Source organism: Actinoplanes awajinensis subsp. mycoplanecinus, assembly GCF_001509495.1.
Taxonomy (GTDB): domain Bacteria; phylum Actinomycetota; class Actinomycetes; order Mycobacteriales; family Micromonosporaceae; genus Actinoplanes; species Actinoplanes palleronii.
Genome location: NZ_LLZH01000290.1, coordinates 1 through 57,671, shown reverse-complemented (window position 1 = coordinate 57,671; position 57,671 = coordinate 1). Strand labels below are relative to the sequence as shown.

The 57,671-nt window shown below is 70.8% G+C and carries 48 protein-coding genes and 1 tRNA gene (1 of these 49 running past the window's edge); 22 read left to right on the top strand and 27 right to left on the bottom strand.

What is annotated here, in order from left to right; all coding sequences use genetic code 11:
• From ADL15_RS32500 to folP, 5 genes are all read right to left on the bottom strand, one after another.
• Nucleotides 1-539, bottom strand: the 5' portion of a protein-coding gene (locus tag ADL15_RS32500; protein ID WP_067699145.1) for an ABC transporter permease. The gene continues 703 nt to the left of window position 1, outside the view; only the first 539 of its 1,242 coding nucleotides appear in the window; the start codon lies at nucleotides 537-539; its stop codon lies off the left edge, out of view.
• Between the two features lie 127 nt (nucleotides 540-666).
• Nucleotides 667-1,200, bottom strand: a complete 534-nt coding sequence (locus ADL15_RS32495; RefSeq protein ID WP_067699143.1) for a DUF3180 domain-containing protein — start codon at nucleotides 1,198-1,200, stop codon at nucleotides 667-669.
• The gene (gene folK, locus ADL15_RS32490; protein ID WP_067699141.1) at nucleotides 1,197-1,724 is read right to left on the bottom strand and encodes a 2-amino-4-hydroxy-6-hydroxymethyldihydropteridine diphosphokinase; all 528 of its coding nucleotides are present in this window, start codon (nucleotides 1,722-1,724) and stop codon (nucleotides 1,197-1,199) included. The genes ADL15_RS32495 and folK overlap by 4 nt, the downstream gene beginning before the upstream one ends.
• Nucleotides 1,721-2,086 (bottom strand): dihydroneopterin aldolase, encoded by a 366-nt coding sequence (folB, locus tag ADL15_RS32485; RefSeq protein ID WP_067699139.1) that lies wholly within the window; start codon nucleotides 2,084-2,086, stop codon nucleotides 1,721-1,723. The genes folK and folB overlap by 4 nt, the downstream gene beginning before the upstream one ends.
• A gap of 28 nt (nucleotides 2,087-2,114) precedes the next feature.
• Nucleotides 2,115-2,951 carry a dihydropteroate synthase gene (folP, locus tag ADL15_RS32480; RefSeq protein WP_157441736.1) on the bottom strand — a complete coding sequence of 279 codons (837 nt, stop codon included), beginning with the start codon at nucleotides 2,949-2,951 and terminating at the stop codon, nucleotides 2,115-2,117.
• Between the two features lie 363 nt (nucleotides 2,952-3,314).
• Here folP and ADL15_RS32475 point away from each other — a divergent pair, with 363 nt between their 5' ends.
• The 7 genes from ADL15_RS32475 to ADL15_RS51925 are packed head-to-tail and all read left to right on the top strand — an operon-like array spanning nucleotide 3,315 to nucleotide 11,540.
• On the top strand, nucleotides 3,315-3,611 hold the full coding sequence (locus ADL15_RS32475) for a hypothetical protein (protein WP_067699135.1): 297 nt from the start codon (nucleotides 3,315-3,317) through the stop codon (nucleotides 3,609-3,611).
• Nucleotide 3,612: 1 nt separating this feature from the next.
• Nucleotides 3,613-3,975, top strand: coding sequence for a hypothetical protein (locus ADL15_RS32470; protein ID WP_067699133.1), 363 nt, complete (start codon nucleotides 3,613-3,615; stop codon nucleotides 3,973-3,975).
• On the top strand, nucleotides 3,972-7,304 hold the full coding sequence (locus ADL15_RS32465; protein WP_067699131.1) for an ATP-binding protein: 3,333 nt from the start codon (nucleotides 3,972-3,974) through the stop codon (nucleotides 7,302-7,304). The genes ADL15_RS32470 and ADL15_RS32465 overlap by 4 nt, the downstream gene beginning before the upstream one ends.
• Before the next feature lies 1 nt (nucleotide 7,305).
• The gene (locus tag ADL15_RS32460) at nucleotides 7,306-9,270 is read left to right on the top strand and encodes a hypothetical protein (RefSeq protein WP_067699129.1); all 1,965 of its coding nucleotides are present in this window, start codon (nucleotides 7,306-7,308) and stop codon (nucleotides 9,268-9,270) included.
• A gap of 4 nt (nucleotides 9,271-9,274) precedes the next feature.
• Nucleotides 9,275-9,820 (top strand): hypothetical protein, encoded by a 546-nt coding sequence (locus ADL15_RS32455; protein ID WP_067699127.1) that lies wholly within the window; start codon nucleotides 9,275-9,277, stop codon nucleotides 9,818-9,820.
• Entirely contained in the window at nucleotides 9,817-10,938 is a 1,122-nt protein-coding gene (locus ADL15_RS32450; RefSeq protein ID WP_067699125.1) for a M23 family metallopeptidase, read from the top strand. The genes ADL15_RS32455 and ADL15_RS32450 overlap by 4 nt, the downstream gene beginning before the upstream one ends.
• Nucleotides 10,938-11,540 (top strand): hypothetical protein, encoded by a 603-nt coding sequence (locus ADL15_RS51925; protein WP_083972029.1) that lies wholly within the window; start codon nucleotides 10,938-10,940, stop codon nucleotides 11,538-11,540. Before ADL15_RS32450 ends, ADL15_RS51925 begins: the two co-directional genes overlap by 1 nt.
• Nucleotide 11,541: 1 nt before the next feature.
• On the opposite strand, the gene ADL15_RS32445 is transcribed toward ADL15_RS51925, so the two are convergent.
• Nucleotides 11,542-11,970 carry a hypothetical protein gene (locus ADL15_RS32445; protein WP_232344667.1) on the bottom strand — a complete coding sequence of 143 codons (429 nt, stop codon included), beginning with the start codon at nucleotides 11,968-11,970 and terminating at the stop codon, nucleotides 11,542-11,544.
• 351 nt (nucleotides 11,971-12,321) lie between these two features.
• Here ADL15_RS32445 and ADL15_RS32440 point away from each other — a divergent pair, with 351 nt between their 5' ends.
• Genes ADL15_RS32440 through ADL15_RS32430 form a run of 3 tightly spaced genes read left to right on the top strand, consistent with a single transcriptional unit; the run spans nucleotide 12,322 to nucleotide 15,999 of the window.
• On the top strand, nucleotides 12,322-14,925 hold the full coding sequence (locus ADL15_RS32440; RefSeq protein WP_083972027.1) for an FtsK/SpoIIIE domain-containing protein: 2,604 nt from the start codon (nucleotides 12,322-12,324) through the stop codon (nucleotides 14,923-14,925).
• Complete coding sequence (locus tag ADL15_RS32435; protein WP_067699123.1) at nucleotides 14,922-15,695, top strand: hypothetical protein; 774 nt, start codon at nucleotides 14,922-14,924, stop codon at nucleotides 15,693-15,695. Before ADL15_RS32440 ends, ADL15_RS32435 begins: the two co-directional genes overlap by 4 nt.
• A 43-nt stretch (nucleotides 15,696-15,738) precedes the next feature.
• The gene (locus ADL15_RS32430) at nucleotides 15,739-15,999 is read left to right on the top strand and encodes a hypothetical protein (RefSeq protein ID WP_067699121.1); all 261 of its coding nucleotides are present in this window, start codon (nucleotides 15,739-15,741) and stop codon (nucleotides 15,997-15,999) included.
• Between the two features lie 62 nt (nucleotides 16,000-16,061).
• On the opposite strand, the gene folE is transcribed toward ADL15_RS32430, so the two are convergent.
• From folE to dacB, 6 genes are all read right to left on the bottom strand, one after another.
• Nucleotides 16,062-16,709 carry a GTP cyclohydrolase I FolE gene (folE, locus tag ADL15_RS32425; protein ID WP_083972025.1) on the bottom strand — a complete coding sequence of 216 codons (648 nt, stop codon included), beginning with the start codon at nucleotides 16,707-16,709 and terminating at the stop codon, nucleotides 16,062-16,064.
• Nucleotides 16,706-18,718 carry an ATP-dependent zinc metalloprotease FtsH gene (gene ftsH, locus ADL15_RS32420; RefSeq protein WP_067699117.1) on the bottom strand — a complete coding sequence of 671 codons (2,013 nt, stop codon included), beginning with the start codon at nucleotides 18,716-18,718 and terminating at the stop codon, nucleotides 16,706-16,708. Before ftsH ends, folE begins: the two co-directional genes overlap by 4 nt.
• A 299-nt stretch (nucleotides 18,719-19,017) precedes the next feature.
• Entirely contained in the window at nucleotides 19,018-19,593 is a 576-nt protein-coding gene (gene hpt / locus ADL15_RS32415; RefSeq protein WP_067699115.1) for a hypoxanthine phosphoribosyltransferase, read from the bottom strand.
• Nucleotides 19,594-19,658: 65 nt separating this feature from the next.
• The gene (gene tilS, locus ADL15_RS32410) at nucleotides 19,659-20,633 is read right to left on the bottom strand and encodes a tRNA lysidine(34) synthetase TilS (RefSeq protein WP_067699113.1); all 975 of its coding nucleotides are present in this window, start codon (nucleotides 20,631-20,633) and stop codon (nucleotides 19,659-19,661) included.
• 2 nt (nucleotides 20,634-20,635) lie between these two features.
• A complete protein-coding gene (locus ADL15_RS32405) occupies nucleotides 20,636-21,694 on the bottom strand; it encodes a zinc-dependent metalloprotease (RefSeq protein ID WP_067699112.1) in 1,059 nt (352 codons plus the stop codon).
• Nucleotides 21,695-21,782: 88 nt separating this feature from the next.
• Nucleotides 21,783-23,351 carry a D-alanyl-D-alanine carboxypeptidase/D-alanyl-D-alanine endopeptidase gene (dacB, locus tag ADL15_RS32400; protein ID WP_232344660.1) on the bottom strand — a complete coding sequence of 523 codons (1,569 nt, stop codon included), beginning with the start codon at nucleotides 23,349-23,351 and terminating at the stop codon, nucleotides 21,783-21,785.
• Between the two features lie 539 nt (nucleotides 23,352-23,890).
• On the opposite strand from dacB, the gene ADL15_RS32395 reads away from it, so the two are divergent.
• Nucleotides 23,891-24,394, top strand: a complete 504-nt coding sequence (locus ADL15_RS32395; protein WP_067699110.1) for an inorganic diphosphatase — start codon at nucleotides 23,891-23,893, stop codon at nucleotides 24,392-24,394.
• A 114-nt stretch (nucleotides 24,395-24,508) separates the two neighbouring features.
• On the opposite strand, the gene eccD is transcribed toward ADL15_RS32395, so the two are convergent.
• Nucleotides 24,509-26,050 (bottom strand): type VII secretion integral membrane protein EccD, encoded by a 1,542-nt coding sequence (gene eccD, locus ADL15_RS32390; RefSeq protein WP_067699108.1) that lies wholly within the window; start codon nucleotides 26,048-26,050, stop codon nucleotides 24,509-24,511.
• A gap of 113 nt (nucleotides 26,051-26,163) precedes the next feature.
• Here eccD and eccCa point away from each other — a divergent pair, with 113 nt between their 5' ends.
• Nucleotides 26,164-30,069: a type VII secretion protein EccCa gene (gene eccCa / locus ADL15_RS32385; protein ID WP_067699175.1), complete on the top strand. Its 3,906-nt coding sequence runs from the start codon at nucleotides 26,164-26,166 to the stop codon at nucleotides 30,067-30,069.
• Nucleotides 30,070-30,138: 69 nt separating this feature from the next.
• Nucleotides 30,139-31,644, top strand: a complete 1,506-nt coding sequence (gene mycP / locus ADL15_RS32380; RefSeq protein WP_067699106.1) for a type VII secretion-associated serine protease mycosin — start codon at nucleotides 30,139-30,141, stop codon at nucleotides 31,642-31,644.
• A gap of 322 nt (nucleotides 31,645-31,966) precedes the next feature.
• On the opposite strand, the gene ADL15_RS32375 is transcribed toward mycP, so the two are convergent.
• From ADL15_RS32375 to ADL15_RS32355, 5 genes are all read right to left on the bottom strand, one after another.
• Entirely contained in the window at nucleotides 31,967-33,145 is a 1,179-nt protein-coding gene (locus tag ADL15_RS32375) for a MarP family serine protease (protein WP_083972022.1), read from the bottom strand.
• Nucleotides 33,146-33,172: 27 nt separating this feature from the next.
• Nucleotides 33,173-33,901 carry an NUDIX hydrolase gene (locus ADL15_RS32370; protein WP_067699104.1) on the bottom strand — a complete coding sequence of 243 codons (729 nt, stop codon included), beginning with the start codon at nucleotides 33,899-33,901 and terminating at the stop codon, nucleotides 33,173-33,175.
• Entirely contained in the window at nucleotides 33,898-34,518 is a 621-nt protein-coding gene (locus ADL15_RS32365) for a TlpA family protein disulfide reductase (protein ID WP_067699102.1), read from the bottom strand. Before ADL15_RS32365 ends, ADL15_RS32370 begins: the two co-directional genes overlap by 4 nt.
• Complete coding sequence (gene nth, locus ADL15_RS32360) at nucleotides 34,515-35,297, bottom strand: endonuclease III (protein ID WP_067699100.1); 783 nt, start codon at nucleotides 35,295-35,297, stop codon at nucleotides 34,515-34,517. Before nth ends, ADL15_RS32365 begins: the two co-directional genes overlap by 4 nt.
• A 167-nt stretch (nucleotides 35,298-35,464) precedes the next feature.
• Nucleotides 35,465-36,643, bottom strand: coding sequence for a CapA family protein (locus ADL15_RS32355; RefSeq protein WP_067699098.1), 1,179 nt, complete (start codon nucleotides 36,641-36,643; stop codon nucleotides 35,465-35,467).
• A 205-nt stretch (nucleotides 36,644-36,848) separates the two neighbouring features.
• On the opposite strand from ADL15_RS32355, the gene ADL15_RS32350 reads away from it, so the two are divergent.
• The 3 genes from ADL15_RS32350 (at nucleotide 36,849) to ADL15_RS32340 (ending at nucleotide 41,141) form a co-directional block, all read left to right on the top strand.
• Nucleotides 36,849-37,526: a Crp/Fnr family transcriptional regulator gene (locus ADL15_RS32350; RefSeq protein WP_014447921.1), complete on the top strand. Its 678-nt coding sequence runs from the start codon at nucleotides 36,849-36,851 to the stop codon at nucleotides 37,524-37,526.
• A 214-nt stretch (nucleotides 37,527-37,740) separates the two neighbouring features.
• Complete coding sequence (locus ADL15_RS32345; protein ID WP_067699096.1) at nucleotides 37,741-39,126, top strand: carboxyl transferase domain-containing protein; 1,386 nt, start codon at nucleotides 37,741-37,743, stop codon at nucleotides 39,124-39,126.
• Between the two features lie 11 nt (nucleotides 39,127-39,137).
• A complete protein-coding gene (locus ADL15_RS32340) occupies nucleotides 39,138-41,141 on the top strand; it encodes an acetyl/propionyl/methylcrotonyl-CoA carboxylase subunit alpha (RefSeq protein WP_067699094.1) in 2,004 nt (667 codons plus the stop codon).
• 337 nt (nucleotides 41,142-41,478) lie between these two features.
• Here the strand turns inward: ADL15_RS32340 and ADL15_RS32335 are convergent, their stop codons facing one another.
• From ADL15_RS32335 to ADL15_RS53365, 5 genes are all read right to left on the bottom strand, one after another.
• On the bottom strand, nucleotides 41,479-42,471 hold the full coding sequence (locus tag ADL15_RS32335) for a serine/threonine-protein kinase (RefSeq protein WP_067699092.1): 993 nt from the start codon (nucleotides 42,469-42,471) through the stop codon (nucleotides 41,479-41,481).
• A 31-nt stretch (nucleotides 42,472-42,502) separates the two neighbouring features.
• Nucleotides 42,503-46,105 (bottom strand): adenylate/guanylate cyclase domain-containing protein, encoded by a 3,603-nt coding sequence (locus tag ADL15_RS32330; protein ID WP_067699090.1) that lies wholly within the window; start codon nucleotides 46,103-46,105, stop codon nucleotides 42,503-42,505.
• Entirely contained in the window at nucleotides 46,102-46,920 is an 819-nt protein-coding gene (locus ADL15_RS32325; RefSeq protein WP_067699088.1) for an MBL fold metallo-hydrolase, read from the bottom strand. Before ADL15_RS32325 ends, ADL15_RS32330 begins: the two co-directional genes overlap by 4 nt.
• 92 nt (nucleotides 46,921-47,012) lie before the next feature.
• Nucleotides 47,013-47,498 carry a RidA family protein gene (locus tag ADL15_RS32320; RefSeq protein WP_067699086.1) on the bottom strand — a complete coding sequence of 162 codons (486 nt, stop codon included), beginning with the start codon at nucleotides 47,496-47,498 and terminating at the stop codon, nucleotides 47,013-47,015.
• The gene (locus tag ADL15_RS53365) at nucleotides 47,495-47,650 is read right to left on the bottom strand and encodes a DUF4177 domain-containing protein (RefSeq protein ID WP_157441733.1); all 156 of its coding nucleotides are present in this window, start codon (nucleotides 47,648-47,650) and stop codon (nucleotides 47,495-47,497) included. Before ADL15_RS53365 ends, ADL15_RS32320 begins: the two co-directional genes overlap by 4 nt.
• 115 nt (nucleotides 47,651-47,765) lie before the next feature.
• On the opposite strand from ADL15_RS53365, the gene ADL15_RS32315 reads away from it, so the two are divergent.
• From ADL15_RS32315 to ADL15_RS32305, 3 genes are read left to right on the top strand one after another with little or no spacing between them, the layout of a single operon-like run.
• Nucleotides 47,766-48,695 (top strand): Rv0361 family membrane protein, encoded by a 930-nt coding sequence (locus ADL15_RS32315; RefSeq protein ID WP_067699084.1) that lies wholly within the window; start codon nucleotides 47,766-47,768, stop codon nucleotides 48,693-48,695.
• A 32-nt stretch (nucleotides 48,696-48,727) separates the two neighbouring features.
• Nucleotides 48,728-49,681, top strand: coding sequence for an ArsA-related P-loop ATPase (locus ADL15_RS32310; RefSeq protein ID WP_067699082.1), 954 nt, complete (start codon nucleotides 48,728-48,730; stop codon nucleotides 49,679-49,681).
• A 38-nt stretch (nucleotides 49,682-49,719) separates the two neighbouring features.
• Nucleotides 49,720-50,859 (top strand): ArsA family ATPase, encoded by a 1,140-nt coding sequence (locus ADL15_RS32305; RefSeq protein WP_067699080.1) that lies wholly within the window; start codon nucleotides 49,720-49,722, stop codon nucleotides 50,857-50,859.
• A 22-nt stretch (nucleotides 50,860-50,881) separates the two neighbouring features.
• On the opposite strand, the gene ADL15_RS32300 is transcribed toward ADL15_RS32305, so the two are convergent.
• Nucleotides 50,882-51,184, bottom strand: coding sequence for a WhiB family transcriptional regulator (locus ADL15_RS32300; RefSeq protein ID WP_043533057.1), 303 nt, complete (start codon nucleotides 51,182-51,184; stop codon nucleotides 50,882-50,884).
• A gap of 332 nt (nucleotides 51,185-51,516) precedes the next feature.
• On the opposite strand from ADL15_RS32300, the gene ADL15_RS32295 reads away from it, so the two are divergent.
• Nucleotides 51,517-53,922 carry a transglycosylase domain-containing protein gene (locus ADL15_RS32295; RefSeq protein ID WP_067699171.1) on the top strand — a complete coding sequence of 802 codons (2,406 nt, stop codon included), beginning with the start codon at nucleotides 51,517-51,519 and terminating at the stop codon, nucleotides 53,920-53,922.
• Nucleotides 53,923-54,005: 83 nt separating this feature from the next.
• On the opposite strand, the gene ADL15_RS32290 is transcribed toward ADL15_RS32295, so the two are convergent.
• On the bottom strand, nucleotides 54,006-54,458 hold the full coding sequence (locus ADL15_RS32290; protein ID WP_067699079.1) for a GatB/YqeY domain-containing protein: 453 nt from the start codon (nucleotides 54,456-54,458) through the stop codon (nucleotides 54,006-54,008).
• Between the two features lie 25 nt (nucleotides 54,459-54,483).
• Here ADL15_RS32290 and ADL15_RS32285 point away from each other — a divergent pair, with 25 nt between their 5' ends.
• Both ADL15_RS32285 and ADL15_RS32280 read left to right on the top strand, forming a co-directional pair.
• The gene (locus ADL15_RS32285) at nucleotides 54,484-55,377 is read left to right on the top strand and encodes a metallophosphoesterase (protein WP_067699077.1); all 894 of its coding nucleotides are present in this window, start codon (nucleotides 54,484-54,486) and stop codon (nucleotides 55,375-55,377) included.
• 74 nt (nucleotides 55,378-55,451) lie between these two features.
• Nucleotides 55,452-55,528, top strand: a tRNA-Pro gene (locus ADL15_RS32280).
• A gap of 99 nt (nucleotides 55,529-55,627) precedes the next feature.
• Here the strand turns inward: ADL15_RS32280 and ADL15_RS32275 are convergent.
• Together ADL15_RS32275 and ADL15_RS55795 are read right to left on the bottom strand one after the other, a co-directional pair.
• Nucleotides 55,628-57,145 (bottom strand): LacI family DNA-binding transcriptional regulator, encoded by a 1,518-nt coding sequence (locus ADL15_RS32275; protein WP_067699075.1) that lies wholly within the window; start codon nucleotides 57,143-57,145, stop codon nucleotides 55,628-55,630.
• Nucleotides 57,146-57,157: 12 nt separating this feature from the next.
• Nucleotides 57,158-57,493 (bottom strand): helix-turn-helix domain-containing protein, encoded by a 336-nt coding sequence (locus tag ADL15_RS55795; RefSeq protein WP_083972020.1) that lies wholly within the window; start codon nucleotides 57,491-57,493, stop codon nucleotides 57,158-57,160.
• Nucleotides 57,494-57,671 lie beyond the last annotated feature (178 nt).

Below are 57,671 nucleotides of genomic sequence, written 5' to 3'. Positions count from 1 at the left end.
AGGGTGGCCGCCCAGCCGGGCACGTGCAGCAGCAGGATCAGCGCGCCGACGATCAGGCCGCCGACCGCCGCGATGATCAGGGCCGGGACGAGCGCCTGGAGGATGCCCTTGTCGCCGTTCTCGGCGAACTGGAACTCGGCGGCCAGCACGATCGGGCCGATCGCCAGGTTCGGCACGCCGGCCCGCAGCGACAGCCCGGCGCCGAGCGCGACCAGGCCGATCGCCGCGCCGGCGACCAGCAGGCCGTCCAGCGCCGGCCGCTGCAGGGCGGCGGAGTCCTCGCGCCACAGCAGGAAACCGAGCACACCGGCGACCACCAGGAGGACGACCTCCCAGCCCAGGTGCACCCCGAGCCGGTCGCGGCCGTCGTCCTCGGCGGGACCGGCAGCCGGGATCGCGGTCACCGGCGCTGCCAACGACTGGTCGAGCGTCCCACCCGCCACGGCGTCCTCGAACTGCACGCGGCGACGGTACGCAGCCGGATCGTTCTCGGCCGTGCTCTCACCCGGCCGACGCATCGTGGTGTCGTCGTACGCCATGGTCCGCGCCTCCTTACGCCTCCACGAGCGGTTCGAGGCGCACGCTACTCCGGGACAGCCCGCCCGCCGCACAGAGTACGGATACGAAGCGGACTCAGTTCAGACCCGCCGACGACGAGTCCGCACGTCAGCGGCGACCGGTCGGACGGTCGGAGCCGTCGTCCTCCCGATCGGGCCGGTCCGGCACCCGGCAGGTGCGCTCCAGCCAGAGCGCGGCGCCGACCAGCGCCGCGGCCGCGAACAGCGTGGTGCCCACGGTCGGCACGTCCGACTGGGCGGCGTCGGTGGGCTCCAGCGCCAGCCAGGCGAGCACGCCCGCGGCGAAGCCACCGGTGAGCGAGCCGACCAGCGAGGATGCCTTGGCGAGTGCGACATACCGCGCCACCACCAGCGGCTCGACGCGCGGTGCGCCGGGTTTGCGCTGGATCCGGGCGCCGGTGTTGTGCGCCAGATAGGCCTCGGCGAAGGCGAGCCCGAACAGCACGATCGCGGCCGTCCACGGCAGCGGGGTGAGCCGGTAGAACACCTGGTTGTATCCGAGCAGCAGCCAGCCGAGGGCCGCGCCGACCAGTGCGGCGACCACCAGAGCCGAGACGCTCGTCGGCTGCAGTGACGGGTCGGTCCGGCGCCCGCTCGGGGAACCGTCGGGATTGGCGCTCACGTAGTCGACTCTAGCGACAGATCCGGACGCGGCGTCACTGCGGCGACGTCGGCGGCGAGTTCCGGCACAGTCAGCAGATCGGCGATCCGGCCGTGTCCCGGCAGCTCGCCGCCGGGCTGCAGGTCCAGCCACGGGCGCAGCACGAAGGCGCGCAGGTGGGCGCGCGGATGCGGCAGGGTCAGCTCGGGGTCGTCGCTGGTCACCGCCCGGCCTTCGGCGTCACACACGGCCAGCACGTCGACGTCGAGGGTGCGCGGGCCGTACCGGCGTTCCGGGTCCCGCTCGCGACCCTCGGCCGCCTCGCACGCGCGGGCGCGGGCAAGCCAGTCGCGCGAGGTCGCGGCCGCGTCCTCGGCGAGGAGCACGGCATTGAGGTACGGCGGCTGCCCGGTGTCGCCCCACGGCGGCGTCTCGTACACCCCGGACACCTGCCGGACGCTCCCGCCGAGCAGGGCCACCGCCGCGCGCAGGTGCTCCAGCCGGTCACCGAGGTTGCTGCCCAGCGACAGCACGGCGCGGGTCACCGGGCGCGCTCACGGCGCAGGGTCACCGCGACGTCGGCGAACTCGTGCGGGATCGGCGCCTGCGGCTTGTGCACGGTGACCTCGGCGGCGACCACCCGCGGGTCGGCCAGGCAGACGTCGAGCAACCGGTCGGCGAGCCGCTCCAGCAGGTTGACCGGCTCACCGGTGAGCACCCCGACCAGCGCGGAGGCCAATTCGCCGTAGTGCACGGTGTCCGCCACGTCGTCGGTCACCGCGGCACGTTCAAGATCAAGATCCAGGTGTACGTCCACGACGAAGTCCTGGCCCTGCTCGCGCTCGAAGTCGTACACGCCGTGGTGGCCGCGGGCGCGCAGGCCGGTCAGCGTGATCCGTCCGGTCAACGGTCTCTCCCTCGCTCCAGGTGGCACGTCAGCTCGGCTCCCCGCCGTACGAAATCTGGTTTGTCATGAGTCGCGGCGATCCGGTGGCGCGCCAGACGGCCAGTGCGTCGACGGTCTCGCGGACCTCATGGACCCGGACGCCCCAGGCGCCGGCGGCGGCGGCCAGCAGTGAGGTGGCGAGAGTGGCCGCCTCGCGGCCGTCGACCGGGCGCGGCGTGCCGTCCGGACCAGCGAGGAGCCGGCCCAGGTAGGTCTTGCGGCTGGCCGCGAAGAGCACCGGGAAACCGAGGTCGACGAGGACGTCCAGGCGGGCGCTGAGTGCCCAGTTGTGTTCCGCGTTCTTCGCGAACCCGAGCCCCGGGTCGAGAACGATCTGACCGGGATCGACACCTGCCGCGATCGCGGCGTCGGCCCGGGCCCGCAGTTCGTCGCGCACCTCGGTGACCACGTCCCGGTAGCTGGCGAGCTGCTGCATGTCGCGGGAGTGCCCGCGCCAGTGCATCAGGATCCACGGGCAGCCGGCCGCCGCGGCGACCGCGGCCATGCCCGGATCGGCCAGACCGCCGGAGACGTCGTTGATCGCCATGGCGCCGGCCGCGAGGGCGGCCTCGGCGACCGCGGCTCGCGTGGTGTCGATGCTCAGCGGGACGCCCGCGGCGGCGAGCTGTTCGATCACCGGCACGACCCGGGCCGCCTCGGTCGCCGCGTCCACGCGCTCGGCGCCGGGGCGGGTGGACTCGCCACCGACATCGACGATGTTTGCGCCCTGGTGCATCAAAGAAATGCCATGTTCGACGGCGGCGCCCAGGTCGGCGTACCGCCCGCCGTCGGAGAAGGAGTCCGGGGTGACGTTCAGGACGCCCATCACGACCGGGTGATCCCGGTGCAGCAGCTCAGCGCTGGTGACCTGCGCTTCTGTCGGCGGAGTCGGCACCCGTAGAGAGTACGGGGCAAGGGTCGTTCGAACAGGTGTACGATACGTGATGACTCAGATTCAACCACTCCTTCACCTTGAGTAACGAAACGGACGCTTGTTGCTCGCAAGTACGAGCCGTACTCTTCGGTCTTGGGCATCATGAAGTGACCGAAGAGAGCAGACGAGCATGGCAATGCCCGAACGGCTCACTCGACGTGGTGAGCTACAGGCAGCACGATATGGGCGTTGCCGAACGGCTTCACCACTGCAGCGTGTCCGTACCCCCCATACCGGACACGGGGAGGTTTACCGATGATCGCCACCGAGCTCGCCGGACAGGTCACGACGGCGTTCCAGAGCACTGTGCTCGCCGCCGCCGCCGACCCCAAGGGCATCAACACCTCAGGCATCGTCACTTTCTTCGCGAGCAACGTCGCGCCGATCCTGCTGGCCGTGCTGGGGGTCATCTTCATCGGCCGCGCCAGCCGCGGTGAGATCTCCAAGGTGCTCACCAGCTCGGCGATCGCCATCGTGGGCCTGGCCTTCATAGCCGGCGCCGCGACGCTCTTCTTCCTCGGTGACTACCTGATCAAGTTGATTTTCAACTGAGATGCGGCTCCGGACCGACGACGACATCTACCGGGCCCGCCTGGTCTATCTCGGCCCGCCCGGGTACACGCTGCCCGTCCACCTGCCGTACGCGCAGTACGGCATGTTCGTGGTGCTGGTGCCGCTCTTCATGGTCATTCACTACTTCCTCACGCTCGAATTCGACCCGTTCCCGGCCTGGGAGATCGCCCTGGCCATGGTGACGACGTCGTACGTGTTCCGGCATGTCGATCCGGACCGGCCGGCCCGGATGGTCATCCGCACCGCGCTCACCGACTGGCGCCGCACCCGCGAGCCCGCCATCGAGCGACGCGACCCGAGGCTTGTCGCTACGCGCATTCGGGTTCGGGAGGAGTTGGTATGACCAGCGGGAATCCGTCGCAGGGGCATCCCCGCGGAGGTGAGTCGTCGCCGGGCAGGCAGAGTAACGGTGTGCGCTCGGACAACTACTCCTCGCCGGACTCCCTCGACGAGGTCGAGGAGCTGGTCACCGCCCCCGGTCACGGTGGCGTGGGAGTGTTCCAGGCACCGAACGCGGTCCGTTCGCACGGCGCCCCGGTCGACACCACCTTGGACATCGACTCGCCGTTCCTCGATCTCTTCGGCGGCACCAGCACGCCCGCCCGGCCGATCCCGGCCACCCGTCCGAGTGATCTTCCGGCAAACCCGGAGGAGACCAACGGCCGCCGTGCCAACGGATCCGGCGGATCGAACGGATCCCGTGCGGTGCCGCTGCCGGCCGCCCCGATCGCGGAGCCGCCGGTCGCCGAGCCGCCCGCCGCCGACGGCTGGCAGGGCGCGCCGTTCACCCGGGCCCCGGCCGGCCCGGAGCCGGACTATTTCCCGGAACCCGCCGCGGTGCCCGACGACCCGGACGCCGACGACTGGTCCGAGTACGACGAGTGGCCGCCGAAAGCCGCGCAGCCCGCTCCCACCCCGGCGCCGGCCCCGGCCCTTTGGCAGAGTGTCGCCGCTCCCGCCGAGTTGCCGCCGGCTCCCGAGCCCGTCGCGGCCGCCCTGCCGGTGCCGGTCCCGGAGAAGGCACCCGCCCGGCGCAAGGAGAAGGCGCCGGCCCGCCGGGACCCGTCCCGCGGCCGGGAGCCGAAAGCCCAGAAGCCGGTGCCGCTGCGCCCGCAGAAGCTCAAGTTCAACGACCGCGACCCCTCGATCGAGCTGGCGATCAGCGAGATCGCCGGGCACCTCACGTTCACCCAGAGCACCGTCACGGCCTGGTACTACCTGCCCGAGGTCCGCTGGGCGTTCCGCCCCGACGCGGAACGTGAGGCGCTGCTCAGCGCGATCTCCGAGCAGTACGCCGGTCTGGCCGGGTTCCGGCTGCACCTGCGGCGCACCACCCGGCCGTTCCCGGCCGACGAGTGGGCCCGCACCGTCGACTCGTTCACCGCCAAGCCGCTGCCCGACGTGCACGGCGGGACGTCCTGGTCGGACCACCTGGTCGCGGCGCAACGGCACCTGCTCTCGGTGAACCACGCGGAGGGGCAGACGTACCTCGGTGTCACGTTCGCCCGGCGCTCGCTCGGCGACACGTTCTCCGAGCGGGTCCTGCGCGCCTTCGGCCGCGGCACGTCCGAGAACGAGCGGCGCAAGCTCGGTCGTACCGTCGAGCAGTTCGACGAGGTGCTCAACGCGTTCGGCATGCGCGGCCGGCGGGTCACCCCGCAGGAGCTGGAATGGCTGCTGTTCCGCTCGGTGGCACTCGGCATGGCCCCGCCCGGCCTGCTCTCCCCGGTCTCCAACGGCCACTGGGAGACCGGCGACCTGCTCGCGCTGACCGAGCAGGTGGAGCGGTACCGCACGCCGTACGGCTCCACGGTCAAGCTGGTCAACCGGATGACCGGCGAGGAACGCCACGTCGCGGTGCTCTCGGTCGGCCGGATGGAACCGCTGGAGATCCCGGAGAAGCACGAGCCGTGGATGCACTTCCACGAGCGCCTGCCGTGGCCGATGGAGCTCTCCTCCCGGCTCGACATCCTCGGCTCGAACAGCTCGTTCAAGAACCTCGAGCACCGGCTGCGGATGATCCGCTCACAGCAGCTGGACTACGCCGAGCACGGCATCGACGCGCCGCCCGAGCTGGAACGCCTGGCCAAGCGCGCGCTGGTGATCGGCGACGAGATGACCACCGGGCTGCCCACCGACTCGGCCCGGGCGCACGGCTGGCACCGGATCGCGGTCAGCGGCGCCAACCGCGAGGAGTGCCTGGAACGCGCCCGGCGGCTGATCCAGCTGTACTCCCGGGAGTTGCGGATCTCGCTGCAGCACCCGAAGAACCAGGACCAGCTGGCCCGCGAGTTCATCCCGGGCGAGCCGATCGCCAACACCGGGTACGTCCGGCGGATGCCGGTCAAGCTGCTCGCGGCGGCACTCCCGCAGGCCGCTTCCACGGTCGGTGACCGGCGTGGCGACCTGATCGGGCGTACCGCGGGCACCTGCCGCCGGCCGGTCTTCCTCGACCTGCACTTCCCGATGGAGGTGCGGGAACGCTCCGGGCTCGGCGTCTTCGTGGCCGAACCCGGTGGTGGCAAGTCCACGCTGATGGGCGCGCTCGGCTATCTCAACGCCCGCCGCGGCGTGCAGGTGACCCTGCTCGACCCGTCCGGGCCGCTCGCCCGGCTGTGCTCGATGCCGGAGCTCAAGCCGTACAGCCGGGTGATCAACCTGACCGGTTCCGAGCAGGGGACGCTCGCTCCGTACGCGCTGATCCCGACCCCGGTCCGCTCCGAGTTCTCCACCGGCGCCCCCGGCGACCGGGAGTACGAGATCGCGGTCTCCAACGCGCGGGCCGAACGCCGCATGCTGGTCCAGGACATCTGCTCGATGCTGGTGCCGCCGCAGGTCGCCAAGGAGGCGTCCACCGCGACGCTGCTGCGGCACGCGGTACGCCAGGTCCCGGCCGAGGAGACGTCCACCCTCGACGACGTGGTCACCACCCTGCAGCAGCTGGACAACGACGAGGGCCGCGAGCTGGCCAACCTGCTGCTGGACACCGCGGAGATGCCGCTCGCGCTGCTCTTCTTCGGCCGGCCGCCGGCACACCTGCTCGGTGCGGACGCCGCGCTCACCGTCATCACCATGGCCGGTCTGCGACTACCCGACCTGAAGATCGAGCGGGAGTACTGGTCGGCCGAGGAGTCGCTGGCACTGCCGATGCTGCACACCGCGCACCGGCTCGCCGTCCGGCGCTGCTACGGCGGCTCGATGTCGTCCCGCAAGATGGTCGGCCTCGACGAGGCGCACTTCATGGAGGGCTGGCGGTCCGGCCGGTCGTTCCTGGTCCGGCTCGCCCGCGACTCCCGGAAGTGGAACCTGGCCGCGATGGTGGCCTCGCAGAACCCGCGCGACATCCTCGGCCTCGACGTGCAGAACCTGGTCTCCACCGTCTTCGTCGGCCGGATCGCCGAAGACCAGGAGATCGCTTCCGAAGCGTTGCGGTTGCTGCGGGTCCCGGTACACGACGGGTACGAAGCGACCCTCGCGTCGCTGTCCCAGGTCGACACGTCGTCCCAGCACCGGCTGGGCTTCCGCGAGTTCGTGATGCGGGACGTGGACGGTCGGGTCCAGAAGGTTCGCGTCGACGTCTCGTATGTCGACGGGTTGTTGGAGCACCTGGATACGACGCCTGGAGCGGCGCAGCCGACGGTGGTGCCGCTCCCATCCGACCTGGAGGTTTGAGATGGTGCGGCGGGGGTTGGCGCTATTTTCGGCTTTGGTTGTGATGGTGGTGGCGTCGATCGCTTGGGCGGTCGCCGCCCCATCGAGCGCCTATGCCGCGCCGGGCAAGGCGCCGGGCGGCGCTTGCAGCATTGAAGAGTGGCAGGGCGATTTCCGCCAGTGCGTCAGCCGGCTCAAGGAGAGCGTCGGCGAGAAAGCCTCCTGCCAGAGCGCTCCAACCGCAACTACCCCCGACTCTGGCCTCGCAGGCTGGTTTGCCGAGAGGCCACAGGCCTCAAACGAGCCTGGCCCCAAGGGCATGTACACGCTTTACGGATATGCTGGCTACAGTTTTCCGAACTACGACCAAGAAGCCGGATGCGCGGCACCGATCACCGAAGCCGATTCCCGAGTCGAGTCAACCATCGCGAATGGCGAATTCATGGTGGCGACTGCCGTCATCGGAGCCTCGAACGCACTTCGCGAACGGGCCTGGGATCCCCAGTCGCTGTGGGGATGGGCCGACACACTCGTCGAGCAGGCAACCACGGCGGTTTATCAAAAAGTATTCACCGTATTCGGCGTGATCACGCTTGCAATCGTTGGCATCTACCTGATGTGGCGTTCCCGGCAAGCCGACATGGGAGCGGCCACAACAACCGCTGGCTGGGCAATCCTAGTCATGGTCGGAGTAACGGCTATTGCGGCCTGGCCGGTCCGATCAGCGAACCTGGCCGACCAAAGCCTTGTAACGTCGCTTAGCGTAATTCACGACGCTATTGGACCTCCCGCCCAAAGCACCGATCCGAGCGAATGCAAGCTCGGAAAACCCGACGCATGCACGGAAAAGCGGCCGCCTGCGGTCCGAGCGAGCGACACGGCAACCGAAACGACGCTCTACCGCAACTGGCTGCGCGGGGTCCTCGGATCGGCGGATAGCCAAACCGCTCAAAAATACGGTCTCGCACTCTACGATGCATACTCTTTGCGCTGGGACGAAGCCGAAGAAATCCGAAAGAATCCGGCGATTCGAACTGCCACGCTGGAGCGCAAGAAGGATCAGTGGAAGATCCTTGCAGCACAGATCGAGACAGAAGACCCTGAAGCTTATTCATACCTGCAAGGCACGAATGGCATGGAACGAATTGGATCGGGTTTCATCGCCGCCCTTGCTGCGCTGATGTTCGCGATGTTTGATCTGACCGCTTCGATTCTTGTGCTTCTCGGTTTCCTCATCTTCCGATGGGCAGTAATTGCGGTCCCAATCTTAGGAACGGTCGGACTCCTCCGGCCCGCCAGCGCAGGCATCCGGCGCCTCGGAAATGCTGTCGTGGCAGCAATCTTCAACATCGCCATCTTCGGCACTGGTGCCGCGATCTACCTCTTTGCCGTCGACCTGATCATGAACACCGCCAGCCTCGCCGGTTGGCTGCAGGTTGTGCTGGTCTGGCTCTGTGGCGTGGTCGGATGGCTGCTACTACGTCCCTATCGCCGGATCACACAGCTCGGTGGCAAGGACGGCGCTGCCACGATCGCATCCGGAGGTTCGTGGCATCGCCGCTTCTTCCGAGATATGCGGGAGGCAGCCAAGCTCGACGTCGCCGAGGGTGGCGACACCCGTCCGATGATCGGGAAGGACGGGCGTGTGGTCTTCGCCGAGCAGCGAAACCTGCGTCCTGAAGCCCGGCTTGAAGATCCCGCTCACGCCGCGGCGTCCCGCAACGAGACGACCGTTACCACGGCGAACGACGGTTCGAGGCGCGCGCTGCCAGCACGGCCGGACGGCAAGGAGACGGTCCGGGAGACCACCCCTGTCGCCGAGTCGACCGACGCAGGACGGCCGACACCGAGTCGTACCCGGCGCAACGCCGAGTGGACCGAACCGGACGTGGCAGAACGCCCAGCGTCGTATGCGATCTATCGGCCGGAGACGGGTTCCACCACCCAGGAACCGGCAACTCCGCGGGTGCGCTCCGAGGCGAGGTGACCACATGTCTGGGGTGATCGCACGCGCTCTCAATGCCGTCTTCCGCAGCCGGTGGGGCGTCGCCCTCGTGCTGGCCGTGATCGTGCTGGCCGTCGTCGGTGTCGGCCGGCTCTTCTCGGACGGGAAGTCAGGTTCGCCCACGGTGGGCCTGGGTTCACCCGCCCCGGCGATCAGCATCAACCCGTCAGATGACGACAGTGTCGTCTCGTCGGAGCCGCCGCCTACGCCGAAGACCGTTCCCGGGCGGGCTCAGCCGGACGCCGTCGCCTACGCGTTCGCCTCCGCGTGGGTCAGCCACACCGGTGTCACCTCGAAGAAGTGGGTGGATCGCCTCCTACCGAACGCCACCACCGACCTCGCGGAAGAACTCCGCGGCGTGGACCCGGCCGGCGTCCCGGCAAGCCGGGTGATCGGCCGCCCGGTCGTCGACGCGGTCAACGACAGCATGGTCAACGCGGTGATCACGATGGATTCCGGCAAGCTCAGCCTCCGCCTGGTCGCCCCGGACGGCCACTGGCTGGTCGACGGCATCGACTGGGAAGCCGCGTGAGCCTACGGCGGCCGCGCAAGGCCATTCTCCTCATCGCACTGGTGACGACGCTGGCCGTGCTCTGCTGCGCCGGCAGCGTCACGCTGATTCTGTTCGGCGGGCTCGACAAGGACGACGAACAGGCAAACATGAACGCGGCGGCGTTCGGCTGCGGCGAGGCCGGCCCGATCGATGCGAACGCCAAGCTGCCCACCATCAAGCAATACGGCGCCGATCAGGTCCGCAACGCCTCCATCATCATCAACGTCGGCGCGAAGTTGAAGATGCCGCCGCGTGCCTGGGTGATCGCCGTGGCCACCGCGATGCAGGAGTCCCGGCTGGTCAATCTCGGTAACCTGGGTTCCCGGAACGACCATGACTCACTCGGCCTGTTCCAGCAGCGGCCCAGTTCCGGCTGGGGAACGCCGACACAGGTGCGGAATCCGGAGTACGCCGCCACGAAGTTCTACGAAAAGCTCAAGAAGGTTCGGGGCTGGCAGGGGAAGTCACTCACCCGCGCAGCGCAGTCCGTGCAGATCAGCGCGTATCCGGACGCGTATGCCAAGCATGAGCCGGTCGCCACCCAGCTGGTGAACATGTTGGCGCACGGCGCGGCGAACGCGGTGGGCAGCTCGACCTCGATGACCTGCGCGGTATCCGGGCAGATCGCCGCCTCGGGTTGGACGGACCCGGTGCACGCGGAGGTCGGTTCCGCCTTCAGGTCGCCGGAACGACCCAACCATCAAGGTGTTGACCTGATCGCCAGTCGGTACACGCCGATCACCGCGGCGGCGAGCGGCATCGTTTCGATGGTCAAGTGCGACGAGGACTTCCGGGGCAGGAAGACCTGCAATGTCGACGGATATCCGGGCAAGGGCGGATGCGGCTGGATGGTCGAGATCCAGCACGCCGGTAACGTGATGACCCGTTACTGTCACATGGTGCAGAAGCCCTTCGTCCAGAAGAACCAAAAAGTGACCGCTGGTGAAGTCATCGGCCGGGTCGGCACCAGTGGAAACTCCTCTGGCCCGCACCTGCACTTCGAGGTTCACATGAACAATGACCGATCGAGCTCAGGCGCCATCAACCCCGTTCCGTTCATGCAGCAGCATGGCGCGGCTCTTGGCAACGCAGGATGATGGACGATTCATTCCCGGACCCTTTTCTCGACCAGGCACACTGGGGGCTCGAGCCACCGAGGCCGATAGCTCCGGTTCCGGCCACAATGAGCGGCCAACTACGTGGCCGCCGAGTTCTCATCGGACTTCCCGGCCTTGGTTGGCGCGGCGATCTTCGCGCCGACGAAAAGGTCGTCCAGGGCAGTCGAACGTACATTCCGGTCATGCCGGAATCAGAATGGTACCGGGCCGAAGCCGAGCAGACTGAAGTGTTCGCCGCACTCATTCCGATCGACCGGGTGTGGGTGGAGGACTTGGGCGTCGCCGGCTTGCCGGGGGTCACCTCGCAGGCAAAACCTCAACTTGTCTCACTCGACGAGCCACCTCGGCGTTCGCCGATACCAGCAGAGCAAGCCTCTTCGTTGACCGGACGCCGCATAGCCAGACTCCTGGATGACGGCGGTGAACAGCGCGACCTTCGAGCTACCACTGAGCTGTACTCCAGCGAAAGCGGTGAAGTATGCGCGAGAGTGGCTACCGAACTCGAGTGGTACCGCTGGTCATGGAACGGCCGGCTTCCGCAGACCCTCGAGGTTCCTGCGAATCTTCTCTGGGTCGAATAGATTATAGGATCGGACTGGCAGAGCAAACTCGCCATCCGTCATCATCGATCATTTCGAACTTCCAGGGATCAAAGGTTTCTTCCGCTCCACCGGAAATAGTTCTTATGATGTCTGCCGTGGCGGTGGCGCGGGTTCCCGAAGTCTGGACAGTCAGGTTCTTCCAGTTCACCATAATTCCAACCGAGTACTTACCCTCAGTCTTTTTGATCTCGTCCCGGAAAGAACTCAGACGACTTAGGTCGCTGTTTTCCTTGCAGGTGAACAGCGTTGACTCTTTGTCGTCACGATCGGCAAGATAAGCGCCCAAAAAACTAACCAAAACGGCGCTCGGGTCCGACCGCTTCACCTCGGTGGCGTTGTCGTAGACGGCGACGATTACGCCCACGCCGCCCAGGCACAACAAGGCCATCACCCCCGCCCCCAGCGCCACCCACAACCGCGCCTTCCGGCTCCGCAGCCGCCCCCTCCGGCCCCGAGGCGCCTTCACCCCGCCCACCGGGCTCGGGACCGGCGGGACCGCCGGGGGTGTGGGGCCCACTCCGGTCTCCGGCTCACGCGGCTGCATACCTACGACACTAATTCGTCCTCGCGCTCCCTTCACGACAGGGCGAGTGCCCAATCGCACTCACCCGCCCGCGCCCGCACCGAAGGGCGACACTCCGGACATCTCCTGATAGGACATACCCCGGGACCGGCCCCCGCGCGGGCCTCGCGACCGCACCGGGACCGCATTGCGTGGACCACCGCAGGTCTGGGATAGGTTTTATGCGCGCGACAGGAGGTGACGGCAGTGGCGGATTCGGCTCTGCGGGTCCGGCAGGCCGCTGCTTTGCACCGGCAGGCGGTGGCGACAGCGGACGCGGCCTCGGGCGCGCTGGAAGCGTACGCACCAAGCGTCGCTGACCCGCGTGAACAGCATCGGCTTGCGGAACACCTGAGGGTGGCCGCTGCCCAACTCGCGCCGGGGTGGCTAGGGGCGCCCTTGGAGGCGCTGACCCCGCAGGCGCCGCTCGGTGGCGGGCAGTCGCCGCAGTTCGTCCGGATCGGGGTGGCGCAGCCGCTCGACGACGTCCGCTTCCCGGCCATCGTGCCGCTGCTCGGGACCGGTCATCTCACGGTCGACGCCAGCGCCACCGACCCGCGGGTGTTCGGCCTGCTCCGGGCGATCCTGCTGCGCCTGTTCGCGGCCGCGCCGGCCGGGTCGCTGCTGGTGCGCGCGGTGGACGGCGTCGGTGGCGGCTCGGTCTTCCAGCCGTTCGAGGAGCTGTTCGACGCCGGCCTGATGTCGCCGCCGGCGATCGACCGGCAGGGGCTGCGGGACGTGCTCACCGAGGCGGAGAAGTGGCTGCGCCCGGCTCGCAGTGGCGGCAGCACCTCGCGCCGGATCCGGCGGGACCGGATGCTGCTCGTGGTGATCGCCAGCCTGCCCGAGCTGACCGAGGGCGAGGAGCTGCGCCGGATCGCCGCGCTGGCCCAGCAGGGTCCGGATTCCGGGCTGCACCTGATCGTGGCCGGCTGGCCGCCTCCGCCGCTGACCGCGGAAACTACCCAGGCCCCGCTGCCGCGCACCACGTCGGTCTCGGTGCGCAACCCGTTCGCGGTGGTCGGCGACCCGCCCGGTGGCTCGTTCGGGTCGACGCCGGACGCGCCGTGGCTCAACGCACCGGTCTTCCTCGACGAGGAGCCGCCGCGGCACCTGATCGACGCGGTCTGCCACGAGCTGGCCGCGCACACCGCGGCGGCGTCCCGGGTGACCCTCTCCGACCTGCTGCCGGAGCCGGCCGAGGAGCTGTGGTCGGCGGACGCGGCCGGCGGGGTGGAGACGGTGGTCGGGCATCACGGTGACGTGCCGCTGGTGCTGCGGTTCAACGACCTGACCCCGCACTGGATGGTCGGCGGCCGGTCCGGCGCCGGCAAGACCGCCTTCCTGATCAACGTTTTGTACGGCCTGGGCACCCGCTACTCCCCCGACGAGCTGGCCCTCTACCTGCTCGACTTCAAGGAGGGCGTCTCCTTCGCCGAGTTCGTGCCGACCCAGCGCGACCGCACCTGGCTGCCGCACGCCCGCGCGGTCGGTGTCGAGTCCGACCGGGAGTACGGCCTAGCCGTCCTCCGCGAGCTGGACGCCGAGATGGGCCGCCGGTCGATGGCGTACAAGCGGGCCGGTGTCGCCCGCTTCGCCGACCTGCGCGTGGTGGCGGCCGAGGAGGGCCGGGGGCGTCCACTGCCCCGGGTGCTGTGCGTGATCGACGAGTTCCAGGTGCTGCTGGCCGGCAACGACCCGACGGCCGCCGAGGCGGTGAGCCTGCTCGAGTCGCTGGCCCGCAAGGGCCGGTCGTACGGCATACACCTGGTGCTGGCCAGCCAGACCGTGCTCGGTGTCGAGGCGCTCTACGCCAAGCGTGATTCCATCTTCGGCCAGTTCCCGGTACGGATCGCGCTGCCCGGCGGCGGCGACGTGCTGGAGCCGACAAACGACTCGGCGGCCGGCCTGCCGCTGGGCAGTGCCGTGGTGAACACCGCCGGCGGTCTGGGCGGCCCCCGTGGCGCCACCCGCGGCCACGAACGGGTGGTCCGCTTCCCCGACCCGCACGCCGACCAGCGACTGCTCAGCGACCTGCGGCACAAGCTCTGGGGCGCCCGCGACCCGGAGGCCGTCCCGCCGCGGATCTTCGCGGGGTACGCCCAGCAGCACCTGGCCGACGACCCCACCTATCGTGCCGCGCTGGCCGGTCGGGCGTCCCGGCCGACCGCCCTGGTCGGCCGCATGATCGACGTGAGCCTGTCGACCGCGGCGTTCCCCCTGGACTCGTCGCCGGGCCGGCACCTGGCGATCCTGGGGTCCCAGGCGGCCGGCGCCGAGGTGCTGGACGCCGCGGCACGCAGTGTGGCCGCCTGTCATTCCCCGCGGACCACCCGCTTCGTGATCGCCTCCCTGGTCGCCGAGGGTGACGCGCTGGCCGAGGCCCTGGCCGCGGAGATCTCGCACCGCCAGGAAGTGGTCGTGGTGGACGCCGCCGGGCTGGCCGCCGAGCTCGTCTCGGACCAGCCGGGTTACCGGGTGGTGTTCGGGATGGACGCCGCACCGCCGGGTGGCCTGAGCGGCCTGCGGCAGCTGCTGCGGGAGGGGCCGAGCCGGGGCGCGCACCTGCTGTCCTGGTGGCGCGGGGTGCGCCGGTTCGGCGAGGAGACCGGCGGCAGCATGGGCCGCGAGGACGTGGCCGGCCTGCTCTTCCTGAACGTGCCGCAGTCCGACGTGACGCTGATGCTGAGCCGCTCGGTCGACTGGCAGCCCCGGCCGAACCGCGCGCTGCTGCACGACCGCCACACCGACCGCACGGTCACCGTGGTCCCCTTCGTCCACCCGGAGAGCGACCACCCATGACCGAGCAGACCGAACACGGCCGGGTGCCCTACCAACCGAGCTCGGCCCAGGGCCAGGGCTCGGCCCAGGGCCAGGGCTCGGGCCAGGGCTCGGGCCAGGCCGGTCCGCCCGCCCAGGTCGTCTCGCCGGAGGCCGGGCCCTGGGCCGCCTATCTGGCCGCCGCACGGGAACTCGACGCGGTGCGACGCGCGGCGAGTTCGGTGGCCGGGGAGCAGGCCGCGACGATCGACGCGGCCCGGCAAGAACTTTCTTCGGTACGAGCGCGGCTCGCACCGCAGCGCGCCCGGCTGGTGCGCGACTTCGGCGTACCAGAATTGGATCTGACGCCCTATGAGGGTGAGCGGGCAGCGGCGCTGGCCGCGGTGACCGGCGGACCGGAGGCCGTCCTGGCCGCGCTGCGACAGGCCCGGACCACAGCGGACGCCGCGGATCACGCGTTCATCGGTCCGGTGCCGGCCGGTCCGGGCCGCCCATGGGCGCGCAACCTTCTGGTGTACGGCCCGTTCGCCGCGGCCGTGCTGTTCGTGCAGATCGTGCTCTACCTGGTGGCACCGAGTGGCTCCCTGCCCACCTACACGCTCCTGTGCGGGCTCAGCATGCCGCTGCTGGCCTTCGGGCTGGGGTGGGCCACCATCGGCTTCGTGTGGGGCCCCGACGCCGAGAAGGGCGGGGCCTCGCCGGATCGCACGCCGGTGGTGGGCATCGTCGCCTGCCTGACCCCGGTGCTGCTGACGTGTATGGGTCTCGGCCTGCAGTCCCTGTTCAGCTGAACCCGCCTGATCCGATCCGGACAAAGACTGCGAGGGGTAGACCGTGGCGAACGTCGAAGAGGTAAAGGTGAACCTGGCCGCGTCGGTGGACGGCGCCGGCCGCGCGATCACCGGCATCCAGGTGGTCGCCGACCAGCTGGACCAGTCGCTGGCGCTGCTGCGGATGACCGCTGTCGGGTCGTTCCACCCGAGCACCGTGGCGGCCATCTCCCAGCTGGAGCAGGCCCGCACCCGGCTGGACGAGGCGACCCAGCTGACCCGCGCCGCGATGGACTCGGCAAATCAGTTCCGCGCGATGATCTGACCCTCGGCGTACGAAAAAGGCGGCCCGCTCAGCAGGCCGCCTTCTCGAAGAACCGCACCCGCTCAGCGGGCGTTGATCAGTGCCATCGCCTCGGCCCGGACCTTGCCGTCGGTCTGGAACGCGCCCCGGACCGCCGAGGTGACCGTCCGCGCGCCGACCTTCCGGATGCCGCGCATCTCCATGCAGAGGTGCTCGCACTCCAGCACCACGATCGCACCGCGCGCATCCAGCTTCGCCATCAGCAGATCTGCTATTTGCGACGTGAGGCGCTCCTGCACCTGCGGGCGCCGGGCGAAGACCTCCACCAGGCGGACCAGTTTCGACAGCCCGGTGATCCGGCCGTTGGTGCCCGGGATGTAGCCGATGTGCGCGACCCCGGTGAACGGCAGCAGGTGGTGCTCGCACATGCTCTGCACCTCGATGTCGCGGACCAGGACGAGTTCCTCGTGGTCCGCCTCGAAGGTGGTGGTGAGCACGGTCGCCGGGTCGACCCGGAGGCCGGCGAAGAGTTCCGCGTAGGCCCGGGCGACGCGGGACGGGGTGCGTACCAGACCGTCCCGGTCCGGGTCCTCACCGATCGCGATGAGGATCTCCCGGACCGCTTTCTCGATCCGCCCGAGGTCGACGGCGTCCTCCACCGGAGTTCCGGTGAGCTTGCCATCGACCAGCCGGGCGGCGAGATAGTCGAGTTCGTCTTTGGTGCTGATCAGTTACTGCCTTCCACGGCGCCGTTGGAGTTCGGCCCCACGGCAATCTGACCATCCGCCTCGGCCTGCGCCTTCAGCTTCGCCCGCTCGGCGGGCGTGACCACCGGCGGAGCCTCCGACGGCAGACGCTTGCCGAAGCCGTTGAACGGCGCCATCGGCGCACGCTTCTGCACCCGGGCGCAGATCCGGCTCATGTCGTCCTGGGTGATGGTTTCCTTCTCCATCAGCTCCAGGACCATGTTGTCGAGCACGTCGCGGTACTCGACCAGGATCTCCCACGCCTCGTCGTGCGCGAGCTCGATGAGCGCACGCACCTCCGAGTCGATGTCGGCGGCGACCGAGTCCGAGTAGTCCTTCTCGTGGCCCATGTTGCGACCCATGAAGGGCTCGTCACCGCTGGTGCCGTACTTGACCGCGCCCAGCTTCGAGCTCATGCCGTACTGCGTGACCATGGCCCGGGCCAGACCGGACGCCTTCTCGATGTCGTTGCCGGCGCCGGTGGTGGGCTCGTGGAAGACGAGCTCCTCGGCGGCCCGGCCACCCAGCGCGTACGCCAGGGTGTCGATCATCTCGGCGCGGGTCTGGGTGTACTTGTCCTCGGTCGGCAGGACCAGGGTGTGACCCAGCGAGCGACCGCGCGGCAGGATCGTCACCTTGTGCACCGGAGCCGAGTGCGGCAGCGCGTAGGCGACCAGAGCGTGTCCACCCTCGTGGTACGCGGTGATCTTCTTCTCGTTGTCGCTCATCGCCCGGGTGCGGCGCTCGGGGCCGGCGATGACCCGGTCGATCGCCTCCTCGAGGTACTCGTTCGAGATCGCCCGCTTCTCGTGCCGGGCGGTCAGCAGAGCGGACTCGTTGATCACGTTGGCCAGGTCGGCGCCGGAGAAACCGGGCGTCCGGCGGGCCACCGCGTCGAGGTCGACGTCGGGCGTGAACGGCTTGCCCTTGGCGTGCACCCGGAGGATCGCCTTGCGGCCCTCCATGTCCGGGTTGTCGACCGGGATCTGCCTGTCGAAACGGCCCGGACGCAGCAGCGCGGGGTCGAGGATGTCGGGCCGGTTGGTGGCCGCGATCAGGATCACGCCACCCTTGGTGTCGAAGCCGTCCATCTCGACGAGCAGCTGGTTGAGCGTCTGCTCGCGCTCGTCGTGACCGCCGCCCATGCCGGCGCCGCGGTGCCGGCCGACCGCGTCGATCTCGTCGACGAAGACGATCGCCGGAGCGTTCGCCTTGGCCTGCTCGAAGAGGTCGCGGACCCGGCTCGCGCCGACGCCGACGAACATCTCCACGAAGTCCGAACCGGAGATCGAGTAGAACGGCACCCCGGCCTCGCCGGCAACCGCGCGGGCCAGCAGCGTCTTACCGGTACCGGGCGAACCGAAGAGCAGCACGCCCTTCGGGATCTTCGCGCCCAGAGCCTGGTATTTCGCCGGGTTCTGCAGGAAGTCCTTGATCTCGTGGAGTTCCTCGACCGCCTCGTCGGCGCCCGCCACGTCGGCGAACGTCGTCTTCGGCGTGTCCTTGGTGATCATCTTCGCTTTGGACTTGCCGAAGTTGAGCACCCGCGAGCCGCCACCCTGCATCTGCGACATGAACAGCAAGAGCAGGACCACCAGAATGGCGATCGGCAGCAGGTTGATCAGCAGACTGAGCAGGATGTTGTCGCCGGAGACCGTGGCATTGGTCGTCCCGCTGATCCGACCGGCCGTCTTGGCCGCCTGGACGTCAGCCCAGATCTGATCGGTGACCTCGTAAGGATATTGGGTTTCGATCTTGTCGGTGGTCTTGCCGTTGAACTGTTCGGGATCCTTCAGGTCGATCTGGAGCGTCTGCTCCTTGTCCTTCTGGACGACCTTCTCGATCCCGGGCAGGTTCAGACGGTCAAGCGCGACCGAAGTGTCCACCCGTTGGTAGCTCGGACCACTGGTGAAGATCGAGCTCAGCGCCACTACGCCGATGATCACCAGAATGATCCAGACCACCGGGCGGCGGAAGAAACGCGTACGTTCCATACTGTTGTCGGGCGCCAAGCGCCCGGACCCTCCTGATCTGGCGTCCTGGTCACCTCAACGTCAACCGCCCACCGGCGGCTGCCGGAAATCAATTCCCCCGCTTGGCCGCGGCGAATCACTCCCAGCCCCTCCGGCGCTCGTGACACCACGCCATCGGTCACTCGACCGTACACCGTAGGCACCGCTTGCGAACCCGTGAGGCCAAGGGGCGAACTCCACGTAACCCCCCGCATTCCAGCGTGTTTCAGTAATAAAACGGTTCATAACCACCATTACTGAGAACACGCTGAGAAAACGGTTCAGCTACGGGCGTAGACCTCCGGCTTGAGAACGCCCACGTACGGCAACTCTCGGTAGCGCTCCGCGAAGTCCAGCCCGTAACCGACCACGAACTCGTTGGGGATGTCGAAGCCCACGTAGCGGACCGGGACCTGCACCTTGACCGCGTCCGGCTTACGGAACAGCGCCACCACCTCGACGCTGGCCGGCTGCCGCGACTCGAGGTACTTCATCAACCAGGACAGGGTCAGCCCGGAGTCGACGATGTCCTCGATGACCAGCACGTGCCGGCCGGTGATGTCCCGGTCCAGGTCCTTCAGGATGCGGACGACGCCGGACGAGGTGGTGCCCTGTCCGTACGACGAGACCGCCATGAACTCCATCTCGGTGGACGGGCCGTGCCGTCCCAGCGCGCGGGCGAAGTCGGCCATGAACATGACCGCGCCCTTCAGCACGCAGACCAGGAGAATGCCTTCCGTGGCTTCGGCGTGGTCAACCGAGACCTGCTTCGCCAGCTCATCGATCTTCTCGCGGATCTCCTCTTCCGAGATGATCACGTGGTCGATGTCGGCTTCGTACCAAGAGCCATCAGCCATGGGACTAAGCCTGCCGCATGGAGGTTACCGTTCGTGAAACGGGGCCTGTTTCCGATCCCGATCGCTCACTTGATATGGGCCGGAACCACCCGAACGAGGTCACTTCCCCGCCGTTCGACGCCGATTCCGGCCGGCAGGAAGACCGAACCCTGCCCGTGCCAGCCGGTCACCAGGGCGTCCAGGGCGATCACGTGCGAGTACGCCAGCGCCCCACCCGGCGCTCCCAGCTCCCGCGCCCACCGGTGCAACACCCGGCCCCGGACCGCGGCGAGCAGCCCGGCCAGCACCGGCACCGACAGCCCGGCGGCCGAGCGGGACTGCTCCAGGGCGGCGGCGGCCAGCTCGTCCAGCGCCGCGTTGTCCACCGCCACGAGCGCGGCGGTCCGGGCCAGGTTGCCCACCACGGCCGGGCCCAGCTCGGCCACCAGGGTGGGCAGCGCGGTCCCACGGACCCGGGACCGGGCATACGCCGGATCGGTGTTGTGCGGGTCCTCCCAGGGCGCCAGGCCCAGGGCGGCGCAGGCCTTGCGGGTGTCCGCCCGGGCCACGTCGAGCATCGGCCGGCGGAACACCCCGCGCCGCTCCGGCATACCGGACAGCCCGCGCGGGCCGGCCCCGCGGGCCAGCGCCAGCAGCACCGTCTCGGCCTGGTCGTCGCGGGTGTGCCCGAGCAGCACGGCGGCCGCGCCGAACTCACCGGCGGCGGCCTCGAGGGCCTCGTAGCGGGCGGTCCGGGCGGCGGCCTCGGGGCCACCGGGCCGGCCGGTCACCGTGACGGTGGACACCCGCACCGGGTCGAAGCCGGCGTCCCGGGCCCAGGCCGCCACCGACCGGGCCCGGCGGTCCGAGCCCTCCTGCAGCCCGTGATCCACCGTGACCAGGCCGGCCCGGCCCAGCACGAACCGGGCCGCGGCGGCCAGCGACAGCGAATCCGCCCCGCCCGAGCAGGCGACCAGCACCAGGGCGTCCGTCGGCAGGTCGGCCAGGCAGCGGCGGACCGCCGAGCGGACCGCGGCGACCGGCGCCGGGATCCGGGCCACGGTCAGTCGAGCGCGGCGTGCGAGCCGTGGACCCGGGCCACCCAGGCGTCCGGGTCACCCAGCTCTTCCAGCCAGGGCAGGGTCAGCGGCGACTCGAAGATCTTGTTGAAGCCGTCCATGCCGACCCGCTCGACCACGCCGTGCACGAACTTGTGACCCTCCGCGTACTGCCGCATCTTGACCTCGATGCCGAGCAGCCGGCGGATGGTCTTCTCCAGCGGGTTGCCGGACTCCCGGCGGCGGTTGAACTTGGCCCGGATCGACTCGACACTGGGGATCACCTCGGGGCCGACGCCGTCCATCACGAACTCGGCGTGCCCCTCCAGCAGGGTCATCAGCGCGGTCAGCCGGTCCAGCACGGCTTTCTGCCCGGGGGTCTGCACGATGTCCAGCACCGAGGCCCGGCTCTCCGGGTCGCGCAGCGCCTCGGAGAGCGTGCCGACACCGCGCCGCACCCGCTCCAGCAGGTGCTCGCCGCCCTGCGAGGCGTCGACGAACGCCTGCACCTGGCCGAGGAAATAACCCCGCATCCAGGGCACCGCGGTGAACTGGGTGCGGTGGGTCACCTCGTGCAGGCAGACCCAGAGCCGGAAGTCCCGCGGATCCGCGCCGATCTTGCGCTCGACCTCGACGATGTTCGGCGCGTTCAGCAGCAGCTGGCCGGGGTCGCCGGAGAACACCTCGTACTGACCGAGGACGCGGCCGGAGAGGTAGGCCAGGATCGTGCCGGCCTGCACGCCGGTCACCCGGGAGCCGATCGCGTCGGCGAACGCTCCGGGCTGTTTGTCGCCGGAGAGCTTGGTGACCAGCGGAGTGATCACCTGCTGGAGGCCGGAGATGTTCACCTTCGCCCAGTCGCGGCGGTCCACCACCCGCACCGGTGGAACCGCGACCTGCGAGATCAGGCCGGTGTACGCCGCCACGTGGCCGGCTGCCTGATCGGTCAGCTCCCGCAGCTCGGACACCACCTGAGCGGCCTCGTCATAAGAGACCGCCGGGCCGGATTTGGAGAGCGCGCCAGCGGTTGCGGCGGCCAGATCCCAGTCTACGAACTGCGCCATGCAGCCGACAGTACCCGCGCGACTCCACAGCGCACTCCGGAGAAACCCCGAGGCCGGCACCCCCGCTCAGGGTGTAACCGGCCCCGGGTCAGGAGCAGCCGCAGGCCACCAGCCGGGCCGCGACCTTGTCCAGCGCCGCCTTGGCGGTGGACGAGTCCGACGTCGCGCTCGCCATGATCGCGAAGGCGAGCACCCGCCCGTCCTTGGTGACGAGCACCCCGGCGAGGGTGTTCACCCCGCTCAGCGTGCCGGTCTTGGCCCGGACCACCCCCTGGGCGGCCTGGTTCGGGCTGGGCGTGGCGAACCGGGTCCGCAGCGTGCCGGACCAGCCGGCCACCGGCAGGCCGTTGAACATCGCGGAGAGCTCCGGCTTGGTGCCGCCGGCCGCCAGGGCCAGGGTCTGCACCAGCAGGGACGGGCTGATGCCGTTGTGCCGGGACAGGCCGCTGGCGTCGTAGAGGTCCGCCTCGTCGCCGTTGAGGCCCAGCTCGCGCAGCTTGTTGATCATCGCTTCGGCGGTGCCGTCGAAGCTGGCCTCGTCGCCGGCGGCCAGCGCCACCTGGCGGCCCATCGTCTCCGCGATGGTGTTGTCGCTCTGCTGCAGCATCCAGTCCAGGACCTGCACCAGCGGCGGCGACTCGACCTTGCCCAGCTCCTGCCCGGCGGTGATCTCCCCGGTCGCTGGCGCGCTCGCCGGGGCGCTCGCGGACGCGGACGCGGTGTCACCGGCCGCGGCCGGTGCGGTGCCCTTGCGGACCTTCTCCGACGCGACGCCGAGCTGGTTGGCGAAGGCCCGGCCGGCGGCCATCGCCGGATCGGAGAACCGCGGGTCGCCGCCGGTCTCGTTGTGCACCGGCGTGATCCGCCCGGCGTTGGTCATCAGCGCCTGGATCCGGGCGACCTGGCCGTTCGGCGAGATGTCGCTCGAGTCCCAGCCGACCGCCGTGTCCGAGCCGCTGAACAGCGAGATGTCCACGGTCACCCGGGTGATCGGGGTGTCGCCCATCGCCTTCTTCACCTGCGCGGCCAGCTTGTCCAGCCGGGCCGCGCCGGGGAACTGCCCCTTCGCGTTGATCGCCAGGGTCGGGTCGCCGCCCCCGATGATCACCACCTCGCCGGGCTTCTCGCCGGCCACCACCCGGGTGGCCAGCCGGTAGGCCGGTCCGCGGGCGGCCAGCGCGGTCACCGCGGTGAGCAGCTTGGTGGTCGACGCCGGTGTGGTCGGGATGTCGGCGTTCTTGGCGTAGAGCACCTGCGCCGAGGACACGTCGAGCACCGAGACGTGCACCGTCGAGCCGAGCGCGGACGAGTTCACCAGCGGGTCGAGGGCCTCCTTGACCGCGGCCTCGTTCGGGGCGTCGCCCTGACCGGCCGCGGCGACCAGCACCGGGGTGGGCGCCGGGTCCGGGGTGGTGGCCACCGGCGCGGGCGTGGCCGGGTCGTCGCCGAACCAACCGGCGATCGGGCCGGGCCGCGCCACCAGGCCGACGAGCGCGACCGCGGCCAGCACGGCGGCGACCGCGACGACGGCGATCAGTTTCGTCCGGGAAGGGCTTTTTGCCGCGGCGGTCTCGCCGGCGGCGGGTTTTGCCGGGGAAGCGGCCGGCGCCCGGACCGCCGCGGTGGGCGCGGCCGCTGCCGGACGCGCGGTGTTCAACGGGACAGAGGCTTTCCCGTACGCACCGACGGCCGGCGCCTCGGCCAGCTTCGCCGGGACGACCGGCTGGATCGGCGGAAGCTGCTGGGGCGGCTGGGGCGGCAGGGGCGGCTGGGCAGGCTGGGGCGGCTGAACCTGCTGGAGCTGCTGGGTCGGTGGCGCCGCCGGAAACTGCGGAACCACGGGCCAGGCCGGGCTGCCGGATGGCACACTGGCCCGACCCGGGGCGTTCAAATCGGGAGGATTCGGGACACCGGGCCACGGAGTGCCTGGCGGGGACGCGGGCACAGCGGCTCGACCGGGCTGCCCGTTACCGGAATCCGGCCGCGCCGACCCGTCCGACACGCCGTCGTCGCCCGGACCGTTCTGTGAATCTTGCCTCGTCACACGCCCCTCCTCGCCTGTGGCGTCAGACTTAGGGGAGACTAGCGACATCCGGCACACCGTTGCGCGCGGATCCTGCGGGCCTGCTTCCATTCCCCCGCTTCCCGCCCGGCGGCCCGGTCTAATCAGCGGGCAAGCATAAGGGGAGCGACATAATGGATTTCGACGTTCTGGTTGAGATCCCCAAGGGGCAGCGCAACAAGTACGAGGTGGACCACAAGACCGGGCGCATCCGGCTGGACCGGACCCTCTTCACGGCCACCCAGTATCCCGCCGACTACGGCTTCATCGAGGGCACCCTGGGCCAGGACGGCGACCCGCTCGACGCGCTGGTGCTGATCCAGGAGCCGACGTTCCCTGGTTGTCTGGTCCGGTCCCGCGCGATCGGCATGTTCCGGATGAGCGACGAGAAGGGCCGCGACGACAAGGTCCTCTGCGTGCCGTTCGAGGACCCGCGTCAGGAGCACCTGCGGGACATCCACCACCTGGGCGAGTTCGACCGGATGGAAATCCAGCACTTCTTCACGGTCTACAAGGACCTGGAGCCCGGCAAGTCGGTCGAGGGCGCGACCTGGGTCGGCCGGGTCGAGGCGGAAGCCGAGATCCGCGCGTCCTTCAAGCGCGCCGAGGCCGAGGAAGCCGAAGAGGGAGCGCACTGACCGCTCGCTCCCCACACCGCTGACGACCGCACCTGCGGGGCTCCGGCCCCGCAGGTGCGGTCGTATGGCCATGTTCCGGCCTGACTTTTCTCCGCTTTCCGCGGGCAGAATCGGTCAGAACGAGATACCGCTGACCGCCTGGTAGAGACCGGCCACCGCGCAGGCGACCGGGATCACCGACACCGTGGCCAGCACGTCCAGCAGGTCGGCGGCGCGGGCCGGCCCGCGCGACGACGGCCGGCTCGGCCAGGTCACCCCGGCCGCCGCCAGCAGCAGGGCCAGCAGCACACAGCCCGCGGTGACCGCGGGCATCGCCGCCGGTCCGGCGTCGGCCAGCAGCCCGGCACCGAGCGCGAGACACCCGGCCAGCCCGCCCGCGATCAACGGCAGCCGCTGCCGCCGCGCCCGGAACAGCCGCGAGCGCAGCAGCAGCGCGACCGCGGCGACGCCGAGCAGGAGCCGGGCCGCCAGGGTGTGCACCGTGGCCAGGACCGCGACCGAGCCCGCCACCAGCACCGCGTGGCCGAGCAGCAGACCGGTCAGCAGGTCGTCGGCGCGACCGACCGCGGCGAAGACCACCGCCCGGTCCGGTCGCCGGCGGATCGCGTCGAGGGCGGAGCCGTCCCGTTCCGCGGTGCTGCCCGGTTCCACGGCCTCGTTCCGCTCCGCTGCGCCGTTCAGCTCCGCCGGGGTGGTGAAGAAGTCCTCCTCGGCGGCGGTGCCGAGCGGGAGGGCGACCGGCGGCATCGGGGTCCGGCCGAGCCGGATGGCCAGCACCGGCAGCACCGAGACGCCACAGACCAGCACCGCGAGCAGCGCCGCCGCGCCGGCCGCCGGGCCACCGGCCAGAGCGGTGAGCGCGGCCAGGGCGCCGAGTGTCCCGACGGTCACGCCGGCTGTGAAGATCCGGGCGCCGGCCGCCGTCCCCACGCCGCAGAGCACCGCCGCGACCAGGGTCGCGACCGACCCGGCCAGCAGCTCCGGCCCGCCGATCCCGGCTGCCGCGATCCCGGTCGCGCCAGGCCAGCCGGTGCCGGCGGCGCCCGGGCCGCCGGGACCGGGCGGTGCGCCGGCCGCGGCGATCAGGGTGGCCGCTCCGGTGAACGCGTAGGGCAGGGCGAACGCGCCGAGCACCACGGCGGCGCTGCGCGCGGCATAGGCCCGGGCGGCGGCCGTCGCGGCCAGGACGAGCAGCGCTGCCAGGCCGAGGCCGGTCCATCCCGCGCCGTCACCACGCAGGTCAGCGGCGACCAGGGCGGCCAGGCCGGCGGTGAGGGCGACACCGGCCAGGGTCAGCGCGGTCGCCCGGGTGGCCGCCGGGGTCCAGGCACCGCCACGCCGCCGGGCGCCCTCGGCCACCGCCTCGACGACGTCGTCGTACTCCAGCTCCGGCCACTCGTCGTGGGCCGGGCGCAGGTGCAGCACCTCGCCGTCGCGTACGCCCTGGCTGTGCAGACCGCGGCCGACCTCGAGGACCGTCCCGTCGGCGCGGCGCAGCACCCACCCGCCGTGCCGCTCACCGGCGTCGGCGAGGTCGGTACCGGCGTGCCGGAGCACCTCGGGCAGCAGCTCGGCCAGCGGCACGTGCTCGGGCAGCGCCACGTCCACCCGGCGGTGCGGGGCGCTGATCGTCACACGAGCCAGACCGGTGTACACGGGCCCCCGCTTTTCCACAGTTCCGGGTTGTCCACAGGTGAACGTATCGATACTTACTGATCAATGGAACTCTGATGCGGCGTGGGCACGCGGAGCGGCGGGAGGGCGCGGCGATGGGAACTGTGGTGATCAAGCGGGCCGAACGGCGGCCGGCGCCCGAGATCCCGTCCGGTAAGCTGCCGATCGAGCCGCCGCCCGAGGTGCCGGCCCAGGCCGGTGGACGCTGGCAGCAGGCGCTGATGGTGCTGCCGATGCTGGGTGGCACGGTGGCCATGGCGATGATGATGGGGCAGGGCCGGGGCGGTGCTTATTCGTACGTCATCGGTGGCCTTTTCGGGGTTTCCGCGCTGGCCGTGCTGACCACGTCGTTCGGTGCGGCGAACGCACCCCGCCGGGCCGAGCTGGCCGCCGCCCGGCGGGAGTACCTGCGCCACCTCGCCGGGTTGCGCCGCCGGGCCCGGGAGACCGTGCGGCGGCAGCGGGCCGGGCTGCTCTACCGCCATCCCGACCCGTCCCGGCTCTGGTCGACGGTCGCCAGCCACCGGGTCTGGGAGCGCCGGCCGGACGATCCGGACTTCGGCGTGGTCCGGGTCGGGCTCGGCCCGCAGACCCTGGCCACCCCGCTGCTGCCGCCGGCCACCCGCCCGCTGCACGAGCTGGAGCCGATGGCCGCGGGCGCGCTGCGACGGTTCCTCGACGCGTATTCCGTGGTCCCGGACCTGCCGGTGGCCATGTCGCTGCGCGGGTTCGCCCGGGTGCACCTGCGCGGTGGCGAGCCGGCCCGGTCCCTGGTCCGGGCCGCGCTCGTCCAGCTCGCGGTCTTCCACCCGCCGGACGACCTGCTGATCGCGGTCTGCGCCGGCCCGGACCGGCGCCCGGACTGGGAGTGGGTGAAGTGGCTGCCGCACGGCCTGCACCCGGAACGCGCCGACGCGCTCGGACCGCTGCGCCTGGTCGCCGGCGCCGACACCGAGCTGGACGCGCTGCTCGGCGACGTGCTCGCCGGCCGGGCGCGGTTCCACCCGGACGGCGCCGCCACGCCGCACGTGGTCATCGTCCGGGACGGCGCCGGCCCGCTCCCGGCGAACGACCGGAGCGACGGCCTGGACGGCGTGACCGTGCTGGACCTGGACACCCCGCCACCCCGGCTGATCGACCGGGCCACCCTGGCGCTGGCCGTGGACCGGACCGGCGCCCTGCACACCGCCACCCTGGACCTGGAAGCCGAGGCCGGCCGGGCGGACGGCCTGCCGGTGACCGCCGCCGAGGCGATCGCCCGCCGGTTGACGCCGCTGCGCCTGGCCGGGCGCACGTCGGCCGATCCCACCGGCCTGCCGGCGCCGGTCGAGGCCGGGTTCACCGAGCTGCTCGGCCTCGGCGACCCGGAGAGTTTCCGGGCGGCCGACGGGTGGCGGCCGCGGGCCGGGCGGGACCGGCTGCGGGTGCCGATCGGGGTGACCCCGGAGGGCCTGCCGGTCGAGCTGGACCTGAAGGAGTCCGCGCAGGGCGGGATGGGCCCGCACGGCCTGCTGATCGGCGCCACCGGGTCGGGCAAGTCCGAGCTGCTGCGCACCCTGGTGCTGGCCCTGGCCGGCACGCACTCCTCGGAGTCGCTGAACTTCGTGCTGATCGACTTCAAGGGCGGTGCCACGTTCGCCTCGCTGGACCGGCTGCCGCACACCGCCGCGCTGATCACCAACCTGAGTGACGAGCTGCCGCTCGTCGACCGGATGGCGGAGGCGATCGACGGCGAGCTGATCCGGCGGCAGGAGCTGCTGCGCCGGGCCGGCAACTTCGCCGGTCTGCCGGACTACGACCGGGCCCGGGCGGCCGGCGCGGCGCTGCCACCGCTGCCGTCACTGCTCGTGATCTGCGACGAGTTCGCCGAGCTGCTGCAGCACAAGCCGGACTTCATCGAGATGTTCCTGCAGATCGGGCGGCTGGGGCGCTCGCTCGGCGTGCACCTGCTGCTGGCCAGTCAGCGGCTGGAGGAGGGGCGGCTGCGCGGGCTGGACACCCACCTGTCGTACCGGATCGGGTTGAAGACGTTCAGCGGCCTGGAGTCGCGCGTGGTGCTCGGCGTGCCGGACGCGAGCGAGCTGCCGAGTGCGCCCGGGCACGCGTACCTGAAGTTCGGCGCCGAGCCGCTGACCCGGTTCCGGGGGTCGTTCGTGTCCGGGAAGCTGCGCCGGCCGGGCGTCCGGGCAGGCGGGGCCGTCGAGGTGCGGGTGGTGCCCTACACGACCCGGACGATGGCGGCACCCGCACCCGCACCCGCGCCGGTCGAGCCCCCGGCGGACGCGCCCACCCTGCTCGACGTGCTGGTCGGCCGGCTGGCCGGGCAGGGACCGCCGGCCCACCGGGTGTGGCTGCCGCCGCTGGACCGACCGGCCGCCCTCGACGACCTGCTCGGCCCGCCGGTACGCACCGAGGAGCGCGGGCTGACCTGCGCCAACCCGGCGCTGCACGGCGCCCTGCAGGTGCCGCTCGCGCTCGTCGACAAGCCCCGCGAGCAGCTGCGGGACGTGCTGTGGCTGCAGCTCGCCGGGTCGGCCGGGCACGTGGCGGTGGTCGGCGGCACGCTCAGCGGCAAGTCGACCGCGCTGCGCACGCTGATCTGCGGGCTGGCGCTGGCGCACACCCCGGCCGAGGTGCGGGTGTACTGCCTGGACTTCGGGGGCGGCTCGCTCGGCGGGCTGCGCGACCTGCCGCACGTGGGTGGGGTGTTCGGGCGGCTGGAGGCGGAGGGCGTGCGCCGGACGGTGGGCGAGATGGTGACCGTGCTGGCCGAGCGGGAGCGGACGTTCGCCGGCTCGATCACCGACTTCCGCTCCGCCCGGGCCGGCGCCGACGTGTTCCTGGTGGTGGACGGGTGGGCGACGGTGCGTACCGACTTCGAGGAGCTCGAGCCGGTGCTCACCGACCTGGCGACGCGCGGGCTCTCCTACGGCGTCCACTTGGTGGCCAGCGCGTCCCGGTGGATGGATTTCCGGCCGGCCGTACGGGACCTGTTCGGCTCCCGGGTGGAGTTGCGGCTGGGTGACACGGCGGACTCGTACGTCGGGCGCCGGGCCGCGATCACCGTGCCGGAGCAGCAGCCCGGGCGGGGTGTGATCGAGCACCCGACGGTGAAGGGTCAGTGGCTGCACCTGCTCACCGCCCGGCCCGAGGTCAGCTCGCTGGGTGACACCGCCGCACTGGTCGAGGCGGTGGCCGGGGCGTGGGGTGGTGAGGCTGCGCCGCGGGTGCGGTTGTTGCCGGCGCTCGTGCCGTACCAGAGGATCGCCGGGACCGGCAGCGGCCTGCACCTGCCGATCGGCCTGGCCGAAGCGGACCTGGCGCCGGTGACAGTGGATTTCGCCACCGACCCGCACTTCCTGCTGTTCGGCGACGCCGAGTGTGGCAAGTCGTCCTTCCTCCGCGCCCTGGCCACGTCGGTGACCAGCCGGTTCAGCCCGGAACAGGCACGGATCATCCTGGTCGACTACCGCCGCAGCCTGATCGACCTGCCGGAGACCGAGCACCGGATCGGGTACGGCATGCAGAGCCAGCCGACGCTGGAGCTGATGGAGTCGGTGGCCGGATACATGGAGCGCCGGCTGCCCGGCCCTCAGGTCACCGCGAGACAGCTGCGGGACCGTTCGTGGTGGACCGGCCCGGAGCTGTTCGTCCTGGTCGACGACTACGACCTGGTCGCCGCGGGACCGGTCAACCCGCTGACCCCGCTGCTCGAACACCTCCCGCAGGCCCGGGACGTCGGGCTGCACCTGGTGCTGACCCGGCGGGCCGGCGGTGCGAGCCGGGCACTCTACGAGCCGGTGATCCAGCGGCTGCGGGAGCTCTCCGCGCCCGGGTTGGTGATGTCCGGGCCACCCGAGGAGGGCCCGCTGATCGGCACGGTACGACCGGAACGACTTCCACCGGGGCGTGGCCGGCTGATCACTCGGCGTGAGGGAATTCGTCTGATCCAGCTGGCCTATCCGGAAACCGAAGTGCGGACAGACTCTCAGTGCGATTAGGGACCCCGGACCGCAGCGACACGCCATGGTTTCGGAGTAATCTCCCCCCATCGACTGACCATCATCAGAATGGCGACGCCGACCCGTGACCAGAGTGAGCACAACCTTCCGGCCGCTACGGCCGCGGTGTCGTGCACCCTTCGGCGGCTTCCGTTGCTGACCGCACGCCGGCTCGGCGCAGCGGCTCTGGCCGGATTCCTCGTGATGGGTCCCGCAGCCGCACCCGCCTTCGCCGCCGATCCGCTGGTTTCCGCGGCCGGGCCGCTGGGCCTAGCCGCCGGGCCGCTGGGCCTAGCCGCCGGGCCGCTGGGCCTAGCCGCCGGGCCGCTGGGCCTCGCCGGCCCCGCGCTGGCTGAGCCGGGCGTGACCGATGAGGTGATCGAGGGGACCACGCTCGTCGAGCCGGTGACCGAGCCGGGCGCCGCGGGTCAGGACTCGGTCCGGGCCGACGAGTGGCAGCTGCAGACGCTCGACCTGGCCGACGCGTGGACCTACTCCGACGGCGCCGGTGTGACCGTCGCGGTGATCGACTCAGGCGTCGACGCACACCACGTCGACCTGGAGGGCCAAGTGCTGCCCGGGCTCGACCTGGTGGACAGCAACGGCGACGGCAACAGCGATCCGGTCGGCCACGGCACCACGGTCTCCGGCATCATCGCCGGCCGCAACGACGACAAGACCGGTGTGGTGGGCATCGCCCCGAAAGCCAAGATCCTGCCGGTCCGGGTGCTGAACGAGGCGAACCGCTACGACGACGCGCTGATCGTGGCGAAGGGCCTGCGCTGGGCCGTCGACCACGGCGCCCGGGTGGTGAACCTGTCGCTCGGCGGCAGCGCGAACAGCCCCGCGCTGGCCGCCGCCCTGGACTACGCGTTCGCCAAGGACGTGGTCGTGGTCGCCTGCACCGGCAACGTCAGCGCGACGTCGAGCGCCCGCGGAGTCTGGTATCCGGCCCGCGAGCCGGGCGTGCTCGCCGTGGCCGGCATGGACCGCAACGGCACCGACCTCTGGACCGGTTCGATCACCGGCAAGGAGACCGTGGTCACCGCGCCGGCCGCCGACCTGGTCGGTGCGAAGCCGGGCGGCTACTGGAAGGTGCAGGGCACGAGCTTCGCCGCACCGATGGTGAGCGGCACCGTCGCACTGATCCGCTCCCGCTGGCCGGACATGTCCGCCGGCGAGGTGATCAACCGGGTCATCCGGACCGCCAAGGACCGGGGCGCGCCGGGCCGCGACGACCAGTTCGGGTTCGGCATGGTCGACCCGACCGGCGCGCTCACCGCGGACGTTCCCGAGGTGCGGACCAACCCGCTGGACAACACGCCGCCGGCCGGGGTCGCCCGGTTCGGCAGCGCGCCGGCGCCGGGTGAGGCGCAGTCCGCGCCGCGCGAGGACGCCGACCCGACCAGCGACGCCGCCGTGGCACCGGGCACCAACGCCGGAGGTTGGGCCGCTCCGGCCGAGGCCCGCCCGGCCGGCACGAGCCACGCCCGGTGGATCGCGATCGCCCTGTTCGCGATCTCGGCCCTGGCCGGCGCCATCACGATCCGCCGCTTCGCCAGGACGGCCGGCTAGTTCTTCGCCAGATCAAAATCTTGTGGTCGTGCGTCCGCTGGGGTACAGATCGCCGCTCCCGCCGGGACCCCTGCGGGCTTTGCTGGCCGCTACGCGTCCAGAACGCAAACCCCTCCGGGGCGACGTCCGCGGGTGGGCACGGTCACCCCTCGTGCGTGTGAAGTTTCGGCGCGCTCCGCACCGAAAGTCCCCACACAAGCCGGTTCCAGCGCGTGCGTGTGAAGTTTCGGCGCGCTCCGCACCACAACTTCACACGCTCGGTGGCTCCACGTCGTGCGTGGGGAGTTTCGGCGCGCTCCGCACCACAACTTCACACGCTCGGTTAGGCGCACTCGCCGGTTTTGACGCCTCGGGTGCTCTCCCGGCCCAGCTTGGCGACCGGGGCGGCTTCGGCCGCGGTCAGGGCGAAACCGACGTTCTTGTCGTCCGCCGCCGCCGCGAAGATCACGCCGAGGACGTCGCCGGTCGGTGAGATCAGCGGGCCGCCCGAGTTGCCGCTGCGGACCAGGGACTTGATCGTGTAGATCTCCCGGGTCACGTCACCCGACTCGTAGATGTCCGGGCCGGTGATGTCGCCGACGTCGCGCACCCGGGCGGACTGCGCGTTGTACGGCCCGTCCTGCGGGTAGCCCAGCACGATCGCGCTGGCCCCGCTCCCGGCGGCCTTGCTGACGAACGGCATGACCGGCGCGGTCAGCCCCGGCACCCGGATCACGGCGAGGTCCCGTTTCGGGTCGTAGACCACCACGGTGCCCTCGAGCTGCCCGCGCGACGTCTCCACCACGACCTCACGGGTGCCGGCGACCACGTGGGCGTTCGTCATCACCCGCTCGTTCGCGTACACAAAACCGGTTCCCTCGATCCGCCGGGAGCAGCTCGGCGCGGCGCCGAGCACCTTGAGCACCGACTTCTTCGAGGTAGCCACGATCTTGGAGCCGCGCAGCGCCGGATCCGGCTCGGCGACCTCCTTGGCCTGGGTGCGGGTGAGCCCGCCGAACACGTCCGGGAAGCCGTTGGTGTCCAGGGTCTCCCGCAGCGCCGAGGAGAGCGCCTGCGCCTGGTCGGGCATCAGCCCGTTGATCCCGCCGAGGATCGCGCTGCTGCGAACCGCCTTGTTGATCTCGGGGAACGGGGTAGACCCCATCGGCACGGCGACCAGCCAGGCGGCCAGCAGCACCGCGACCACCGAGACGACAGCGCCACCGGCGTCGTCGAGGTGCTGCAGCGGCCGGTTGAAGATGGCCCGCCGCAGGCTGGCGCCGAGCCACCCGGCCAGGGTCTGCCCGAGCACGGCCAGCGCGAGGATCACCGCGAGCGCGACGACCAGGCGGACCGTGCCGTCGGCGAACTGTTTCGCCAGCAAGGGGCCGAGTTGCAGCCCGATCAGGACTCCGCTGAAGAAGCCGCCGAGCGAGAGCGCCCCGATCACGAAGCCCTGGCGGTAGCCGCTGATCGCGAAGAGCAGCATCAGCACGATCAGGATGACATCGACCACTGGCACTCACTCAACATAGAAGTCAGGCGCACGTCACGGCACCACCTCGTCGGGTGCACCGCCGCGCGCCGCCGGCACCGGGGCCGCGGCGTCGGGCAGTTCCACGATGCGACCCGGTTCCCACGGCTGCGCCCAGCCCGCCATGTCCAGCAGAACCGAGATCACCCCCGCGGTGAAACCCCAGACGAGCAGACCGCGGACCTGGAAGGCCGGGCCGATCCAACCGCTCGGGTGTCGCACCCGGATACGGTTTTCTGGGTCGGCGAGTTCACTGATCGGGAGTCTCGCCACATGCGCGACCTCGGTGACCTGCCGGGGATGGACCTCGTGCGGGGCACGCCACCAGGCCAGCACCGGGGTGACCGAGAACCCGCTGACCGGGATCCACAGCTCGGGGAGCAGGGCCAGCACCTCGGCGCTGGACGGGTCCAGGCCGACCTCCTCGTTCGCCTCGCGCAGCGCGGTGGCGACGGTGTCGGCGTCCTCCGGGTCGGTGGCGCCGCCGGGGAAGGCGGGCTGGCCGGCGTGGTTCCGCATGGTCGCGGCCCGCTGCAGGATCAGCAGGTCGGGGCCGCCCGGGGTGTCCGCCGACGGCGGGCTCTCGCCGAGCAGCACCAGGACCGCGCTGGAGCGTCCGGCGGTGCCGGCCGGTCGGCGCAACGTGCTGAAGTCTTCGGTGCGGCAGCTCTCGACCCGGGTCAGAAGTGGCTCGAACCAGGACGGGAGACTCCCCGGCTGGTCCAGCAGCACACCTCGGCTCATAGCTCGACCCGCAGGCCGGTGTGCTCGAGCAGCAGGTCGCTCAGGTCGGCGGCGTCCATCGAGTACCGGTGCAGGTACATCTTCCCGTTCGCGTCGATGAAGATCGTGCTGGGCAGGCTGATCGCGCCGACTGCCCCGGCCAGCTTCCTGTCCTGGTCGAACAGCGTGGGGATGCTGACTCCGTGGTCGGCGCCGAACGAGGCGGCCGCCTCCCAGCGGTCGCCGCTGTCCACCCCGAGCACGGTCAACCGGCCCGCGGTCTTGTCGGCGAGCTTCTGGACGACCGGCAGCTCGGTGCGGCACGGCCCGCAGAAGGACGCCCAGATGTTGATCACGGCGGGCCCGCGCAGGGCGCCGAGGTCGACCGGGCTGTCCCCGGTGAAGCAGCCGATCGAGAGCCCCTGCAGCGCAGCGACGCCCGCCGAAGCGGCACCCCGTGAAGCGGCACCCGGGGAAGCAGCGGCCGGTGAAGCAGCGCCGGCCGAAGGGCCCGGGGTTGAGCAGGCCGCGAACGGCGAGGGCGTCGAGGAGGCAGCCTCGACCGAGTCCCCGGAAGCACCGCTCGTGCACCCGGCCAGCAGCACCAGGGCCGCCACCGCGGGAAGGAACCTCCTCACGGTTCCTCCGCCGCGAGGGCCGCACTCGCCGGCACCAGCTCGGGGTCGACACCGGCGGCCACCGCCAGGTCACGGGCTCGCGGGCCCTTGAGCAGTTTCGCCGCCGGGGCCGCCTCGGTCGGGCCGGTCCCGTACGAGGGACAGACCGCCGCCAGCGTGCACGCCCCGCAGGCCGGCTTGCGCGAGTGGCACACCCGCCGCCCGTGGAAGATCACCCGGTGCGACAGCATGGTCCAGTCGCGTTTCTCGATCAGGTCGGCGACCAGGAACTCGATCTTGACGGGGTCGTCCTCGTGCACCCAGCCGAACCGGTTGGTGAGCCGCCGGAAATGGGTGTCGACGGTGATCCCCGGGACCCCGAACGCGTTGCCCAGCACCACGTTGGCGGTCTTGCGCCCGATGCCGGGCAGCGCGACCAGCTCGTCGAGCTTGTCCGGCAGCACGCCGCCGTGCTTCTCCTCCAGCAGCGCGCCGAGCTTGAGCAGCGAGTCGGTCTTCGCCCGGAAGAAGCCGGTGGGCCGGAGGATCTCCTCCATCTCGGCCCGGTCGGCGGCGGCGTAGTCGGCGGCCGATCGGTATTTCAGGAACAGCCGCGGGGTGACCTGGTTGACCCGGACGTCGGTGGTCTGCGCGGAGAGGATCGTCGCCACCGCCAGCTCGAGCGGTGTGCTGAAGTCGAGCTCGCAGTGCGCGTCCGGGTGCGTCTCGGCGAGCAGCCGGGCGGTCTTGCGGGCCCGGCGCTTCAAGCCGATCGGGGTCTCGCGCGCGAAGCGCTTCATCGACCGCTCGAGAACGGACTGCGCGCGGCCGGACTGTGCAGAACCGGACTGTGCGGCGCCGGATGGGGCGGGACCGGGCCCCGCCTGCACGGCCGGCCCGGTGTCGGCGGGGGCGGTGCGGGGACGAGTCACCGGTAAAGAGTACGTCGAGCCGCACACCCTGTCGGTCACGCGGACGGCTTGATCGTTCCGTCGTCGCCGATCGTGGCACCGGTCTTCGGGAAGTCCGTCGAGGTCAGGTCCTCGACCAGGCCTCGGCCGCGCTCGTTGGTGGCGTCCCGGGTGGGCAGCCCGTCGCCGTTGAGATAGGTGGAGAGGAACTTCCCGCCGGCGTACTTGCCGTCCTTGGTCAGGGTCACCCGGAGGATCCCGGCGTATTTCAGGATGCCGTCCTTGGAGAGCGTGTGCCCGCCACCGGCAAAGTTACCCAGGCTGTACGCGATCAGCTTGCCCTTGTAGAACTCCATGCCCCGCAGCACGTGCGGACCGTGCCCGATGACCACGTCAGCCCCGGCGTCGATCACCGCGTGACTGAACTTGATCGGGTCACCCCGGTTCTCCCCGAAGAAGTTCTCGGTGCCCGGCTTGACGTGGTTCTTCGTCGAACCCTCCGCGCCCATGTGCACCTGGATCACCACGAGGTCGGCCTCGCCCTTGGCCTGCTTCACGATCTCGCGTGCGTGGGTGAGGTCGTTCAGGTTGTTGGCTCCGGCGTACGGTGAAAAGCCGATCACCGCGACCTTGACGCCCTTCGTCTCCACGATCGTGACCTGGTCTTCGGCACCGGTGTATTTGAGCCCGGCGCCCTCGAGAGCCTCGATCGTGTTGCGGTAACCGGCCGAGCCGAAGTCCTTCGCGTGGTTGTTCGCCGTGTTGAGCAGCTGGAAGCCGCCGTCGGCGAGGTGCTTGGCGTAGGACGGCGGCGAGCGGAACGCGAAGCAGTTCGGCTGGGGCGGTGAGCCGCACTTGGACGCGCCGGTGTCGCCGCTGAGCGGCTGTTCCAGGTTGCCCATCACCAGGTCGGACGCGAGGCTCTTGCGAACCGAGTCGAAGAAGCCCTCGCCGTTGTTGGGCGGGAGCCCGTTCGGCGCGCTGGACATCATGATGTCGCCGGTGGCGGACAGCGTGATCGACGGGACGGTGGCCGATTCCGGCTTGTTGACCGTGGATCCGGAGGCGGTGGCACCGGCGACCGGGCTCTGCCAGTCCGGGGCTTTGCTGCTCCCCCGGTTGGCCAGGGCGACGCCGCCGAGGCCCACGCCGATCACGGCGGCGAGGACAAGGGTGACGTTCAAGGCCAAACGCCCAGAACTTCGCTGGCGGTGGGACCGGGGGTGCGAATTCATCGATCGGGACGATACCGTCGGCTCGCAAGCGGGAGCGACCGACGAAAGGCCCGTCTGGATATGTCCGGACCGACGAATAATCACCGGCGGTCTCGGCGGACTTTGTTACCGTCCAGTATCTGGATCAAGGGGTGGCCGCCCGTTTCCCGCCCGCGTGCGCCTAGACTGATCGAGCGCAGACGTTGCGCGTTTCGGAGGTGCGGCGATGGATGAGGTACTGGCGCGCAGCGGGATCTTCCAGGGCGTTGACCCGGAAGCCGCAGAGGCGCTCGCCAAGGAGATGGACACGATCGAAGTCCGTAAGGGCGACGTGGTCTTCAACGAGGGCGAGGCCGGCGACAGCCTGTATATCGTTCTGTCCGGAAAGATCAAGCTCGGTCGCCGCGCGGCGGACGGTCGGCAGAATCTTGTCTCCATCATGGGTCCGTCCGACATGCTCGGCGAACTCTCACTGTTCGACCCGGGTCCGCGGACCGCTACGGCCACCGCGGTGACCGACAGCCGGCTGGCCCGGCTGAAGAAGTCGTCGTTGCGCCCGTGGCTCAACAACCGGCCGGAGATCGCCGAACAGCTGCTACGGGTCCTGGCCCGTCGGCTGCGTCGGACCAACGACGCCCTGGCCGACCTGATCTTCACGGACGTGCCCGGCCGGGTGGCGAAGAACCTGCTGCAGATGGCCGGTCGATTCGGCACCCGTGACGGTGGTGTGCTGCGCGTCACGCACGACCTCACCCAGGAGGAGCTGGCCCAGCTGGTCGGCGCCTCGCGGGAGACGGTCAACAAGGCGCTGGCCGACTTCGCGTCCCGGGCTTGGCTGCGCCTGGACGGCAAGAGCGTGATCATCCTCGATCCCGAGCGGCTTGCCCGGCGCGCACGCGTCTGACCCTACGCTGCACCACGTTCATAGGGGCTGTCCTGCGGGACAGCCCCTCAAACGTGCTTGATCCACTCTTTCCAGTGACCGGGCCACCATGGTCCGGTCCGTGTCGCGCCCGCACGGCCACTCGTTACGGAGGTGGCCGAGAGGCACCGGCGTGAACAGGGAAGGGCGCGGATTTGAACGCAGGTAGGGGCGTAGCGAGCATCGGGGTCACGACATGACCGTGCTCGGCACCACGCTGGACCCGCGCGACCCCGCCTACCTGGAGGGGCGCAGCATCACCCTGCAGCGGCTCGCCGTGCTGGAGGCCGCCCTCGACGAGGCGCGGGCCGGCGGCGGCGAGAAGTGGGTGACCCGTCATCACGCCCGCGGCAAGCTGCTGCCCCGGGAACGTATCGAGATGCTGCTCGACCAGGACAGCCCGTTCCTGGAGCTGTCACCGGTGGCGGCCTGGGGCTCGGAGTTCCCGGTCGGCGCGAGCGTGGTCACCGGTATCGGCGTGGTCGAGGACGTCGAGTGCGTGGTGATCGCCAACGACCCCACGGTGGACGGGGGCGCGGTCAATCCGTACACCGCGGAGAAGATCCGCCGGGCGGCCCGGATCGCCTCGGAGAACCGGCTGCCGCTGGTGAACCTGGTCGAGTCGACAGGCGCTGCGGCACCGGCCGGGAGCATCGCCCGCGAGCTGAGCCGGCTCACCGCCGACCGGGTGCCGACCGTCTGCGTGGTCTTCGGCGCCACCAGCGGCGACGCGGCGTACCTGCCGGCTCTGTCGGACTACACGATCGTGGTACGCGGGCACGCCAAGGTGCTCACCATCCACCCGCAGCGCTCCGGCGTCGAGGTGCGGGCCACCCCGGTGGTGCCGGCCGGACCGGCCGGGCCCGCCGACCAGCTCGCCGAGGACGAACGGGACGGGCTGCGGCTGGCCCGCCAGTGCGTACGCCGGTTCAACTGGCGCAAGCAGGGCCCGCCGCCGCGGACCAGCCGCCCGCCGGAGCCCCGGTACGACTCGGAGGCGCTGCTCAGCCTCGCCGCCGCCGACCCGGCCGGCTTCGACCCGCGCGAGGTGCTGGCCCGGTTCCTGGACGGCTCCGACTTCGACGAGTTCAAGCCGGGACCGGACAGCGCGCTGGTGGCCGGCTGGGGTGAGCTGCACGGTTACCCGATCGGGGTGCTGTGCAGCCCCGGCGTCTGGCTCTCACCGGACGAGTCCCAGAAGGCGGTGCACTTCCTGCAGCTCGCCAACGCCACGGCCACCCCGGTGATCTTCCTGCGGCACCCCGGCGAGCTGCCCGGCAGTGACGACGACGGTGACGGTGACGCCGACGTACGCCACGACGCCCCACTGGTGCACGCCGTGGCCAAGTCCACGGTCCCGCACCTGGTACTCACGATCGGCCCGGAACCCGGTGGCACACCGGCCCGCGCCGACGAACCACGCTTCCAGTTCAGCTGGCCGCGTCCCCCGGCGGAACACGCCGCGGCTGACGACGGCGTCATCGACCCCCGGGACACTCGTACCGTCCTCGGCCTCTGCCTCTCCGCGGTGCACAGCGCCGCCGTGGCCGGCGCCGAACACGTCGGTGTGTTCCGACCTTGAAAGGTAGACCAGTGATCCGACGACTCTTGGTGGCCGACCGTGGTGAGATCGCCCGCCGGGTGTTCGCCACCTGCCGCCTGGTCGGCATCGAGACGGTCGCCGTCTACTCGGACGTCGACACCGACGCGCCGCACGTCAACGAGGCCGACTACGCCGTGCACCTGGAGGGCAGCACGACGGCCGCGACGTACCTGGAGCAGCACGCGCTGATCGCCGCCGCCAAGCGGGCCGGCGCGAACGCCGTGCACCCGGGCAACGGGATCCTCGCCGAGGACCCGGAGTTCGCCGCCGCGGTTGTCGACGCCGGGATGATCTGGGTCGGGCCGCCGGCCGCGACACTGCGTACCCTGCACCGCAAGACCGAGACGAAGAAGCTGGTCGCCGAGGCGAAGGTGCCGGTCCTGCCGTCCTTCACCGACCCGGCGACGGTGCCCGGATTCCCGGTGCTGATCAAGCCGGACGCCGGCATCGGTGGCGCCGGCATGCGGGTGGTCCGGGACGCCGCGACGCTGGCCGAGGCGGTCGCCTCGATCCGGCGCGAGGTGGACGGCGACGTGTTCTGCGAGCCGTACGTCGGCAACGTCCGGCACATCGAGGTGCCGATCCTGGCCGACGCGATGGGCGCGGTGGTGCCGTTCGGCGAGCGCGAGTGCTCGGTGCAGCGGCGGTACCAGAAGATCGTCGAGGAGACCCCGTCACCGGCGGTGGACGCCGCGCTGCGCGAGGACCTGTGCCGGGCGGCCATCGTCGCGGTCCGGGCGCTCGGCTTCGTCGGCGCCGGCGCGGTCGAGTTCCTGCTCGACGCGGACGGCGACTTCTGGTTCCTGGAGCTCACACCGACCCTGCAGACCGATCACGCGGTCACCGAGTGCACCTCCGGCTACGACCTGGTCCGGCTGCAGCTGCTGATCGCCGAGGGTGGCAGCCTGCCGATGCCCGGCCCGCCGCCGATCCGCGGGCACGCCATCGAGGTGCGGATCTGCGCGGAGGATCCGGCGTACGCCTGGCTGCCGAGCGCCGGCACCCTGCACCGGTTCTCGGTGCCCGACGTGGCCGGCTCGTTCCGCCCGCTGCCGCAGCCCGGCCTGCGCCTGGACTCCGGTGTCGCGGACGGCTCGGTGACCGGGATGCACTACGACCCGATGCTGGCCAAGCTGATCGCCTGGGCGCCGTCCCGGCAGGAGGCCGCCCGGATGCTGGCCTCGGCGCTGGCCCGGGCACAGCTGCACGGCGTGGTCACCAACCGGGACCTGCTGGTCCGTACGCTGCGGCACCACTCGTTCCGGGCCGGCGACATCGACACCGGTTTCCTGGACCGGCACCCCGAGGTGTTCGCCCCGCTGCTCTCCTCGGTGGACGCGGTCCGGCTGTCCTGCCTGGCCTCGGCGCTGGCCGGGGCCGCCGACCGGCGGGCCAGCGCGCCGGTGCTGAGCACCCTGCCGTCCGGCTGGCGCAACGTGCCGTCCGGCTCGCAGACCGCGGTCTACGACGGCCCGACCGGTCCGGTGGAGGTCGGCTACCGGATGAACCGGCACGGCGAGCTGGCCGGCTGGTGGGTCCGCCCGGTCGACCCGGAGGAGCTGGACCTGGCCGGTCTCGGTCAGGCCCCGGTGGACGAGCATCCACCGATCGTGGTGGTCTCGGCCAGCCGGGACCGGGTGGTGCTCAACGTCCAGGGCATCCGCCTCGCGGTCCTGGTGCACCGGGTCGGCGACGTCTCGTACGTGGACAGCCCCGAAGGTTCGGTGACGCTCCGTGAGATCTCGCGCTTCCCGCTGCCAGCGCCGGAGGCCGCCGAGAGCTCGCTGATCGCGCCGCTGCCGGGCGCGGTGCGGCGCGTGCTGGTGGTGCCGGGCCAGCGCGTCCGTGCCGGTGAGCTGCTGCTCACCCTCGAGGCGATGAAGCTGGAACACCCGGTGCACGCCCCGTCGGCCGGCGTGGTCGCCTCACTCCCGGTTCACCCCGGCGCCGAGGTGGACACCGGCGAACTCCTGGCCGTTCTCGACCCGGAATAACCCCCATTTTGTACGACGATGGAGCGGCCGCCCGCAGGCTACAAGCCGAGTCCCGCCCGTGAGGCGACCGCGAGACCGCAGCACTCGACGCCCAGCCGCGGCTCAAGACTTCGGCTGGCTCTCACGGCCCTTATCGCGGTGCGATAAGGGCCGTGAGGACCAGCCAGGACCGTTAGACGCGCCGCGGTCGGGAGCGGCTGCGGTCTCGCGTCGGCTCTTGGCCGGGACCGTGAGGCGCGCCGCGGTCGGGAGTGGCCACGGTGTCGCGGCGGCCTCACGGGCGGGACGTGGCTCGTAGCCTGCGGACGAGCGCTCCCTATTCGTACCAAATAGGGGTTTACCAGCTGAACCACTTGCTGAAGAAACCGGACCTGCGGCCTTGAGTGTGGACCGTCGGGGTCTCGTCGTCCTGGGTCGGCGTGCTGGGCGCAATCGGTCGCGGGCGCGGCGGCACGAAGGTCGAATTGGAGCGGTAGACGGTCGGTGACGGCGGCGGCGCGTTCGGGTCGAGGTGCAGGTTGCTGAGGGTGTTCAGCAGCTCCTGGGCGGACGGGCGGGACTTCTGGTCGTTGTCCATGCCGTGGCGCAGCACCTCGATCAGCGCACGCGGCACGCCGGGCAGGTTGTCGAGCGGCTGGGTGAACAGGTCCATCAGGGTGACCAGGCTGGGGCTGCGGTCGGTGGGCCAGCGCGGCGGGCGCCCGCTCATCACCGCGTAGAGGGTGGCGCAGAGCGAGTAGACGTCGGCGGCGCCGGACGGCGGCTCGTGCCGGAACATCTCCGGTGGTGCGTACGCCGGTGTCAGCACCTCCAGGGTCACCGACGAGTCCCGCATCTCGCCCAGCACGGCCAGCCCGAAGTCGGCGAGCACCGCCTGGTTGAACTGCGAGTACAGGATGTTCGCCGGTTTCACGTCGCGGTGCAGCACCCCGTTGGCGTGTGTGTGCACCAGCGCGTCGGCGATCTTCACCCCGACGTCGCGGGCCTCGGCCGGGCTCAGCGGCTGGATCCGCATCCGGTCCAGGTACGACCCGTCGCAGAGCTCCATGATCAGGTACGGGTGCTGGTCGACGGTCACGCCCACGTCGAAGAGATCGACGACGTGGGGATGCGAGGACATCCGGCCGGCGGCACGGGCCTCGCGGAGGAATCGAGCTTGGTCCCGGGCGTTGTCCAGGGTGCGATTTTCCATCTTGATGGCGACCTCGCGCCCGACGGAGTCCTGCATGGCCCGGTACACGGTGGCATAGCCACCCCGGGCCATGACCGACAAGCCGGACATGCCCGGGACATATGGCACGGGCAGGGCGCCTGGCGGTGTGTCCGTCACGGCTTAGAAAATACGCCAGAGCCGGGGTAGATCATCCCGGCAGGTCAGACGCGTACGCGACAGTTTCCGCCGGGGCGGGTTCCACCTCGGTCACCGCGAGGGTGTCCCGGAGCTCCGCGGCGGCCGCCCGTTCGCTCGTCTGCTCGGTCGAATGCGCCAGTCGGACCGCTTCTTCGGCCGCCGCGCGGGCCTCCACGCACCGGTCCGCGGCGGCCAGCACCCGGGCCCGGACCATGGCGGAGATCACTCCACTGCGTACGTCCTCGGCCGGCGCCACCTTGGCCCGCTCGATCCAGGTCAGCGCGGACTCCACCCGGCCCTCGGCGAGCAGGGCGGACGCGTACGACGCCAGCGCGTGCCGCCGGGAGAACAGCAGCGACAGCGACGACGTGTCACTCGCGATCGGCGCCAGCAACCCGATCGCGGTGGCCGCGTCACCCGCCCGGGTCCGTGCCTCGGCGAGCAGCACCCGCGGCCCGACCTGCGCCGGCGCCAGGGCGTTGTGCGGCTCGACCGCGGTCATCACCCGGCGGGCGTCGGCCTCCGCGGTGGCCAGGTCACCGCGTTGCAGCGCGACAAAACCGTGCAGGGTCCCGGCCATCCCGAGCAGCAGCGGGTGACCGGTGCGGTCGGCGTACCAGAGCGCGTCGGCGAGCAGGTCGGCCGCGTGGTCGAACTCGCCGACCCCGCGCGCGATCGCGCCGCGCACCACCATGGCCAGCCCGCAACCCCAGTCGTCGGAGACCTCCTGGAACTCCCGGTAGGCCCGGCGCGCCTGACTGTCGGCAGCGCCCAGGTCACCGAGCTCGGCCGCGGCGTACGCCTCGACCACCCGCAGCGTGCCGACCGCCCAGCCCTCACCGACCCGGTCGCCGAACGGCAGGAAGATCCGGGCCAGCCGCCGGGCCTCGTGCAGCCGGCCGGCCAGCAGCCGGGCGAACGCCGTGGTGCCCCGCAGCCAGGACCGCCCGACCGGGTCACCGAGCTCGGCGAAGAGCCGCGCGGCCCGGCCCAGCACCGCGTCGGTGCCGGCGAAGTCGCCCCGGGTGGTGGTCACCCAGGCGAGGTTCTGCAGCGCCCAGGCCTGCCCGTGCCGATCGCCGGCCGCGAGCGTCACCTGATAGGCCGCGGCGAACCGGCTGCTCGCCTGGCTCAGCCGCCCGTTCAGGAAGTCGGCCATCCCGAGCCGGCGCATCGCGTTGGCCCGCTCCGGCAGCAGCTGCGCCTCGGTGGCCACCTCGAGCGCTTCCTGCCAGGCGGCCACCGCGCGGCCGCTGTCGCCGAGCGCCTCGTGCGCCCGGCCCACCACGATCATCGACTCGGCCCGGCAGACCGGGTCGTCGATGGCGTTCTTAGTGATCTTCTCGCCGTGTGCCAGCGCCTCCTCGGCCCGGCCCAGCCGCAGCAGCGCCCGGGCCAGCACCAACTGGTCGGGCAGCGGCAGGTCGCCGCCGGCCAGCGGGGTGGCGCGTTCCGCGTACTCGATGGCGGCGGCCGGTTCGATGTTGGCCAGCGCGCGCCGGGCCATCCGGCCGAGCGCGGCCACCGCCAGCGCGCCGACCTCGCGGGCCGGGGCGTCCGGGCGCAGCCGGACCGCGTCGGCCAGGTCGATCGCGGCCTCGGCGTGGGTGGCCACGAACGCGTCCCGCTCGTTGTCGCTCAGGTTCAGCCGGGTGGCGCCGTCGCCGTGCCGGCCGACCGTCTCCGGCGCGGCCCAGGTCGCCAGGTAGGCGTGCCGCTCGGCCAGGTCGGCCTTGCCGATGCCGGAGTAGGCCGCCTCGCGCATCAGCGGGGTGCTGAACTGGAAGCCGCCCCGGCTGCGGTGGATCATGCGGCGTTGCAGCAGCTCCTCGACGGCCGGTTCGAGGTCGACGCCCGGCGCCCGGCGCTCCTGCAGCGCCTCCAGCACACCTGTCGACACCGTCGTCCCGGCGACCGAGGCGTCCCGCAGCACCGACCGCGGCTCGGCGGCCAGCGCGTCGATCCGCGCCGCGAGCACCGCGGCCAGGTCCCGGGAGAGCAGGGTACGACCCAGCGAGCCGGCCGCGAGCTGCCACTTGCCGGCCGCGTTCGCACCCACCGCCGGGGTCAGCGCGCCCCGCTCCATCAGCAGGGTGACCATCTCGGCCAGGTAGAACGCGTTGCCCTGCGCGGTGGCGAGCAGTCGATCGCTGTCCGGCTGCGGCAGTTTCCCGCCACTGAGGTACGACGTGAGCAACCGCGACGCGTCCGCACCGCGCAGCGGCGGCAGGGTGTGCACCTCGGCGTCGGCGAGCCGGGTCAGCGCGCCCGCGGTCCGGACCAGCTCCGGGCGGCCGAGCAGGAGCACCACCACCGGGCCCTCCAGCCGGGACAGGGTGCTGCCCAGCGCGTCGACGGTGGTGGCGGTGGCGTCGTGCAGGTCATCCACGATCACCATCAGCGGGGTGGTCGCGGTCATCGCGTTCAGCAGGTCGGCGACCGCGATCGAGATGGCCTCGGCGTCCACCCGCTTGGCGCTGCGCGGCCAGTCGGCGGGCGCGACCGGGCCACCCGTGGTGACCGGTGCGTCGCCGTACCCGAGCAGCACCAGCAGCCGGTCGATGTCGAGGGTGACGCCGAGCCGCTGGGCGACCTTGCGGAGCCGTTCCTCGACGACCGTCCGGCCGACCGAGCTGATCACGTCCTTGGGCAGGCCGGCCGCCTTGCGGACCAGGTCGGCCAGCGGCGCGTAGCGGCGTCGTTCGCCGAACGCTCGGCAGCGCACCCGCAGCACCCGGGCGCCGTGCCCGGCGTACGGCCCGGTGCCCACCTCGTAGCCCGCGGCGAGCCGTTTCACCTCGCCGGCGAACCGGGACTTGCCGATACCGGCCTCGGCGGTCATCACCAGCACCCGGGGTGTGCCCGAGTCGATCGCCTCGGCCAGCCGTCCGGAGAGCCGGCCCAGCTCGGCCTCGCGTCCCACGAACGGCGCCTCGTCGCCCAGGCCGGACCGGGTGCCCGGCGCGTCGTGCAGGCCGAGCAGCTCGTAGGTCGGCACCGGTTCGCGTTTGCCCTTGAGTCGCAGCGGCCGCAGCTGCCGCCAGGAGGCGACGTGCCGGGTCCCGCCGCTGGTCCGTTCGCCGGCGTAGACCGCGCCGACGGCGGCCGCGTCGGCCAGCCGGGCGGCGGTGTTCACCGTGTCGCCGATGACCGTGTATTCGATGCCGGCCTGCAGACCGGCGACCACCTCGCCGGTGTTCAGGCCGACCCGCAGGCCGAGCGGTGCGCCGCCGCCGCGTTCGTCGTCGAGCACCCGGCGGACCGCCCGCTGCATGCTCAGGGCCGCCCGGACCGCGCGCTCGGCGTCGTCCTCGTGCGCCACCGGTGCGCCGAAGACGCCCATGATCCCGTCGCCGGTCAGCTTGTCGACGTGCCCGCCGAACGTCTTCACCGCGCCGGCCAGCGCGGCGAGCACCCGGTCAGTGACCGCGCCGACGCGTTCCGGGTCGAGGTCCTCCGACCAGGAGGTGAAATCGGAGAGGTCGCCGAAGAGCACGGTGACGTTCCGGCGCTCCGCGGCCGGCAACGAGGCGGCAGTGGGCAGCGCGGAGCCGCAGTGATGGCAGAAACGGGCACCGGGAACCGCGACGGTGCCGCACACGGGGCAGGTCACAGCCGGTCCAAACCGTCGGCCCTCGCCGCTGATTCCCGTCTGAGGTGGTCGATCTGGGCCGCCGCCGACCACTCAGCGGCGAACCGCACACGCGGGTCGATGTCCGGATAGACCACGTCGACCACCGCTTCCGGTGTCTCGGCCCCGGCCGCCATCGCCGCCGCGACCTGCGCCAGTCGCTCCCTGCGGTGGTCCAGATATTCCTGGGCCAGGGCGCCGGTATCGGTCCGGGCCGGCCCGTGTCCGGGCAGCATCAGGACTTTTTCGTACGACCGGAGCAGTTCGAGGCTGGTCAGATAGTCGCTCAGGCTGCCGTCCGGCGCGGCCACCACCGTGGTCCCGCGGCCGAGAATCGTGTCGCCGGTGAACACCACGCGCTCGTTCCCACACTCGACGAGGAAGCACACCGAGTCACCGGTGTGCCCTGGAGTGTCCAGGACCTGTATTTCGATCCCGTTCCCGCCGAGGCTCTCCCGTGGGTCCAGCGGCTCACCGTTGCGGCAGTGCGCCGGGTCGACGGCCAGCACGGCGGTGCCGCCGAGCAGCTCGGAGAGCCGCTCGGCGCCCTCGACATGATCGTGATGACCGTGAGTGATCAGGATGAACTGGTACGGACCCAGCTCCGCGATCCGGCGCAGATGCGCCTCGTCGAGCGGGCCGGGGTCGATCACCGTCGCGTACTCCGCACCCGGAGCCCGCAGGATCCAGGTGTTCGTGCCGTCGAGAGTCATCGGGCCCGGGTTGGGAGCGCGTAACAACGACACCCAACCCGGCAGCCGGTCGACCTCGGCCGACGCGGGATCAGCACCCCCCATGCCGAGAATCGTACGTCGCGATTCCCATGTGAGCGGAGACACGATGTCCGTTCCGGTCACCTTCGGTGATCAAACCCGACCGAACCGGCTGATCACGCCACTTCCGCGATGACCTCTACCTCCACCGGCGTGCCCAGCGGCAGCTCGGAGACGCCGACGGCGCTCCGGGCGTGCCGACCCTGCTCGCCGAGCACGTCGCCGAACAGGTTCGAGGCGCCGTTGACCACGGCCGGCTGACCGGTGAAGCCCGGCGCGGACGCCACGAACCCGGTCACCTTGACGATCTTCACGAGCCGGCCGAGGCCGACCAGCGAGTCGATCGCGGCCAGCGCGTTGATGGCGCAGATCCGGGCCAGGTCGGCGGCCTGCTCGGCGGTCACCTCGGCGCCCACCTTGCCGGTCTGCGGCAGCTTGCCGTCGACGAACGGCAGCTGACCGGAGACGTACACGTAGTTGCCGGACTGCACGGCCGGCACGTAGGACGCCAGCGGCGGGACCACGGTCGGCAGGGTCAGGCCCAGCTCGGCCAGTTTCGCGTACGCGTCGACACCGCCCTCACCGGAGATCGGCGTCGTCATGCTTTTTCGCGCTTCATGTAGGCGATCAGATTGTCCGGGTTCGGTCCCGGCACCACCTGGACCAGCTCCCAGCCGTCCTCGCCCCAGTTGTCGAGGATCTGCTTGGTCGCGTGGACCAGCAGGGGCACGGTCACGTACTCCCACTTCTGCATGGCTCGGACACTCCTTAGTCGGGTACCGGGACAGCTTAGGACCCGGCGTTCCGGCTGGTTGGCTAGGCTGAGCGGGAATCACACGGAAAGCGCACAAGCCATCGCGGAGGGTGATGTGACCCAGCTATCGCCGGGGCAGCCCGGCCACCCGGAGCCCTCACCGTCGCCCGAACCCGAGCCGCCGTCGCCGGTCCCGCCGAGCGAGCCGGTCCCGATCCCGGAGCCGCCGCACCTGGGCCTGCCCGGCGGACGGCACGCGGTGCCGGAGCAGGCGCCGATGACGGCGACCGCGGAACACCCGGTGATCCCGCAGGACCTGACCATGGAAACCCCCCAGGTGTACGCCGGGGAGCACTTCACCGAGCTGCACGGCTACCAGTTCGACGAGCCGGCCGAGAGCTGGCAGCAGCCCCCGCCGGACGGCCCGTGGCACGCACAGCACGAGAAGCCCGGCGAGTGGCAGCACCCACCACCGGAGCACCTGGCCTGGGAACACTCCCCACCGGCCGAGGTGCAGGCGCCGGAGTCCGAGCCGATCTGGGTGAGCGGCCACGGCGGTCCGGAGTCCGGAGTGCCGGCGCCGATCCGCACCGGCCGGCGGTCCGCGCGCCGCTCGTCGGTCTTCGTCTCGCTGGCGCTGGTGGCCACCGTCGCGCTCTGCGGCGGCGGCGCGGCCTCGGCGTACTTCCTGCTGCGCGACTCCGACAACCCCGGCTCGCCGGACCCGACCACCGCGGTCAACCGGTTCCTCACCGCGGTCTACACCCAGCAGGACGCCGGCGCCGCCGAGGACCTGGTCTGCCGCAAGTCCCGGGACGAGACCAAGCTCGCCGACCGGGTCCAGCAGATCCGCGGGTACGCCGACGGGTACGAGGGCGCGGTGTTCCGCTGGGACGAGCCCGCGGTGACCAGCGACACCGACGGCGAGGCCGAGGTCGGGGTGCGGGTGGTGATGTCCACCGAGGACGAGAAGACCGCCGCGCAGGACCTGCAGTTCACCGTGGTGCGCAAGAGTGGCTGGCTGGTCTGCGAAGTGTCCGGCTGAACCCCTTTTTTGAACGCCGTAACGTGGAGAACATGGGCGAGCATCGCGGCAACTGGCCGGAACGGTTGCACATCGTGACCGGCAAGGGCGGCACCGGGAAGACCAGCGTCGCGGCCGCCCTGGCGCTGGGCCTGGCCGCCGGTGGCCGGCGCACGCTGCTGGTCGAGGTGGAGGGCCGGCAGGGCATCGCCCAGCTGTTCGGCGTCGACCCGCTGCCGTACACGGAACGCCGGATCGCCACCACCAGCGGCGGCGGCGAGGTCCGCGCCCTGCCGGTGGACCCCGAGGAGGCCCTCCTCGAATACCTCGACATGTTCTACAAGCTCGGCGCGGCCGGCCGGGCGCTGCGCAAGGTCGGCGCGATCGACTTCGCCACCACCATCGCGCCGGGCCTGCGCGACGTGCTGCTCACCGGCAAGGTCAAGGAGGCCACCACCCGATCCGCGGACGGCCGCCGGGTCTACGACGCGGTGGTGCTCGACGCTCCGCCGACCGGCCGGATCGGCCGGTTCCTGAACGTCACCGCGGAGACCGCCCGGCTGGCCAAGATGGGCCCGATCAAGACACAGAGCGACGGGGTGTCCGCCCTGCTCCGCTCGCCGATCACCGCGGTGCACGTGGTCACGCTGCTGGAGGAGATGCCGGTGCAGGAAACCCTGGACGCGGTCGAGGAGCTGACCGGCCTGGGCATCCCGGTCGGGCGGATCATCCTGAACAATGCCCGCCCGCCGCTGCTGCCCGCCGGCAAGGTGACCAAGGCGGAGATCAAGCGGGGCCTGGTCGCGGCCGGGCTGCCGGCCGCACCGGCCACGGTCAACCAGCTGGCCGCCGAGGCGCAGGCGCACCTGACCCGGCGGGAGATGGAGGAGTCGCTCCGGATCGAGCTGAGTGAGCGGCGGCGCCCGATGCTGGAGCTGCCACAACTGCCGGACGGTGTGAACCGGGCCGGGCTCGATGTCCTCGCCGCACTACTGATGAGTGTTTGATCACCTCGCGTCCGATCACGACGCATTACCCTGGAGAAGTGGTTGATGTGACCGCTCCACGGCTCGACGTCGACGGGCTGCTCGCCGACCCGGCCATCCGGATCGTGGTGTGCTGCGGCTCCGGTGGAGTCGGCAAGACCACCACCGCCGCCGCCCTCGGCCTGCGCGCCGCCGAGGTGCACGGCCGCCGCACGGTGGTGCTCACCATCGACCCGGCCCGCCGGTTGGCCCAGTCGATGGGCCTGACCGAGCTCGACAACACGCCCCGCCAGGTCAAGGACATCGAGGCCGGCGAGTCCGGCGGCGAGCTGCACGCCATGATGCTGGACATGAAGCGCACCTTCGACGAGGTGGTCGAGCAGCACACCACCCCGAAGCGCGCCGCGGAGATCTTCGCGAACCCGTTCTACCAGGCCATGAGCTCGACCTTCGCCGGTACGCAGGAGTACATGGCGATGGAGAAGCTGGGTCAGCTGCGGGCCGGCGACGCCTGGGACCTGATCGTGGTGGACACCCCGCCGTCCCGCTCCGCGCTGGACTTCCTGGACGCGCCGGCCCGGCTCTCCCGGTTCCTCGACGGCCGGATGCTGCGGATGCTGGTGGCGCCGGCACGCAGCGGCGGGCGGAGCGTGTTCAGCCTGGTCACCGCGTCGTTCGGGCTGTTCTCCCGGGCGGTGCAGAAGATCCTCGGCGCCCAGCTGCTGACCGACCTGTCCGGCTTCGTCTCGGCACTCGACTCGATGTTCGGCGGTTTCCGGCAGCGCGCCGACCAGACGTACCGGATCCTGCAGGACCCGCAGACGGCGTTCCTGCTGGTCGCGGCCCCGGAACGGGATGCCATCCGGGAGGCGGCCTACTTCGCGGAGCGCCTGGTCGCGGAACGGATGCCGCTCGGCGGGCTGGTGCTGAACCGGATGCACCAGACCGAGCCGGCCGGTGTCACCGCGCCGGAGAGCGAGGCCGCCGCGGACCGGCTGGCCGCCGCCGGTGAGCTGCCGGTCGCGGTGGACGTGCTGCGGATCCACGCCGGGCTGCTGCGCCAGTCCGAGCGGGAGGTGAAGGTGGCGGCCGCCTTCACCGAGGCGTTCCCCCAGGTGCCGACGACGGTGGTCGCGGCGCAGCCCGCCGACGTACACGACGTCGACGGGCTGCGGACGATCGGAGCGCTGCTCGCGTGAACCGCGCGCGGTGCTCGCGTGATCAGTGAGTGGAGACGAGCACCTTGTCGGCGCCCTTCTCCTTCAGAGCGGCCTCGAACATCTTCCGCCAGCTGGCCACGTGCGGGTGGCGGCGCAGCAGTGCGCGCCGTTCCCGTTCCGTCATGCCTCCCCAGACGCCGAACTCGATCCGGTTGTCCAGGGCGTCGGCGAGGCATTCGTAGCGCACCGGGCAGCTGCGGCAGATCCTTTTCGCCACGTTCTGCTCGGCGCCCTGCACGAACAGCGCGTCAGGGTCGCCACTCTGACATGCCGCCATGCTGGGCCAGTCGCTGATCATCCCCATTGGTAAACGTCCCCCCTTGCATTTCACCCCCGGGCGTCTACGCGGAGCCCGTGTCCCCCGTTGCCGCGCAGACGACGTGCGAGATGTCTCGCCGGACCATCATGCTCTGTAGTTGGGTGATTACGCAACGTTGTCCCTCAAATACGTATAGCTCGGTAGTTCCGGGCAAAGCGGCCACGGAAATGGGGCCGAACGAGGGTATCTTCGGTGCGAATCGGGTAAACCACCCCGCCAACTCGGGTGACACGTCACACTCATACCGGGCCGGGGCGGCCGTCTCGGCGGGCGGTCACGTGCACCGTTCGCGTATCCTGCCTCGGGTGACCTCCTGGATGCGCAGACGCGATCACAACATCTTCACGAACGCGACATCGCTGCTCGTGTGTGGCCTGCTGGCCGGAGTGGTGGTGGCCGCGGCCGCCTTCCCGGCTGCCGCGATGTCCGGCCTTGCCGCGAAGGCCGGCGGTGAGGGATTCGCGAATCTGCCCAGTGAGCTCAAGGACTTCAGCTCTCCGCAGATCACCCGGATCTACGCCGCCGACGGCCGGACCCAGATCTCGCAGTTCTACGACGAGTTCCGCAGCGACGTTCCGCTGAAGGACATCTCGAAGTACATGCAGACTGCGATCGTCGCGGCCGAGGACCGCAAGTTCTACGAACACAACGGCGTCGACCTCAAGGGTGTCGCCCGCGCGTTCGTCAGCAACAGTCAGAGTGGCGCCCAGCAGGGCGCCTCGACCCTCACGATGCAGTACGTGCGGATGTCGCTGGCCTATTCGGCGACCAACCCGCAGGAGGTGATCGACGCGACCAAGGACACCCCGAAGCGCAAGATCACCGAGATGAAGTACGCGCTGCAGGTCGAGAAGCAGCTCTCCAAGGAGCAGATCCTGGAGCGCTACCTGAACATCGCGCCCTTCGGCAACCAGGCCTACGGCGTCTACGCCGCCAGCCAGGTCTACTTCAACAAGAAGCCGAAGGACCTCAACATCGCCGAGGCGGCCATGCTGGCCGGCATGGTGAAGGCGCCGTCGAGCTTCAACCCGACGGTCAAGTCGGGTCACGAGCAGATCCTGGCGCGGCGCAACAACTACATCATCCCGAGCATGGTCGCGATGAACGCGATCACGCAGGTCGAGGCGACCAAGGCCATCAAGATCGCGATCCCGACCAAGGTGAAGCCGATCGGCAACGGCTGTGTCTCGGTTGCCAAGAACAACTGGGGCTTCTTCTGCGACTACTTCTACCGCTGGTGGATGAGCCAGGAGGCGTTCGGCGCCACCTCGTACGACCGTGAGCGGCGGCTGAAGAGCGGCGGCTACAAGGTGGTCACCTCGCTCGACCTCAAGGGCCAGGCCGCGGCGCGCGCCGACATCGTCGACACCGAGCCGGACACCAGCAAGAACGCGATCCTGATCGCCGGCGTCGAGCCGGGCACCGGCAAGGTCCGGATGCTCTCCGCGAACCGGAAGTACGCCCTGGACGACCCGGACCACCCGACCAACAAGATCTCCTCGGACCCGAAGAAGGCGAAGAAGAAGATCCGCGGGTCGTACCCGAAGACCACCAACCCGCTGATCAGCGGCGGTGGGGACATCAAGGGGTACCAGGCCGGTTCGGTGTTCAAGATGTTCACCATGGTGGCCGCGCTGGAGAAGGGCATCCCGCTCAGCTTCCCGATCAACGCCAAGGGCACGTACCACTCGAAGTACAAGGCGGGGTACGGCACGCCGTCGTCCTGCCCCGGCTCCGACGACTGGTGCCCGAGCAACGCCAGCAAGAAAGAGGCCGGCGTCTTCAACATGTGGACCGGCTTCGGCGCATCGGTGAACACGTTCTTCGTGCCGCTGGAGGAGCGCGTCGGCGCCGAGAACGTGGTCGCGGTCGCCAAGCGGTTCGGTGTCCAGTTCCGCGAGAAGTCCGAGAACGACTGGGCCAACGACGAGGACCGGGCGGCCGGCTGGGGCGCCTTCACCCTGGGCGTGACCGCGTCCACGCCGCTGGACATGGCGAACGCGTACGCGACGCTGGCCGGTGACGGCAAGTACTGCGAGCCGACCCCGGTCGAGCAGATCACCACCGCCAGCGGCGAGAAGATCGACGTCGGCAAGCCGCACTGCATCCAGGCCACCACCAAGGACGTGGCCCGCGCGGCCATCGACGCGGCCCGTTGCCCGGTCGGCGACTCGTCGCAGCTCGGCAGCTGCGGCGGCACCGGCACGGCCAAGAACACCCGCTACATCGTCGACCACCCGGTGTTCGGCAAGACCGGTACCACCGACTCCAGCAAGACCGCGTCGCTGATCGTCGGCACCACGAAGCTGGTCGTCGCGGGTTACATGGTCAACCCGGACTGGCAGGAACACCACGACGAGATGTCGCACCCGAAGGTCAACGGGGTCGTGCAGGAGACGCTCCGCGACTACATGAAGAACAAGCCGAGCGTCCAGTTCAAGACGCCGTCGAACGACAAGATCTCGATCGGTGACCTGCGCAGCATCCCGGACGTGACCTGCGACTCGATCAGTTCGGCCAAGGACCGGATCTCCGGCGCCGGTTTCGAACCCGAGGTCGGCAGCACCGTCGACTCGGAGTGCCCGGCCGGTACCGCCGCGGGGACCGCCGAGGAGCGCACCATCAAGGGTGGCGCCGTGACGATCGAGGTCAGCAACGGCAAGAAGAAGGACGACCCGAAGAAGGATCCGAAGCCGGGGAACACTCCCCCAGGCGGGCGCTGACTCCCAGGGTCAACCCTCAGGGACACGGAAACGGGCGGGAGAGCCGATCTCCCGCCCGTTTTCCGTACCCGAGCAATATGACCTCAGGCGAGACGGCGCCGCACCTCTGCGGCGACTCTGCCGCCTTCGGCCCGGCCCGCGACAGCGGCCTGGGCCGCCTTCATGGCCGGGCCCATCTGCGCCTTGCTGGCGAACCCGCCGGCGGTCAGCGCCGCGCCGACGATCTCGGCGATCTCCGCGTCGGTGAGCTGCTTCGGCAGGTAGCGGTCGAGGACCTCGCCCTCGGCCACCTCCTTGGCCGCCTGCTCGGTCCGGCCCGCCTCGGCGAACGCGGTGGCCGCCTCGCGGCGCTTCTTCGCCTCCTTGGACAGCACCGCGAGCACCTGGTCGTCGGAGAGATCCCGGGCCTCGGTGCCGGCCACCTCGGCGGTCCGCACCGCGGACAGGGCCATCCGCAGCGTCGAGGTGATCAGTTCGTCCCGGGACTTCATCGCGGCGTGCAGGTCATCGTTCAGGCGGTCCTTCAGCGTTCCCATGGACGGAGAAACTACCCTTGCCGTCATGCGTAAGCGCTCCCTTATTTCCGCCGCCGCCACGCTCGCCGCTGTCGGCGGCGCGACGTTCGCCTATGCCTCACTCATCGAGCGGAACATGTTCACGCTCCGGCGCTTCGACGTACCGGTGCTGGAACCGGACGCGGAACCGCTGCGCATCCTGCACCTGTCCGACCTGCACATGACGCCGGATCAGCGGCGCAAGCAGGAGTGGGTGGCCGGCCTGATCGGCACCGACCCGGACCTGGTGATCGTCACCGGCGACAACATGGCCTCGCCGTACGCGATTCCCGGCGTGCTGCGCGCCCTGGAGCCGTTCCTGGACGTGCCCGGCGCGTTCGTGTTCGGCTCCAACGACTACCGCGGCCCGGTCTGGAAGAACCCGCTGCAGTACCTGCTGCCCGACCGGGAGTACATGCAGGGTGTCGACCTGCCCGCCGACGACCTGCGGGCCGCCCTGACCGACGCCGGCTGGGCCGACCTGAACAACGCCCGCACCGTGCTCAAGGCCGGCGGCCGCTCGATCGAGCTGGTCGGCGTCGACGATCCGCACATCGAGCGGGACGACTACGCCTCGGTGGCCGGCCCGATCAACACCGGCGCCGACCTGCACCTCGGCGTCACCCACTCGCCGGTCTCCCGGGTGCTGGACGCGATGGCCTCGGACGGCTTCGAGCTGCTGCTGGCCGGGCACACGCACGGCGGCCAGGTGTGCGTGCCCGGGTACGGCGCGCTGACCACGAACTGCGACCTGCCCACCCGGATGGCCAAGGGCCTGCACCGCTGGCCCGGCTCGGACTCGCTGCTGCACGTGTCGGCCGGATTGGGCACCCACCCCACCGCGCCGATCCGCTTCGCGTGCCGCCCGGAGGCCTCGCTGCTCACGTTGATCCCGCGCTGACCTGCTAAAACGCTGCAGGGGGAGCCCGGATTTCGGGGGTGCGCCAGAGTCCGGTAGTATTCTTTCTGCAGCACCGGGGTGTGGCGCAGCTTGGTAGCGCGCTTCGTTCGGGACGAAGAGGTCGTCGGTTCAAATCCGGTCACCCCGACCAAGTAGTTGCAGGTAAGGCCCGGTAACCCGCTCAGGGAAGCCGGGCCTTTCGCTTTACCCAGGCCCGTTTGGGAGAAATCTGGGAGAAGATCTTGCGCGATCACTCCCCGACCTCCTTCCGGAGCAGCCGGTCCAGGACGACCACCGGCGAACCAGCAGCGAACCGCCGCCGCGTCTCCAGGGCGTCCTGCCACATCTCCGTCAGACCCTCCAGCAGTCGACGCCGCATCCCGTCAGTGATGTGCGAGTAGCGCGCCTGCACCGACCCGTCGTCATGTCCCATCCGGTCATCCATCAGCTTCGACGGGGTCCCCAGCTCCTCCATCAGGGTCTTGTGGGTGTGCCGCAGCCCATGCGGTGTCAGGCCCAACGCGACCGGCACCCAGCAGGCATCCGCCCGGGCAGCCGCACCCCGACCACGCACCGGAACCCCCGGCCACGGCTCGCCGAGAATCGGCACCGGGTGCCCCGGGTGAGGAGCCCGGGCCGGGTAGCGGCCGGTCGCGGCCGGCTCGAAGAGCCACGTGCCAAACCCGCTGCGCCGCCAGTGCGGAGCCAAGTCACCCGTGACGGCGCCCCGCACGTAGCCGAGATCAGCGACGGCCAGATCAACCTTCGCCCGGGTGACCTCGGGCACGGTGTCGGGCCGGTTCAGCACGTTCGACACCGTCCCGGTCGACACACCAGCCAGCCGCGCGACATCGACCAGTTTCGGCCCGGGTGCCCGCGCCGCTCCGTTGGCGAGCCCGTGCCCCCGGAACGCGTACGTCAATCCGTGACACGGGCAGGGCTGTGGCCGGACGCGCGAGACGTGGTCGGTGAGCAGCTCGGCCAGGAAGCTGGGCGAGTCGATGGTCCGTCGGGAGCCGTCCTTCGGCGGGCATCGCTCCAGCACCCCCGAGTCCAGCTCGTAGAGCTGCCACTCCACCCGGACCGCTGCTTGCCGCACATGCACGGCCTCCAGACCCACGAGCTCACCGAAGCGCATTCCGGTGTAGCCCTTCGTGACCACCGCGACGAACTCGTCGTCCCGGCCGGACAGCAGCGCCGCACGTTCCGCAATCAACAGGATGCCGAGCGCCGTGGTCACCGTCTTTTCCTTGCCGCGCAGGCCCTGCCGCCCGTCCCGACGGCCCCGTCCCCGCCGCCGGGCAGCCGGGTTCACCTCCTGGAGCCCACGCTCGACCGCGTCGCCGAGAATCAGGTGCAGCGTCGCTCGCCAGGTCTTGATGCTCAGCTCCGCGTAACCGGCGGCTCGTTCAGCCTTCTCCCACTCCGCCACCGCGGCCCGGTCGATGTCCTCCAGCGAGAGGTGCCCGAATGCCGGGAGTAGGTGGTTCTCGATGTGCCGCCGGTAGTTCTGCATCGTCGAAGCGGCGAGATCTTGCTCCGCGTACCAGGTGTTGGCCCAGACCGAGAACAACATCTGGCCGCTCGCCACAACGGTCAGGAGGCCAGCACGGACCTCCGCCTCCTTCTCGTCGGCCGCCTGCTCGGCCGCTCGCCGGTTCCGGAACTTGACCACCCGGCCCGACGCATCCTTCACCGTCGCGTACCTACCGGGTGCAGTCTTGTACCGGCCCCGCCAGTAGCTACCCCGGTTCTCTGCGAACCCCATCACGCACCTCCTTCACGCTGCCGTCGATCGGGTCGCTGCTCCACGGACACGCCGGGGTGAACGAGCGCGTAGCGGCTGCGACACCTCCGCGAGCCGGGCAGCGCCCTGGTGCGAAGTCGGACGACTACCGGCAGGTCCCGCCCCCGCCGGATTGGCCGGCTGCACCTCGAACCGCCGGGCGATCTCCGCGATGTGCTCCTCGGTGAAGCGGTAGCTGCCGCCGATCCAGCAGAACGGGATCCGGCGCTGACGCGCTTGCTCTTCCACCCACCACTTGGAACAGCCCAGCCGCTCCCCCACCTCAGCGGCGCGGTAGAACGTCAGGCGCTCCGATGCTCCCCCAGCCACGGGCTTGCCTCTCCCCTCCGGTCCGGTGTCAAGGTGGCCTTGACAGTCGACGGCCGTTCACGCGGCCAGCCTGGTCAGATGCTGCCTAGCGGCGTTCTGGTGCTCTCGGGCCATCGCGGCGGAGGTGTTGGCGAGCATCGCGTCGGCGGCGGTGTGCCACCCGGCGCCCACGAACTGG

Coding starts and splice junctions, on each gene's coding strand:
- nth (WP_067699100.1), bottom strand. CDS start 35,297: ATGAAGCGCTTCGCGCGCGAGACCCCGATCGGCTTGAAGCGCCGGGCC.
- ADL15_RS32355 (WP_067699098.1), bottom strand. CDS start 36,643: ATGAATTCGCACCCCCGGTCCCACCGCCAGCGAAGTTCTGGGCGTTTG.
- eccCa (WP_067699175.1), top strand. CDS start 26,164: ATGGGAACTGTGGTGATCAAGCGGGCCGAACGGCGGCCGGCGCCCGAG.
- hpt (WP_067699115.1), bottom strand. CDS start 19,593: ATGGCTGATGGCTCTTGGTACGAAGCCGACATCGACCACGTGATCATC.
- ADL15_RS32435 (WP_067699123.1), top strand. CDS start 14,922: ATGACCGAGCAGACCGAACACGGCCGGGTGCCCTACCAACCGAGCTCG.
- ADL15_RS32295 (WP_067699171.1), top strand. CDS start 51,517: ATGCGCAGACGCGATCACAACATCTTCACGAACGCGACATCGCTGCTC.
- ADL15_RS51925 (WP_083972029.1), top strand. CDS start 10,938: ATGGACGATTCATTCCCGGACCCTTTTCTCGACCAGGCACACTGGGGG.
- ADL15_RS32345 (WP_067699096.1), top strand. CDS start 37,741: ATGACCGTGCTCGGCACCACGCTGGACCCGCGCGACCCCGCCTACCTG.
- ADL15_RS32275 (WP_067699075.1), bottom strand. CDS start 57,145: ATGGGGTTCGCAGAGAACCGGGGTAGCTACTGGCGGGGCCGGTACAAG.
- ADL15_RS32290 (WP_067699079.1), bottom strand. CDS start 54,458: ATGGGAACGCTGAAGGACCGCCTGAACGATGACCTGCACGCCGCGATG.
- ADL15_RS32395 (WP_067699110.1), top strand. CDS start 23,891: ATGGATTTCGACGTTCTGGTTGAGATCCCCAAGGGGCAGCGCAACAAG.
- ftsH (WP_067699117.1), bottom strand. CDS start 18,718: ATGGAACGTACGCGTTTCTTCCGCCGCCCGGTGGTCTGGATCATTCTG.
- ADL15_RS32325 (WP_067699088.1), bottom strand. CDS start 46,920: ATGGGGGGTGCTGATCCCGCGTCGGCCGAGGTCGACCGGCTGCCGGGT.
- mycP (WP_067699106.1), top strand. CDS start 30,139: ATGGCGACGCCGACCCGTGACCAGAGTGAGCACAACCTTCCGGCCGCT.
- ADL15_RS32370 (WP_067699104.1), bottom strand. CDS start 33,901: ATGAGCCGAGGTGTGCTGCTGGACCAGCCGGGGAGTCTCCCGTCCTGG.
- folP (WP_157441736.1), bottom strand. CDS start 2,951: ATGGGCGTCCTGAACGTCACCCCGGACTCCTTCTCCGACGGCGGGCGG.
- ADL15_RS32470 (WP_067699133.1), top strand. CDS start 3,613: ATGCGGCTCCGGACCGACGACGACATCTACCGGGCCCGCCTGGTCTAT.
- ADL15_RS32455 (WP_067699127.1), top strand. CDS start 9,275: ATGTCTGGGGTGATCGCACGCGCTCTCAATGCCGTCTTCCGCAGCCGG.
- ADL15_RS32405 (WP_067699112.1), bottom strand. CDS start 21,694: ATGGCGCAGTTCGTAGACTGGGATCTGGCCGCCGCAACCGCTGGCGCG.
- ADL15_RS32320 (WP_067699086.1), bottom strand. CDS start 47,498: ATGACGACGCCGATCTCCGGTGAGGGCGGTGTCGACGCGTACGCGAAA.
- ADL15_RS32300 (WP_043533057.1), bottom strand. CDS start 51,184: ATGGGGATGATCAGCGACTGGCCCAGCATGGCGGCATGTCAGAGTGGC.
- ADL15_RS32310 (WP_067699082.1), top strand. CDS start 48,728: ATGGGCGAGCATCGCGGCAACTGGCCGGAACGGTTGCACATCGTGACC.
- ADL15_RS32285 (WP_067699077.1), top strand. CDS start 54,484: ATGCGTAAGCGCTCCCTTATTTCCGCCGCCGCCACGCTCGCCGCTGTC.
- ADL15_RS32475 (WP_067699135.1), top strand. CDS start 3,315: ATGATCGCCACCGAGCTCGCCGGACAGGTCACGACGGCGTTCCAGAGC.
- ADL15_RS32350 (WP_014447921.1), top strand. CDS start 36,849: ATGGATGAGGTACTGGCGCGCAGCGGGATCTTCCAGGGCGTTGACCCG.
- ADL15_RS32465 (WP_067699131.1), top strand. CDS start 3,972: ATGACCAGCGGGAATCCGTCGCAGGGGCATCCCCGCGGAGGTGAGTCG.
- ADL15_RS53365 (WP_157441733.1), bottom strand. CDS start 47,650: ATGCAGAAGTGGGAGTACGTGACCGTGCCCCTGCTGGTCCACGCGACC.
- ADL15_RS32460 (WP_067699129.1), top strand. CDS start 7,306: ATGGTGCGGCGGGGGTTGGCGCTATTTTCGGCTTTGGTTGTGATGGTG.